The 56,599-nt window shown below is 64.6% G+C and carries 48 protein-coding genes (2 of these 48 only partly in view); 27 read left to right on the top strand and 21 right to left on the bottom strand.

Going from position 1 to position 56,599, the window contains the following annotated elements; all coding sequences use genetic code 11:
• From rsxG to rsxA, 5 genes are all read right to left on the bottom strand, one after another.
• Window positions 1-456, bottom strand: the 5' portion of a protein-coding gene (gene rsxG / locus HXS65_RS16490; RefSeq protein WP_176494415.1) for an electron transport complex subunit RsxG. Its footprint begins 324 nt before the window's first position; the window shows 456 of its 780 coding nt (coding positions 1-456); its start codon is at window positions 454-456; the stop codon falls past the left edge of the window.
• On the bottom strand, window positions 453-1,493 hold the full coding sequence (gene rsxD, locus HXS65_RS16485; protein ID WP_077374202.1) for an electron transport complex subunit RsxD: 1,041 nt from the start codon (window positions 1,491-1,493) through the stop codon (window positions 453-455). Before rsxD ends, rsxG begins: the two co-directional genes overlap by 4 nt.
• A 91-nt stretch (window positions 1,494-1,584) precedes the next feature.
• Window positions 1,585-4,563 (bottom strand): electron transport complex subunit RsxC, encoded by a 2,979-nt coding sequence (gene rsxC / locus HXS65_RS16480; RefSeq protein WP_176494414.1) that lies wholly within the window; start codon window positions 4,561-4,563, stop codon window positions 1,585-1,587.
• Entirely contained in the window at window positions 4,563-5,210 is a 648-nt protein-coding gene (gene rsxB, locus HXS65_RS16475) for an electron transport complex subunit RsxB (protein WP_176494413.1), read from the bottom strand. Before rsxB ends, rsxC begins: the two co-directional genes overlap by 1 nt.
• Before the next feature lies 1 nt (window position 5,211).
• The gene (gene rsxA / locus HXS65_RS16470; RefSeq protein ID WP_077374196.1) at window positions 5,212-5,793 is read right to left on the bottom strand and encodes an electron transport complex subunit RsxA; all 582 of its coding nucleotides are present in this window, start codon (window positions 5,791-5,793) and stop codon (window positions 5,212-5,214) included.
• Between the two features lie 341 nt (window positions 5,794-6,134).
• On the opposite strand from rsxA, the gene HXS65_RS16465 reads away from it, so the two are divergent.
• A complete protein-coding gene (locus tag HXS65_RS16465; RefSeq protein WP_077374193.1) occupies window positions 6,135-6,635 on the top strand; it encodes a DUF3465 domain-containing protein in 501 nt (166 codons plus the stop codon).
• A gap of 136 nt (window positions 6,636-6,771) precedes the next feature.
• On the opposite strand, the gene metG is transcribed toward HXS65_RS16465, so the two are convergent.
• Complete coding sequence (gene metG / locus HXS65_RS16460) at window positions 6,772-8,823, bottom strand: methionine--tRNA ligase (protein WP_176494412.1); 2,052 nt, start codon at window positions 8,821-8,823, stop codon at window positions 6,772-6,774.
• A gap of 247 nt (window positions 8,824-9,070) precedes the next feature.
• Between metG and HXS65_RS16455 the strand changes: the two genes are divergently transcribed.
• Entirely contained in the window at window positions 9,071-9,544 is a 474-nt protein-coding gene (locus HXS65_RS16455) for a TerB family tellurite resistance protein (protein ID WP_077374187.1), read from the top strand.
• A 139-nt stretch (window positions 9,545-9,683) separates the two neighbouring features.
• On the opposite strand, the gene HXS65_RS16450 is transcribed toward HXS65_RS16455, so the two are convergent.
• Window positions 9,684-10,388, bottom strand: a complete 705-nt coding sequence (locus tag HXS65_RS16450) for a cell wall hydrolase (protein ID WP_176494411.1) — start codon at window positions 10,386-10,388, stop codon at window positions 9,684-9,686.
• Between the two features lie 404 nt (window positions 10,389-10,792).
• Here HXS65_RS16450 and HXS65_RS16445 point away from each other — a divergent pair, with 404 nt between their 5' ends.
• The 4 genes from HXS65_RS16445 to HXS65_RS16430 all read left to right on the top strand — a co-directional run bounded on the left by HXS65_RS16445 (window position 10,793) and on the right by HXS65_RS16430 (window position 15,428).
• Window positions 10,793-11,506: an RNA pseudouridine synthase gene (locus tag HXS65_RS16445; RefSeq protein WP_077374181.1), complete on the top strand. Its 714-nt coding sequence runs from the start codon at window positions 10,793-10,795 to the stop codon at window positions 11,504-11,506.
• A gap of 172 nt (window positions 11,507-11,678) precedes the next feature.
• Window positions 11,679-12,479 (top strand): iron-sulfur cluster carrier protein ApbC, encoded by an 801-nt coding sequence (gene apbC / locus HXS65_RS16440; protein WP_084208220.1) that lies wholly within the window; start codon window positions 11,679-11,681, stop codon window positions 12,477-12,479.
• 127 nt (window positions 12,480-12,606) lie between these two features.
• Window positions 12,607-13,173, top strand: a complete 567-nt coding sequence (dcd, locus tag HXS65_RS16435) for a dCTP deaminase (RefSeq protein ID WP_043334107.1) — start codon at window positions 12,607-12,609, stop codon at window positions 13,171-13,173.
• A gap of 263 nt (window positions 13,174-13,436) precedes the next feature.
• Entirely contained in the window at window positions 13,437-15,428 is a 1,992-nt protein-coding gene (locus tag HXS65_RS16430) for an autotransporter outer membrane beta-barrel domain-containing protein (protein WP_176494410.1), read from the top strand.
• A gap of 132 nt (window positions 15,429-15,560) precedes the next feature.
• Here HXS65_RS16430 and purN read toward each other — a convergent pair whose 3' ends face one another.
• Together purN and purM are read right to left on the bottom strand one after the other, a co-directional pair.
• A complete protein-coding gene (gene purN, locus HXS65_RS16425; RefSeq protein ID WP_176494409.1) occupies window positions 15,561-16,337 on the bottom strand; it encodes a phosphoribosylglycinamide formyltransferase in 777 nt (258 codons plus the stop codon).
• Window positions 16,334-17,416: a phosphoribosylformylglycinamidine cyclo-ligase gene (gene purM, locus HXS65_RS16420; protein WP_077374169.1), complete on the bottom strand. Its 1,083-nt coding sequence runs from the start codon at window positions 17,414-17,416 to the stop codon at window positions 16,334-16,336. Before purM ends, purN begins: the two co-directional genes overlap by 4 nt.
• A gap of 308 nt (window positions 17,417-17,724) precedes the next feature.
• Between purM and HXS65_RS16415 the strand changes: the two genes are divergently transcribed.
• The 3 genes from HXS65_RS16415 to HXS65_RS16405 all read left to right on the top strand — a co-directional run bounded on the left by HXS65_RS16415 (window position 17,725) and on the right by HXS65_RS16405 (window position 20,150).
• Window positions 17,725-18,834, top strand: a complete 1,110-nt coding sequence (locus HXS65_RS16415) for an AI-2E family transporter (protein WP_127734819.1) — start codon at window positions 17,725-17,727, stop codon at window positions 18,832-18,834.
• Window positions 18,835-18,871: 37 nt separating this feature from the next.
• Window positions 18,872-19,570: a DnaA regulatory inactivator Hda gene (hda, locus tag HXS65_RS16410; RefSeq protein WP_084208224.1), complete on the top strand. Its 699-nt coding sequence runs from the start codon at window positions 18,872-18,874 to the stop codon at window positions 19,568-19,570.
• A 106-nt stretch (window positions 19,571-19,676) separates the two neighbouring features.
• Window positions 19,677-20,150, top strand: a complete 474-nt coding sequence (locus tag HXS65_RS16405) for a phosphate-starvation-inducible protein PsiE (RefSeq protein ID WP_176494408.1) — start codon at window positions 19,677-19,679, stop codon at window positions 20,148-20,150.
• Window positions 20,151-20,208: 58 nt separating this feature from the next.
• Here HXS65_RS16405 and HXS65_RS16400 read toward each other — a convergent pair whose 3' ends face one another.
• Window positions 20,209-20,640: a secondary thiamine-phosphate synthase enzyme YjbQ gene (locus HXS65_RS16400; protein ID WP_176494407.1), complete on the bottom strand. Its 432-nt coding sequence runs from the start codon at window positions 20,638-20,640 to the stop codon at window positions 20,209-20,211.
• Window positions 20,641-20,788: 148 nt separating this feature from the next.
• Entirely contained in the window at window positions 20,789-21,697 is a 909-nt protein-coding gene (locus HXS65_RS16395; protein ID WP_077374153.1) for a LysR family transcriptional regulator, read from the bottom strand.
• Window positions 21,698-22,533: 836 nt separating this feature from the next.
• Between HXS65_RS16395 and HXS65_RS16390 the strand changes: the two genes are divergently transcribed.
• From HXS65_RS16390 to HXS65_RS16380, 3 genes are all read left to right on the top strand, one after another.
• A complete protein-coding gene (locus tag HXS65_RS16390; RefSeq protein ID WP_176494406.1) occupies window positions 22,534-24,555 on the top strand; it encodes a TonB-dependent receptor domain-containing protein in 2,022 nt (673 codons plus the stop codon).
• A 414-nt stretch (window positions 24,556-24,969) separates the two neighbouring features.
• Window positions 24,970-25,431 (top strand): flavodoxin domain-containing protein, encoded by a 462-nt coding sequence (locus HXS65_RS16385; RefSeq protein ID WP_077374146.1) that lies wholly within the window; start codon window positions 24,970-24,972, stop codon window positions 25,429-25,431.
• Between the two features lie 87 nt (window positions 25,432-25,518).
• Window positions 25,519-25,932 (top strand): hypothetical protein, encoded by a 414-nt coding sequence (locus tag HXS65_RS16380; RefSeq protein WP_077374143.1) that lies wholly within the window; start codon window positions 25,519-25,521, stop codon window positions 25,930-25,932.
• Window positions 25,933-26,033: 101 nt separating this feature from the next.
• Here the strand turns inward: HXS65_RS16380 and ppnN are convergent, their stop codons facing one another.
• Together ppnN and HXS65_RS16370 are read right to left on the bottom strand one after the other, a co-directional pair.
• Entirely contained in the window at window positions 26,034-27,446 is a 1,413-nt protein-coding gene (ppnN, locus tag HXS65_RS16375; RefSeq protein WP_077374140.1) for a nucleotide 5'-monophosphate nucleosidase PpnN, read from the bottom strand.
• A gap of 16 nt (window positions 27,447-27,462) precedes the next feature.
• On the bottom strand, window positions 27,463-27,762 hold the full coding sequence (locus HXS65_RS16370) for a hypothetical protein (protein WP_077374137.1): 300 nt from the start codon (window positions 27,760-27,762) through the stop codon (window positions 27,463-27,465).
• A gap of 293 nt (window positions 27,763-28,055) precedes the next feature.
• On the opposite strand from HXS65_RS16370, the gene HXS65_RS16365 reads away from it, so the two are divergent.
• Both HXS65_RS16365 and HXS65_RS16360 read left to right on the top strand, forming a co-directional pair.
• Window positions 28,056-28,997, top strand: a complete 942-nt coding sequence (locus tag HXS65_RS16365; RefSeq protein WP_077374134.1) for a LysR family transcriptional regulator — start codon at window positions 28,056-28,058, stop codon at window positions 28,995-28,997.
• Window positions 28,998-29,279: 282 nt separating this feature from the next.
• Entirely contained in the window at window positions 29,280-30,971 is a 1,692-nt protein-coding gene (locus tag HXS65_RS16360) for an acetyl-CoA hydrolase/transferase family protein (protein ID WP_255304534.1), read from the top strand.
• A gap of 138 nt (window positions 30,972-31,109) precedes the next feature.
• Here the strand turns inward: HXS65_RS16360 and HXS65_RS16355 are convergent, their stop codons facing one another.
• From HXS65_RS16355 to HXS65_RS16330, 6 genes are all read right to left on the bottom strand, one after another.
• A complete protein-coding gene (locus HXS65_RS16355) occupies window positions 31,110-31,439 on the bottom strand; it encodes a YkgJ family cysteine cluster protein (protein ID WP_077374131.1) in 330 nt (109 codons plus the stop codon).
• Window positions 31,440-31,518: 79 nt separating this feature from the next.
• Entirely contained in the window at window positions 31,519-33,924 is a 2,406-nt protein-coding gene (locus HXS65_RS16350; protein ID WP_176494405.1) for a YjbH domain-containing protein, read from the bottom strand.
• A 99-nt stretch (window positions 33,925-34,023) separates the two neighbouring features.
• Window positions 34,024-34,992 carry a hypothetical protein gene (locus HXS65_RS16345; RefSeq protein ID WP_176494404.1) on the bottom strand — a complete coding sequence of 323 codons (969 nt, stop codon included), beginning with the start codon at window positions 34,990-34,992 and terminating at the stop codon, window positions 34,024-34,026.
• Complete coding sequence (locus HXS65_RS16340) at window positions 34,992-35,765, bottom strand: YjbF family lipoprotein (RefSeq protein WP_077374126.1); 774 nt, start codon at window positions 35,763-35,765, stop codon at window positions 34,992-34,994. Before HXS65_RS16340 ends, HXS65_RS16345 begins: the two co-directional genes overlap by 1 nt.
• Entirely contained in the window at window positions 35,765-36,190 is a 426-nt protein-coding gene (locus HXS65_RS16335; protein WP_176494403.1) for a hypothetical protein, read from the bottom strand. Before HXS65_RS16335 ends, HXS65_RS16340 begins: the two co-directional genes overlap by 1 nt.
• 170 nt (window positions 36,191-36,360) lie before the next feature.
• Entirely contained in the window at window positions 36,361-36,690 is a 330-nt protein-coding gene (locus HXS65_RS16330; protein ID WP_176494402.1) for a hypothetical protein, read from the bottom strand.
• A 783-nt stretch (window positions 36,691-37,473) separates the two neighbouring features.
• On the opposite strand from HXS65_RS16330, the gene HXS65_RS16325 reads away from it, so the two are divergent.
• The 11 genes from HXS65_RS16325 (at window position 37,474) to glmS (ending at window position 53,362) form a co-directional block, all read left to right on the top strand.
• On the top strand, window positions 37,474-38,670 hold the full coding sequence (locus tag HXS65_RS16325; RefSeq protein ID WP_084208231.1) for a polysaccharide export protein: 1,197 nt from the start codon (window positions 37,474-37,476) through the stop codon (window positions 38,668-38,670).
• Between the two features lie 70 nt (window positions 38,671-38,740).
• The gene (locus HXS65_RS16320) at window positions 38,741-41,089 is read left to right on the top strand and encodes a polysaccharide biosynthesis tyrosine autokinase (protein WP_176494401.1); all 2,349 of its coding nucleotides are present in this window, start codon (window positions 38,741-38,743) and stop codon (window positions 41,087-41,089) included.
• A gap of 274 nt (window positions 41,090-41,363) precedes the next feature.
• The gene (locus HXS65_RS17625; RefSeq protein WP_240499683.1) at window positions 41,364-42,659 is read left to right on the top strand and encodes a sugar transferase; all 1,296 of its coding nucleotides are present in this window, start codon (window positions 41,364-41,366) and stop codon (window positions 42,657-42,659) included.
• A gap of 2 nt (window positions 42,660-42,661) precedes the next feature.
• On the top strand, window positions 42,662-43,729 hold the full coding sequence (locus HXS65_RS16310; protein ID WP_077374117.1) for an EpsG family protein: 1,068 nt from the start codon (window positions 42,662-42,664) through the stop codon (window positions 43,727-43,729).
• Window positions 43,726-45,078: a hypothetical protein gene (locus tag HXS65_RS16305; RefSeq protein ID WP_176494400.1), complete on the top strand. Its 1,353-nt coding sequence runs from the start codon at window positions 43,726-43,728 to the stop codon at window positions 45,076-45,078. Before HXS65_RS16310 ends, HXS65_RS16305 begins: the two co-directional genes overlap by 4 nt.
• Before the next feature lie 100 nt (window positions 45,079-45,178).
• Entirely contained in the window at window positions 45,179-46,675 is a 1,497-nt protein-coding gene (locus tag HXS65_RS16300) for a polysaccharide pyruvyl transferase family protein (RefSeq protein ID WP_176494399.1), read from the top strand.
• A gap of 1 nt (window position 46,676) precedes the next feature.
• A complete protein-coding gene (locus tag HXS65_RS16295) occupies window positions 46,677-47,915 on the top strand; it encodes a glycosyltransferase (RefSeq protein WP_167592981.1) in 1,239 nt (412 codons plus the stop codon).
• Window positions 47,908-48,663 (top strand): glycosyltransferase family 2 protein, encoded by a 756-nt coding sequence (locus HXS65_RS16290; protein ID WP_176494398.1) that lies wholly within the window; start codon window positions 47,908-47,910, stop codon window positions 48,661-48,663. Before HXS65_RS16295 ends, HXS65_RS16290 begins: the two co-directional genes overlap by 8 nt.
• Window positions 48,664-48,706: 43 nt before the next feature.
• The gene (locus tag HXS65_RS16285) at window positions 48,707-49,573 is read left to right on the top strand and encodes a glycosyltransferase family A protein (protein WP_167592982.1); all 867 of its coding nucleotides are present in this window, start codon (window positions 48,707-48,709) and stop codon (window positions 49,571-49,573) included.
• A 266-nt stretch (window positions 49,574-49,839) separates the two neighbouring features.
• Window positions 49,840-51,186, top strand: coding sequence for a UDP-glucose/GDP-mannose dehydrogenase family protein (locus tag HXS65_RS16280; RefSeq protein ID WP_141392678.1), 1,347 nt, complete (start codon window positions 49,840-49,842; stop codon window positions 51,184-51,186).
• A gap of 223 nt (window positions 51,187-51,409) precedes the next feature.
• On the top strand, window positions 51,410-53,362 hold the full coding sequence (gene glmS / locus HXS65_RS16275; protein WP_176494397.1) for a glutamine--fructose-6-phosphate transaminase (isomerizing): 1,953 nt from the start codon (window positions 51,410-51,412) through the stop codon (window positions 53,360-53,362).
• A gap of 124 nt (window positions 53,363-53,486) precedes the next feature.
• On the opposite strand, the gene HXS65_RS16270 is transcribed toward glmS, so the two are convergent.
• Window positions 53,487-53,798, bottom strand: a complete 312-nt coding sequence (locus tag HXS65_RS16270) for a hypothetical protein (RefSeq protein WP_176494396.1) — start codon at window positions 53,796-53,798, stop codon at window positions 53,487-53,489.
• Window positions 53,798-54,559, bottom strand: a complete 762-nt coding sequence (locus tag HXS65_RS16265) for a sulfite exporter TauE/SafE family protein (protein ID WP_167592983.1) — start codon at window positions 54,557-54,559, stop codon at window positions 53,798-53,800. Before HXS65_RS16265 ends, HXS65_RS16270 begins: the two co-directional genes overlap by 1 nt.
• A gap of 500 nt (window positions 54,560-55,059) precedes the next feature.
• On the opposite strand from HXS65_RS16265, the gene HXS65_RS16260 reads away from it, so the two are divergent.
• The gene (locus tag HXS65_RS16260) at window positions 55,060-56,064 is read left to right on the top strand and encodes a glycosyltransferase family 2 protein (protein ID WP_077374088.1); all 1,005 of its coding nucleotides are present in this window, start codon (window positions 55,060-55,062) and stop codon (window positions 56,062-56,064) included.
• Window positions 56,061-56,599, top strand: partial view of a glycosyltransferase family 4 protein gene (locus HXS65_RS16255; protein ID WP_176494395.1) — the beginning only. The gene runs 643 nt beyond the window's last position; only the first 539 of its 1,182 coding nucleotides appear in the window; the start codon lies at window positions 56,061-56,063; its stop codon lies beyond the right edge, outside the window. Before HXS65_RS16260 ends, HXS65_RS16255 begins: the two co-directional genes overlap by 4 nt.

Genomic DNA, 56,599 nt, shown 5'->3' with positions numbered 1-56,599 from the left:
CTTGTCGCCCAGTCCCGGGGTCTCGGCGTGCTTGACGGCGCGCACGCCGGCTACGCTGCCATCTGCCCGGATACCGACCAGCAGGCGGATATCGCCGCTGTAACCTTTGCCTGTGACCACCGGCAGCAGCACCGCGACGGTCTTGCCATCCCGAGTGGCGCGCCAGCCGGTGTCGGCGCTCACTAGTCCCAGCACCTGGGAGGGCGGCAGGACGAAGGCATCGTCGAGCAGGTCATTGTCGTGCAGTGACGGCGGGATGATCTCGGCAAGCGCGGCGCTCTGGGCGGCACGCTCGTTGTCCGCGATGGTGTCGGCGGTGGTCATCTGGGTGACGGCCACCACGCCGGCGGTGACGATGGCGAACACCGCCAGGCCCGAGGCGGCCCGCGCGATGTTGTGCTTCAGGCCTCGCGCGGCCTGGGCTTGCTGTTCGGGCTGATCCGGCGTCAGGCTCATGCCTTGTCCTCCAGCTTGATGCCGCGACGGGCCTTCTTGTGGCCATAGCTGCGGGGCTGCGTGTAGTAATCGATGAACGGTACGCTGAAGTTCATCAGCAGCACCGCAAAGGCGATGGCATCCGGATAGGCACCGAAGGTGCGAATCAGATAGATCAGCACGCCGATACCCGCGCCGTAGTAGAGCTTGCCCTTGTTGGAGGTCGCCGCCGTGACGGGGTCGGTGGCGATGAAGAAGGCACCGAAGATCGCCGCGCCGCATAGCAGGTGGAACAGCGGGCTGGCATGCTGATCGCCCTCCATCAAGAAGAAGATGCCCGAGATCACGCTCAGGCTGCCCAGCATCGCCACCGGGATATGCCAGGTGATCAGGCGACGTGCCAGCAGCACCAGGCCGCCGAGGCCCCAGGCGATGGCGGTCTGCTGCCAGGCCAGCAGGTTGGCGGCGGGCAGCAGGCTCGGGTCGGCCCAGAACTCGCTGCTGGAAAGCTCGCCCTTGTTGCGGAAGGCGTCCAGCGGTGTGGCGCCGGTCAGGGCATCCGGCGTGGCGATCATGCCGAAGAACTGCCTGAGGCTGTCGGCGAAGCCGAGCGTGAAGCCATCGGGGGCCGACCAGCGCGACATCTCGACCGGGAAGGAGATCAGCAGCAGCGCATAGGCGACCATCGCCGGATTGAACGGATTCTGGCCCAGGCCGCCGTAGAGCTGCTTGGCGACCACGATGGCCGCGACCACGCCGGTCAGTACCAGCCACCAGGGGGCCAGCGGCGGCAGCGAGACGGCCAGCAGCACGCAGGTGACGAGCGCCGAGTTGTCCTTGAGGAAGAAGCTGACCGGCCGTCCGCGCAGCTTGAGCAACAGCGCCTCGAGCGCGATGCCGGTCAGGCAGGCGAAGACGAGATTGAACAGCACGCCCCAGCCATAGTGCCAGCAGAGTACGGCGATGCCCGGCAGCGTGGCAGCCAGCACCCAGGCCATCACGCGCGAGGTGGCGGTGGGCCCATGGGCATGGGGGGAGCTTGCATGCATCAGGCTCATGAGGCGTTCAGATCCTTGCGATAAATGGACAATGACGTGTGGCGTGCGGTGCAGTGGCCTGACAAGGGGGCGGTGAAGGAACGCGCGTCACTCATTGCGCGTCCACCAGTGCCTGTACCTCGGCCAGCGACTCGCGGGCGTGTTCCAGATTGCGGCGCGTACGGTCGACCTTGGTGGCCAGTCGCTGGCGGCTTTCGTCATCCGCCTCGCTCAGTGCTGCCTCTGCCTTGCGATGGGCCGCCTCGGCCGCCTTGACCGCGATGGTGACCTGCTTGTGACGCTTGGCGAGGTTCTCGGCGCGCGATGCCTCGATCTCGGCCTGGGAGAGCGTCACGTTGCTGGCCATGCTGCCACGTCCCACCGATCCCGCGGCAGCCTTGGGGGCCTCGGGAATCAATTCACCCGCGCCCTTGGCGGCAGGCGGCGCGTCAGTGCCCTCAGCTTGTGCACTGGTCAGGCGAACCTCGGCGGCGCGCAGGTTTTCCTGTGCGGTGGCCAGCAGGGTCTGCAGGTCCTCGATATCGCCCTCACCGCTTTCGCTGGCGCGGGCCAGCGCCTTCTCGGCCTTCTTGACCGCGATATTGGCGGCCGCACGCGCCGTCTTGAGTGCCTTGAGATCGGCAGCCGAAGCTGCGGCAGCCGGCGCTGCGGCTGCCGGGGCAGCGGCGCCTGTCGAGGAAGTGCTGGCCGGCGCAGGGGCAGCTGTCTCAGCAGCATCAGTCGCCGCCTTGAGGTCGGCTTCGGCCTTGGCAAGTCGCGCCTTGGCATCCGTGACGCTGGCCTCCAGCGCCGCGATGTCACCCTCACCGCTATCCTGTGCCGTCTTGAGGGCCTTCTCGGCCTTCTTGACGGCGATGTTGGCGGCGGCACGCGCCGTCTTGAGCGCCTTGAGATCGGCTGCCGGGGCAGCGGCGCCTGTCGTGGAAGTGCTGGCCGGCGCAGGGGCAGCTGACTCGCTGGTCTCGCTGGCGGCCTTGAGGTCGGCTTCGGCCTTGGCCAGTCGGGCCCTGGCGTCCGTGACGCTGGCCTCCAGCGCCGCGATGTCACCCTCACCGCTGTCCTGTGCCGTCTTGAGGGCCTTCTCGGCCTTCTTGACGGCGATGTTGGCGGCGGCGCGCGCCGTCTTGAACGCCTTGAGGTCGCCAGCCGAAGCTGCGGCAGCCGGGGCTGCGGCGGCGGGGGCGGACGCGCCAGTGACAGCAGAGGCGGGGGCCGCAGCGGCGGACTCGCTCGCCTCGCTGGCGGCCTTGAGGGCGCTTTCCGCACTGGCAAGTCGGGTCTTGGCCGCGGTCACGTTGGCGTCAAGCGCCGCAAAATCACTGGCGCTGCTCTCGCCACTGTCCTGAGCCGCCTTGAGCGCCTTCTCGGCCTTCTTGAGGGCGATGTTGGCCGCGGCGCGTGCCGTCTTGAAGGCCTTGAGGTCCGTCGCCGCTGCCGGCGCCGACGGAGCGGCGGCACTCGCTGTGGACGTCGTATCGGCGGCAGTCGCGGTCTCGGCGCGCGCTGCGGCGGCCTTCTGGGCGGCCTGGGCACGCTGCTGGCGCTTGGCTTCCTTCTCGGCTTCCTCGCGTGCCATGCGCGCCTGCTTGAACTCGAAGCGGTGACGGGCGCGCTCTGACTTGCGCGCCTCGTGCTGGGCGGTGCGAATCTCGCCCTTGGCGAAGCGGTAATACTGCACCAGCGGAATCTGGCTGGGGCAGACATAGGAGCAGGCACCGCACTCGATGCAGTCCGCGAGGTTGTAGAGCTCGGCCTTGTCGAACTCGCGAGACTTGGAGAACCAGTAGAGCTGCTGCGGGAGCAGCTCCGCCGGACATGCCTGCTCGCACATGCCACAGCGGATGCAGGGTTGCTCGACAGCGGGGGCCGGCACCGCCTCAGGTGAGGAGGCCAGCAGACAATTGGTGGTCTTGATGATCGGCAGGGCGTCACTCTCGAGGGTGAAGCCCATCATCGGCCCACCCATCACCAGACGGGCGATGCCGCTCGCAGAAGGAGCGGCCAGGCGCAGCAGGTCAACGATGGCGGTGCCCAGGCGGGCCTCGACGTTGTGCGGGTGCTGCAGGGCCTCGCCAGTCAGGGTGACGACCCGCGAGATCATCGGCTCGCCGAAGCACACCGCACGCTGCACCGCGCGCACGGTGCCCGGATTGTGCACCACCACGCCGACATCGGCGGGCAGGCCGCGACTGGGCACTTCGCGATCCGTCAGCAGCTTGATCAGCTGCTTCTCGCCGCCGGAGGGGTACTTGGTCGGCACCACCACGACTTCCAGACGTGAATCCAGCGGCGGCAGGCGCTTGTCGGCACGCCGGGCGCGAATCGCCTGCTCCAGCGCGATGACGGCCTCGGGCTTGTTGTCCTCGATACCGATCAGGATGCACTCGGGGCCGATCAGGCTGGCGAGAATCTCGAGCCCTTCGATCAGCGCTTCCGGATGCGTGCGCATGGTCAGGTCATCGGCGGTGATGTAAGGCTCACACTCCGCCGCGTTCAGAATCAGGGTGTCGATGGCGTGGCGCTCACGCACGCGCGCCTTCACCGCCGAGGGGAAGCCCGCACCGCCCTGGCCGACCACGCCGGCATCCTGCAGGCGCTGGATCAGGTCCTGGGCTTCCTGCTGGCGCCAGTCGCGCCAGGCCTCAAGGCGCGCCCATTCATCGATCTCGCCGTCACGCTCGATCACGATGCACAGATCTTCCAGGCCCGAGACGTGAGGGATCTGACGCGGCTCGATGGCGGTGACCACGCCGGTGATGCTGGCATGCACCGGCGCGGAGATCATGCCCTGGGCGCGAGCGATCAGCTCACCGGTCTTCACGCGCTGGCCGATCTCCACCAGCGGCTGGGCGGGCGCGCCGATATGCTGACTGAGCGGCAGCACCACCTCATGGGGCAGCGGGGCGGCCACCAGCGGGGCGCGATTGGAGAGTGCCTTGTGTTCCGGCGGGTGAATGCCGCCGTGGAAGTCGAATACGCGGGGAGCGCTGTCACTGCCTGTCGCGCGCGGGGCAGCAGTGCTCGTGGCAGAACGGGACGTCACCATGGACTTGAGCAACGACAGAACCATCAGGCGACATTCCTTGCAGAGGTGGCGGTAGCGCGCTCTTGCGGGGCAGCGTCAGTGACGATCAGGCTGCCGCTGAAGCGGGTATTGTCTCGGGCCGGGCCGGCCGGCTGTGGCCAGTGCCAGCTGCGCACGTCGGTGGCGACCGGCACCATGTCGATGCAGTCCACCGGGCAGGGCTCGACGCACAGGTCACAGCCGGTGCATTCGTCGGCGATCACGGTATGCATGTGCTTGGCGGCGCCCAGGATGGCGTCCACCGGGCAGGCCTGGATGCACTTGGTGCAGCCGATGCATTCGTCTTCGCGAATCACCGCCACCTTGGGGGTGTTGTCGGCATCGCCATCCAGCGGCGTGGCCTCGCGCCCCAGCAGGTCGGCCAGCGAGGCGATGGTGCTCTCGCCACCCGGTGGGCACTTGTTGATCTCGTCCCCCTCGGCGATGGCCTGGGCATAGGGCTTGCAGCCCGGATAGCCGCACTGGCCGCACTGGGTCTGCGGCAGCAGCTGGTCGATCTGCTCGACGATGGGGTCGCCCTCGACCTTGAAGGCCACCGAGGCGAAGCCGAGCAGGCCACCGAAGACGATCGCCATGGCCACCAGCGCGATGATGGCGGAGATCAGCGTATGGTCGTTGAGGAAATCGAGCATGTCAGATCTGCACCAGTCCGGAGAAGCCGAGGAAGGCCAGCGACATCAGGCTGGCGGTGATCATCGCGATGGCCGGGCCCTGGAAGGGGCGTGGCACATCGGCGAAGGCCAGGCGCTCACGCATGGCGGCGAACAGCACCAGCACCAGCGAGAAGCCCACGGCCGCACCGAAACCGTAGAGCGTGGCTTCCATGAAGCTTGAATTGCGGTTCAGGGTCAGCAGCGCCACACCGAGCACCGCACAGTTGGTGGTGATCAGCGGCAGGAAGATGCCCAGCACCTGATAGAGCAGCGGACTGGTCTTCTTGACCACCATCTCGGTGAACTGCACCACCACGGCAATCACCATGATGAACGCGATGGTGCGCAGGTACTCAAGCCCCAGCGGCGCGAGGATGAAGTGGTAGGTCAGGTAGGCGCACATCGAGGACAGAGTGAGCACGAAGGTGGTGGCCAGCGACATGCCCATCGCCGACTCCAGCTTGTTGGAGACCCCCATGAACGGGCACAGGCCGAGGAACTGAACCAGCACGAAATTGTTGACCAGGATGGTGCTGATCAGGATAAGAAGGTATTCACTCATCAGGGGCGTCGCTCGGTCAGGGTGTTTCGAAGGCGCTCTGGTGTACGGTCGACAGGCATGACGCTGCGCTAGCAGAAGATCATGGCGCGTCGCTGTCGTGCGCAGTCAGGATGCGGCACGTCAGGAAGGAGCGTCGAGCGCGGCAGCATTATACGCAAGATACTGCCTGCCGACAGCCTGTAGCGTGGCAATCAAGGCGCAGTGTTGCCAGTGTGAGACGGCCATTGTTTCGTGTTTTGCTTGGTTCTTGAAGTAATAAAGAAGAATTCCTTTATTACTTTTTATGATTCTGGCGTTGCCAGTGTCTCTTCATCCTCAAGGGATTGCACAAGGAGTGGGATATGCGTCGATCGGGTTCGCGCGGCAGGCGGCCGTTGTGGGTCATTGTCATCGTGGTCATCCTGGCGGGAATTTCCCAGCTGACGGGCAATGGCAACCTTTCGCTCACACAGTTGTGGAGCGACTTCCGCTCTCCGCAGGCCGCGCAGGAGCAGGGCACCGGCTCCGCGGATGAGCAGCGCCTGCGCGATGCCATCCGCGCGCAGCAGAGTGATGTGCAGGTGCGCGGCACGGGGGAGGTGATACGCCTGCTCCGAGATGATCTCAAGGGCAGTCGTCATCAGAAATTCCTGATTCGAGTGGCAGGCGGGACCACCATTCTGGTGGCGCATAACATCGATCTCGCGCCGCGTATCGACAGTCTTCAGGTCGGGGATCGCATCGGCTTCTACGGGGAATACGAGTGGACCGACAAGGGCGGCGTGATCCACTGGACGCATCATGATCCCGGTGGCCGCCATGTGGGCGGTTGGCTGGAGCATGCCGGCCGTCGTTACGAGTGATCGTGATACTGCCGAGTCCTTAGCCAGATGCCTGAACGACAACGCCCCGCCAGAGACTCTCTGGCGGGGCGTTGTGCTGAAGAGCCCTCAGCATGTTGCAAAGAGCCCTCAGCGTGTTGAAAGAGCCTTCAGTGCATCAAGTGACGCGCTGACCCGGCTTGGCACCGGTGTGCGGCTCCAGCAGGTAGATGCCTTCGTCGTCACCGGCGGCCAGCACCATGCCTTCGGAGACACCGAAGCGCATCTTGCGCGGTGCCAGGTTGGCGACCATCACGGTCAGGCGGCCTTCCAGGGCTTCCGGCGCGTAGGCGGACTTGATGCCGGAGAATACGGTGCGCGTCTCGCCGCCGATATCCAGTGTCAGCTTGAGCAGCTTGGCCGCCTTCTCGACGTGCTCCGCCTTGACGATCTTCGCCACGCGCAGGTCGGTCTTCATGAAGGTGTCGAAGTCGATCTCCTCGGCGATCGGATCGGCGTCGAGCGGGCGCGGCGCGGCGGCAGCTTCCGCCTTGGCGGTGCCGTCCTTGATCTTCTGCTCCTCGACCAGCACTTCGCGCGAGGCTTCGAGCATCTTGTCGATGCGCTCCGGCTCGACACGGGTCAGCAGCGGCTTGAACTTGTTGATGGCATGATCGGTCAGCACGCTTTCGCGGCTGGCCCAGTCCAGGCTCTCGAGGTTCAGGAAGTCGCGCGCCTTGTCGGCCAGCTCCGGAATCACCGGCGCCAGATAGACCATCAGCTGGCGGAACAGGTTGATGCCCACGGAGCAGACCTCGAGCACTTCCTGCTCGCGACCGTCTTCCTTGGCCATCGCCCACGGCGCCTTGTCGGCGATGTAGGTGTTGGCTTCATCGGCCAGCTCCATCACCTTGCGCATGGCGCGGGCGAATTCACGGGCTTCGAAGTCCGCCGCGATGCCTTCGCCAGCGGCGATGAAGCGCTCGACCAGCTCCGGCTCGGCGCAGGTGGCGGACAGCTTGCCGTCGCCCAGCTTCTTGACGAAGCCGGCACAGCGGCTGGCGATGTTGACCACCTTGCCGACCAGGTCGGAATTCACGCGGGCGGTGAAGTCCTCGAGGTTGAGGTCGAGATCATCGACGCCGGAGGTCAGCTTGGCGGCGAAGTAGTAGCGCAGGTATTCCGGGTTGAGGAACTGCGCGTAGGTGTCGGCCTTGATGAAGGTGCCGCGCGACTTGGACATCTTGGCGCCGTTCACGGTCACGAAACCGTGGCAGTTGACGCCGGTCGGGGTGCGCATGCCGGCACCTTCCAGCATCGCCGGCCAGAACAGGGCGTGGAAGTAGACGATGTCCTTGCCGATGAAGTGATAGACCTCGGCGTCGGAATCGGCCTTCCAGTAGCTGTCGAAGTCGATGCCCTGCTTCTCGCACAGGTTCTGGAAGCTGGCCAGATAGCCGATCGGCGCGTCCAGCCACACGTAGAAGTACTTGCCCGGCGCGTCCGGAATCTCGAAGCCGAAGTACGGTGCATCGCGGGAGATGTCCCACTCGGCCAGACCCGCCTCGAACCATTCCTGCAGCTTGTTGGAGATCTGGCTCTGCACGCGGCCGCTCTTGGTCCACTGCTGCAGGAACTCGGCGAAGTTCGGCAGCTTGAAGAAGTAGTGCGTGGAGGTGCGCATTTCCGGGGTAGCACCGGAGATGGCCGAGACCGGATCGATCAGCTCGGCCGGCGTGTAGGCCGCGCCGCAGGCTTCACAGTTGTCGCCGTACTGGTCTTCGGTCTTGCACTTCGGGCAGGTGCCCTTGATGAAGCGGTCGGCGAGGAACAGGCCCTTGACCGGGTCGAACATCTGCTCGATGTCACGGGTGGCGATATGGCCGGCATCACGCAGCGCCAGATAGATGCGCTCGCTGTGGGCGCGGTTCTCCGGCGAGTGGGTGGAGTGGTAGTTGTCAAAGTCGACACCGAACTTGGCGAAGTCGGCCTGGTGCTCGTCACTCACACGCTGGATCAGCTGCTCGGCGGTGACACCTTCCTGCTCGGCACGCAGCATGATGGCGGTACCGTGGGCGTCATCGGCGCACACGTAATGGCATTCGTGGCCACGACTTTTCTGGAAGCGTACCCAGATGTCGGTCTGGATGTACTCAAGCAGGTGACCCAGGTGGATCGACCCATTGGCATAGGGCAGGGCACTGGTGACCAGAATCTTGCGCGCTGACATGAGGCCTCGTCTTGACGGTAAAGGGCGCCTGCTGCGTGAAGGGCAGCGGCTCGCCGGAATGACACGTGATAGGGGCGAACGCATCGCCCCGTCGGGATGAGCGCTACTATATCGCGAAGGTGCGGGCGGCGCGAAGGGCGCGTCGCGTCACCAGCAACGCCGCCATGCGCAACTGTGCGGTTGCATCCCTTCCCGGCGCCCTCATGAAGGATGCTATACGCCACTTTTCCCGTTTCTGGAGGTCAGCATGGCAGCTCAACTATCCGTCGCCGGTCAGATCAATCGTCTCATCCGTCAGGTGATGATGCCCGGCAGCAACGCGCGCCCCAACGATGAACCCGGCCCCGAGCTTGCGATGGCCGTGCTGATGTTCGAGGTGGTGCGCGCCGATGACCACCTCGACGTGCGCGAGCGAGAAGCGCTTGCACGCCAGCTGGCCGAGCGTTTCTCGCTGGAGAAGGATGAGCTTGCCAGCCTGTTGTCCCAGGCCGAACAGGATGCCGAACAGGCCACGGATCACTACCGCTTCGTCAAGCAGCTCAACGAGCACATGAGCCTTGAGGAGCGCACCGAGCTGATCGGCATGCTCTGGGAGCTGGCGTACGCCGATGGCGAGCTGGATGCTCATGAGGAGCATCGCATCCGCCGGCTTGCCGGACTGCTGCACGTCAGTCACAGCGAATTCATCCGTACCAAGCTGGCGGCCCAGCCGGACAAGTAAGTGACAACCCGCTCTCATGCAGACGCCCCCGCTGCCAATGGCAGTGGGGGCGTCGTGTTTGTGGCTTCTGGTCGCAGGGTTTATGGAGCAAGTATCGGCTGGCTCTCAACAGCGGTCATCCAGCAGCAGCGGCTCGCGCTCAGTTGCGATAGAACAGGTGCTGACCGATGCGCGCGGTGCGCACGAAGCGCTTGGCCCAGTAGGGCGTGGCGTAGCGGGCGTGGAAGTAGAGCGCGCCGTCGGTGACGTCTTCCAGCTGATGGTTGAGTGCCTGACGGGCCACGTCGCGTGCCTCGGCATAGGCCTTCGGCTCGCGAATCCTGTCGGAACGCCCGTCACACCACCAGGAGAACTGGCAGCTGCCGCTCTCGCCGCCCTGCTTGACCACGCCACAAAGGCTGTCGGGGAAGCGCGGGTCGGCGGCGCGATTGATCACCACGTTGACGATGCCCTGCATGCCGCTTCGGCCTTCGCCCTTGGCTTCCCAGTAGGCGGCGCGCGCCAGACAGGTCAGCGGGTCGTCCACCGGTCGCTGGCCATTGGGGTCGATGGCGCGGGCGCCGGCCTTGGTCAGCAACAGCTCATCGGGGATGTCGTCCTGGCCTCGCACCAGCAGGCTCTCGAGGCGCTCGGCCTTGGCGGCGGCGCTGACGGCATTGGCAGCGGCAGGGGTGTCCGAGGCCTGTGGCGCCGAGCAGCCAGCCGCCAGCGTCAGCCCCGCGACAAGCAGCAGATGACGCAGTCCACGCAGCGTGGCGTGGCGGTCGATGCCGGCAATGCCGCGGCGCGGTGCCGGGGGTGTAGCGTGGGCACGCACGGGGTGCGCGGATGTCGATGGACGCATGCAGTTTACCTGTAGACATGTCCTGTAGGCTTGGGGTGGTGTGCCAATCTAGGCAGTGACACAGGCATCCCCCGGCGTGATGACCCTTCGGGCGCGATCGAGCAGTAATGGTCGCATGAGGGCGAGTCGCGCAGACGCGCCATCTTGCCCGATGTCATTCGTTCGATGCCCCTTGTCGGCTTCAACGCAACTCTGACGCAGCTCAGACGACGACAGTCGGGAAGAGTTCCCTGCCGCCATTGAATCACGCCGGGCGGCGGCGGGCATTCTCCCGTGTCATCGCGCCGGCATGTCGTTATCATGGCCGGTCTTCGTGATTGTCCATCGTGCATCACACTTCGTCATCCTGCGCTGGTGCGTGCCATTGCCTCCTGTCGCTAGCGTCGCTGTCCTTGAGAGTTTCCATGACTGAACCCGTCCGTCTATCCAAGTTCCTGGCCCATCAGCAGGGCATTTCACGTCGTGAAGCCGAGCATCTCATCGCCCAGGGCGTGGTGCGAGTCGCGGGCGAAGTCGTCGAGGCGCCGTTCTTCAAGGTCACGGATGAGGAAGTCACGGTCGATGAGGGCGCCAGCATGGAGCCCATCGCGCCGATGACTCTGGTGTGGTATCGCCCGCCGGGCGCTCCGCTGCCGGACCCGCTCACCCTGCGTGACGGCGCGCCGCGCAGTGCGCTGGACAACAGCGGTGCCGACTGGCTCAAGGTGCATTTCCTGTCCCAGCAGCCGCTGGCGGAGCTGGCCGAGCAGGAGTCCGGCCTGGTGGTGTGGTCACAGAATCGCGGCGTGATCCGCAAGCTCGGTGATGACCTGGACCAGCTGGAGCAGGAATACGTCGTCGAAGTGGAAGGCACGCTGGATGACGACGGCCTCAAGCGTATCGGCTTCGCGCTGTGCGCCGACATCCGTGGCCGCAAGCCCAAGGTCAGCATCAGCTGGCAGAGCGATACCCGTCTGCGCATCGCCATGAAGCGCGTGCCGGTGGGCGGTATCCGTGGCGCGGTTGAGGAGCAGGGCCTCAAGGTCATCGAGGTGCGCCGCCTGCGCCTGGGCGCGATCCTGCTGGGCCGCATGGCACCGGGCGAGTGGCGTTTCCTGCCGGTCGACGTGCGTTTCTGATCATGGTTCATCGGGTCATGACTCCTCGAGGCATGTCCCATCGGCTTGGCCCGTATCGCGGTGGCAGGCATACTGTGCCCATCGTGTTCCACGGCTTTTTTCGCTGACAGTTCAGACGTCTGCGCCTGCTGCGTTGACCGCGCGGTGCAGGCCGTCACAGGAGTTTCAAGATATGGAAGGTATCAAGCACATCGTGGCCGTCGCCTCCGGCAAGGGTGGCGTCGGCAAGTCCACCGTGACGGCCAATCTGGCACTGGCGCTGGCTCAGGAAGGTCTCAAGGTCGGCCTGCTGGACGCCGACATCTACGGGCCGAGTCAGGCGCAGATGTTCGGCGTGCCGACCGGTCAGCGTCCGGAGATGGCCGGTGAGCAGGTCTTCAGCCCCATCGAGGCCCACGGGATCAAGACCATGTCGATGGCTTACCTGGTCGACGTGAAGGACCCGATGGTCTGGCGTGGCCCGATGGTCGCGGGTGCCTTCCAGCAGCTGCTCAACCAGACTGCCTGGGGAGAGCTGGACGTGCTGTTGATCGACATGCCGCCGGGCACCGGTGACATCCAGCTGACCCTGTCACAGAAGGTGCCGGTCTCCGGGGCTGTCATCGTCACCACGCCGCAGGACATCGCGCTGCTGGATGCCCAGAAGGGCATCGAGATGTTCCGCAAGGTCAAGGTGCCGGTGCTGGGCGTGGTCGAGAACATGAGCACGCATACCTGCAGCCAGTGTGGCCACAGTGAAGCGGTCTTCGGTGCCGGTGGCGGTGAGCGCATCGCCGAGGAATACCAGACTCGCCTGCTGGGCCAGCTGCCGCTGACCCTGAGCATCCGCGAGAATGCCGATGGTGGTCGTCCCAGCGTGATCGCGGAGCCGCAAGGTGAGGTGGCCAAGTGCTTCCTCTCCATCGCGCGTCAGGTCATCGAGACCCTGGACACTGCCGAGGCGGACGAAGGCCCGAGCATCAGCTTCAGCTGAGCCTGAGCCGACACGCCGCCGTCGCCTCGTCGCGAGGTTTCCAGCGGCGCAGCGGGCCGGTATCATGCTGGCCCGCGTTTCATGGCGCTCACGCGTCTCTCCCCCATCAGTCAGTCAGGTACGCTCGATGAGCATCAAATCCGACAAGTGGATCCGTCGCATGGCCGAAAGCCACGACATGATCGAACCCTTTGAGCCCGATCAGGTGCGCTTTCACGATGAGCGCCGTGTGATTTCCTACGGCACCTCCAGCTACGGCTACGACGTGCGCTGCTCGGATGAGTTCAAGGTCTTCACCAACATCCATTCGGCGACGGTGGACCCCAAGCACTTCGACGAGAAGAGCTTCGTGGACGTGAAAGGCGATTCCTGCGTGATTCCGCCCAACTCCTTCGCGCTGGCCCGTACCATCGAGTACTTCCGCATTCCGCGTAACGTGCTGACCATCTGCCTGGGCAAGTCCACCTATGCGCGCTGCGGCATCATCGTCAACGTGACGCCGCTGGAGCCGGAGTGGGAAGGGCACGTCACCCTCGAGTTCTCCAATACCACCAACCTGCCGGCGCGCATCTACGCCAACGAAGGCGTGGCGCAGATGCTGTTCCTCGAGTCCGACGAAGTCTGCGAGACCAGCTACAAGGATCGCGGTGGCAAGTATCAGGGCCAGCGTGGCGTGACACTGCCGCGTACCTGAGGCACCGGTAGCGGTACTGCTTCCGCTGCCAGCCGCGCCTGTGATTGCCGAAAGCGCCTCCCCCGGGAGGCGCTTTTTCTTTGCGCGAACGCAGGCGAGATCCGTCGTGGATGTGCTCGCTGCTTGCTGCTTGCGAGCCGAAGCATTAGTCGGAAGTTGAACGAAACAATCGATTCAATCACTTGTTTTATTGCCTATGCTTGTCTGCAGGCCACCCCAGAGTGGCTGCAGGACGGATACCTCCCACAAGCAAGGGGCACGCCATGCCATCGCGTTCACATCGCGCTGTATTCCCTTCGACCAGCGCCAGCGGTCTGGTCCGACGTTTCACTCTGAGCAGTCTCGCGCTCGCCATCAGCACCACGCTGCTGGCGACTCCCGCGCAGGCCTATTCCGACATCTATCTCTTCGGCGACAGCCTGAGCGATTCCGGGCAGTTCCCCGATACCACCCTGGGCGGCCTCAACAGCCTGCGATTCACCAACCGCAGCGGGCCGGATTACGAGAACTCGCCCTATGGCAGTGTCTCGACCCAGTTGCTGGCCACGGAGCTTGGGCTTGCCGCTGAGCCTTCCACCTCGGTGATCTATCAATTGGCCGGCTTCAGTGACGGCACCAACTACGCCGTGGGCGGCTATACCACGGCGCAGATTCTGGCCTCGGTGACAGATGAAGATGGCTCCGAGGTGGTCATCCCCGCGGGCAGCCCGGGCGGTGGTACGGTGCTCAGGGTCGAGGATGGCTATCTGGTCAGCACCGGCGGCAGTGCCGACCCGGACGCGCTCTATTACGTCAATGGCGGTGGCAATGACTTCCTGCAGGGCGTGATCACCTCACCGGCCACGGCGGTCGCCTCCGCCGGCAATCTGGCCGCGGCGGTGGAGGCACTGGCGGCGGCGGGGGCGACCACCATCATGGTCTCCAACCTGCCGGATGTCGGCAGCACGCCGGCCGGTCAGTCGGCGGGTGCCGCGCAGGCGGCGGGGACCTCCGCACTGGTGGGCGTCTTCAATGACGCGCTGGGCGAGCGCTTGGCGGCGCTGGATGGTCAGGTCAACATCATCCGGCTCGACACCGTCGGCATTCTCGAGGAGGTACTGGCATCGCCGGCCGAGTTCGGCTTTGCCAGCGACGTGCCGCTGACCCAGGTGTGCTTCTCGGACAGCTGCAACGTCACGCCTTATGGGCTGGGCGGAGCTGCAGAAGACCCGGACTCCCTGCTGTTCAATGACGGGGTGCACCCGACCACCGCCGGCCAGGAGATTCTCGCCGACTACGCCTATGCGATGCTCGCCGCGCCCTCGGTACTGGGGTTGGCGCCGCAGCTGGGCACGGGGGCGCTCAATGCCAGTCAGCGTAGTCTCGCCGATGAATTGCGCCCCGGGGCGCAGCATCCGCACGCGGGAGGGGAGACGGGCGTGCGTGTGTTCGCCATCGGCTCGGCCACTGGCGGCACCGGCGATGGCGAGACCTCCACCGGCCAGCAAGGCGTTGACAGCGAACAGCGCGGCGCGGGTGTCGGCGTGATGCTGCCGCTGGACAACGCGCTCGGCCGCGCCTGGGGCGGGGTGGCGGTCAGTCAGCGCCATGCGGACTTCGATGTCGACGACGGCAGTGAGCTTGAATTGGAAGGTCAGGTATTCAGTCTGTTCGCCCGTCAGCAGCTGGGCAGAGTTGGCATGCAGGCAGTGGCCAGCTACGGTGACTTCGAGTACTACCTCGACCGCCATGTCGCGCTGGGCCAGTCATCGCGCACCCTGTCCGGTGAGACGGATGGCGATGGCTTCAGCGCCGAGGCGCGTCTCGATTATCGCCTCACCGCCGCCGATTCGCTGTGGTACAACGCGCCCTTCGTGGCCTATCGCCACACCGAGTCCGACCTCGATGGCTACACCGAATCCGGCTCCGCCGCCAATGCTCTGAGCGTCTCGGATCAGACGCTGCGCGATCGGCGTGTCGAGCTGGGCTTCATGGTCGATCGCGCCGTCGCGGATGGCTTCGGCCTCTACGGGGAGCTGGCCTACGGCAAGCGTCTCGATGATGACGCCGAGAGCGCCGAGGTGCGTCTGGCGAGCCTGCCGACCAACGCCTACAGCGCCGAGGATCTCGATCGCGGCAGTGACAACTACCTGCGTGTCGATGGCGGCTGGCGCATGCAACTGGGCCGCAATGCCATGCTGCATCTGGGGGCAGGGTTCGAGACATGGGATGAGGTGACGGCGCGCGGCGAGGTGGGCGTGAGTTATACCTTCTAGAAGCGCAAGCGCCGAGAGAGAAGGGAAGCGTGAGAGACAAGAAGACCCCGTGACATTGGCATGTCGCGGGGTCTTCTGTTTTCAGCTCGCTGTCAGCTCAGCCTGCCTTGTCAGCAAGGCAGGCAGTGCGGATCAGTCTTCTTCGCCTTCCGGCAGCTCATCGCTGAGCTCTTCTTCCACATCGGCGTGGGAGAGGCGCAGACCGCCCACCGGCAGGTCATGGCCATCCAGCTTGGCCACTTCGCCGTCGAGCTTCAGGCGGCCTTCGAGGAACCAGCGCACCGCGATCGGGTAGATCAGATGCTCACGCGTGTGCACGCGTTCCTTGAGGCTGGCTTCATCATCACCTTCCAGCACGTTGGCGACGGCCTGGATCGCCACCGGACCACCGTCGAGCTCCTCGGTGACGAAGTGCACGCTGGCGCCGTGTTCCTTCTCGCCAGCTTCCAGAACCTTGCGATGGGTATCAAGGCCCGGCCAGGCCGGCAGCAGTGACGGATGGATGTTGATCAGTCGACCGAAGAAGCGCTGCACGAAGATCGGCGACAGGATGCGCATGAAGCCGGCCAGCACGATGAGATCCGGCTCGTGGCGTTCGATCACCTTGATCAGGGCGCCATCATAGTGCTCGCGATTCTCGTACTCGTCATGCGGCAGCACCACGGCATCCACGCCCGCTTCGCGTGCGCGCACCAAGCCGTAGGCATCGGCCTTGTTGGAAATCACCGCGACCACGTCGCCGCCCAGCTCATCGTGCTCCTGAGCCTCCAGCAGCGCCTGCAGGTTGCTGCCGCTGCCGGAGATCAGTACCACGACGCGTGGGCGTACCGGCGTGTCATCCGCCTCGAAACCGTTGCCGAAGCCGCCGAGAGTGTCACCGTTGGAGGCGTTGGTAGTCGGCTCGATCATGCGGACAGATTCTCCAGCTGGACCTGTTCTTCTTCGCCCTTGCGTGCACGGATGGCACCGAGGGTGAAGACCGTCTCGCCCTGGGCTTCCAGGTGAGCGCGCGCGGCATCGGCATCCGCCGCGGCCACGACGACGACCATGCCGACGCCACAGTTGAGCACGCGGTGCATCTCGTGCTCCTCGACATTGCCCTGCTGCTGCAGCCAGTCGAACACGGCCGGACGCTTCCAGCTGGCGACGTCGATCTCGGCGGTGCAATCATGCGGCAGCACGCGCGGGATGTTCTCGAGCAGGCCACCACCGGTGATGTGGGACATGGCGTGCACGCTGACATCGCTTTCCTTGAGCAGGGACAGCAGCGGCTTGACGTAGATGCGCGTCGGCGCCATCAGGGCGTCAGCCAGCGGCTGGCCGTCGATCTGCTGCTCCAGCAGCGAGGCATCGGCGACTTCGAGAATCTTGCGGATCAGCGAGTAGCCGTTGGAGTGCGGGCCGGAGGAGGCCAGACCCAGAATCACGTCGCCTTCGCCGACCTTCTTGCCGTCGAGGATCTCGGACTTCTCGACCACACCGACGCAGAAGCCGGCCAGGTCGTAGTCACTGCCTTCGTACATGCCCGGCATCTCGGCCGTCTCGCCGCCGACCAGTGCACAGCCGGACTGCAGGCAGCCTTCGCCGATCCCGGTGACGACGTCAGCGGCGATGTCGACGTCCAGCTTGCCGGTGGCATAGTAGTCGAGGAACTGCAGCGGCTCGGCGCCGGCGACCACCAGATCATTGACGCACATGGCGACCAGATCGATGCCGATGGTGTCGTGACGGTTGAGGTCCATGGCCAGGCGCAGCTTGGTGCCCACGCCATCGGTACCGGTGACCAGCACGGGCTGGCGATAGCCTTGCGGCAGTTCGCACAGGGCGCCGAAGCCACCCAGACCACCCATCACTTCCGGGCGGTGAGTGCGCTTGGCGACACCCTTGATGCGTTCCACGAGGGCGTTGCCTGCATCGATATCGACACCTGCATCCTTGTAGCTCAAGGAAGTCTTGCTGGGCGAGGAGTCCTGGGGGCGTTGCGTCATGTGAGGTTCCTGTCGGTGCGGCCTGAGCGGTGAGACACGATCGATCGGGGGAAAGAAAGGCGGCTATTGTAGCATTGCGCTTCACGGCTGACACCGTGGCGTTTCACAAAAAATGGCCATGATGTGAAAGACACGCCCCGAGCGCTTTCCTGAGGGCGCGCCAGTCCCTTTGGCCATCTCCCGTCAGGCGGGTCGTCCCGTTCGCCGGGCGCTTGTGGGTGAGTCAGTGACAGGCAACAATGGGGGCATGCGTGGACCGTCGGCGACATGCCGCCTGTGAGCCACACAGCTTGTCTCAAGGAGTGATGATGCAGCGTAAATGGTGGTTGCTGGCCGCAGGCGTGGCCCTGCTCGGGTTGCTGGTTCTGCTGGAGCCGATTCTGATGCCGTTCTTCATCGGCATGATTCTCGCCTATCTGGGCGACCCGCTGGCCGACTGGCTGGAAGAGAAGGGCCTGTCGCGCCGACTGGCCGTCAGCCTGGTGTTCAGCGTGCTCTCGGTGGTGCTGCTGATCGCGCTGCTCATTCTGGTGCCGCTGCTCGGGCGTCAGCTGGCGCAGTTGATCAGCTTCATGCCGATGGTCTTCAACTGGATACGCGAGACGATCCTGCCGGAAGTGCAGGCCTTCACCGGCATGGATTTCAGCGCCGATTTTGATCAGGTGCGCTCGCTGTTGCTGGGCAACTGGAAGGAAACCGGTACCTTCGCCGCCGCTTTCCTGGGCACCGTCTCCAAATCCGGGCTCGCCATGGCCATCTGGCTGGGTAACCTGGCGCTGATTCCCGTCGTCACCTTCTATCTGCTGCTCGACTGGGACCGCATGAAGGAGAAGCTGCAGGGGCTCCTGCCGCGCCACATGGAGCCGACCGCCACGCGGCTGGCCCATGACTGCGACGAGGTGCTGGGTGCCTTCCTGCGCGGGCAGCTGCTGGTGATGCTGAGTCTGGGCATCGTCTATGCCATCGGCCTGGCCATCATCGGCCTCAAGTTCGCGCTGCTCATCGGGCTGGTGGCGGGGCTTGCGAGTATCGTGCCGTATCTGGGCGTCATCGTCGGGGTGTTGATCGCGGCGACGGTGGCCTTCTTCCAGTTCGGCGAGTGGTGGGCGCTGCTGGCGGTGGGCGGTGTCTTCGCGCTGGGGCAGCTGCTGGAAGGCGTGGTGTTGCAACCCCTGCTGCTGGGCGACAAGATTGGCCTGCACCCCGTGGCGGTCATCTTTGCCGTCATGGCCGGCGGGCAGCTGTTCGGGTTCACGGGCATTCTGCTGGCGCTGCCGGTAGCCGCAGTGATCATGGTGCTCTTGCGTTATCTGCATGATCGCTATAAAAACAGTACTTTATATGATCAACAGCGTGATTCTCGCCCCGTGGCCGCCAGTGAGCCACCCGCGTCTTCGGCGGCAGAGGATACCCAGTGATCGAGAGAGATCACGGCAACAACAACCAGCATGACGGATGGCAATGACACAGGGACAGATGGCACTCGGCGTCGGGGTACGCGACGCCGCGACCTTCGACAACTACCACTTCACCTCCACCTCGCTGGCAGAGGCCCTCAAGGGGCAGCTTGCTGACGGCGGGGAGCCCTTCGTCTATCTATGGGGCGGTGAGCAGAGTGGGCGTAGCCATCTGTTGCAGGCGGCATGCCATCTGGCGGGAGAGCAGGGCAAGCGTGCCTTCTACCTGCCGCTCAAGGAGATTGGCCACTTCCCGCCGCACATGCTGGAAGGGTTGGACGAGATGGATCTGGTCGCCATCGACGACCTCGAGAGCGTGATCGGCCGCAAGCGCTGGGAAGAGGCGCTGTTCCACCTCTACAACCGCCTGCGTGACAGTGGCCGCCACCTGCTGGTCAGCGCCAGCTGTGCGCCGCGCCTGCTCCCCGTCACCCTGCCGGACCTGGCCTCACGCCTCTCCTGGGGCGTCACCTTCCACCTCTCCGGGCTGGATGATGCCCAGCGTCTCGAGGCGCTCAAGCTGCGCGCCAAGGACCACGGCCTCGCGCTCCCAGATGAAGTCGCCCGCTACATCCTGCATCGCGGGCCGCGCAGCCTGCCGGGCCTGTTCGCCGCGATGATCGAGCTTGACAACGCCTCGCTCTCCGCCCAGCGCAAGCTCACCATTCCCTTCGTCAAGCAGACCCTCGGCTGGTAGACGCCGCGCCTGCGCACTGCCTCAGCGTCAGAATCCGTGATGCTGCGACCGGGTGGCACCGTTCTTGCTGCCTCTTTCTCATCATCCCTCTTCGAGGACACAAGGCATGAAGCGGCTAGACAAGCACCGGGAACGCATGCACGAACAAGCCAACTCGATCGGCAATTTCCTGGTCGAAGGCTTTCATTATCTGGGCCTGTTCGCCATCGGCGGGGCCATCGCCATCGCCTCGGTGTCGGCCTTCTTCGAGATGTTCGCCAAGGGCTCGGCCAGCGTCGATGATATCCTGCTGCTGTTCATCTATCTCGAACTCGGCGCGATGGTCGGCATCTACTTCAAGACCAACCACCTGCCGATCCGCTTTCTGCTCTACATCGCCATCACCGCGCTGACGCGCTACCTCATCGGTGATGTCTCCCACCACAAGGCCCCCGATATCGGCCTGCTCTACCTCTGCGGCGGCATCTTCTTCCTCGCCCTCTCGGTACTCGCCGTGCGCTTCGCCTCCTACAAATACCCCTCCAGCAAATCTATCGACCCGATGGGCGGTACGGTAGGGGACGAGGATTCGACGCGATAAACCCGGGTTTCAGTAGCTTCTGAAGACCCCAAAGGCCGCGATCACTCGCGGCCTTTTTTCATTCTCCACTCAGAGTCAGACACAACCTGCGACTGCCGCCGTGGTCGCGGTGTTCACCGAGCCAGATGCCTTGCCAGGTGCCGAGGGCGAGGCGGTTGAGGCCGCGGCGGGCTTCGACGGGCAGGGTGAGTTGGGTGCCGAGCAGGCTGGCGAGTACATGGGCGGGCATGTCGTCATCGCCTTCCAGCGTGTGGCGGAAGTAGGGCAGGTTGCCGGGCACCAGGCGGCGCAGGAAGGCGTCCATGTCGTGACGCACGTCGGGGTCGGCGTTCTCGTTGAGCGTCAGCGAGGCGGATGTGTGCAGCAGCTGCACATGCAACAGGCCGACACTGACCGGTGGCATTTCGGCCAATGCCTGCTCCACCTCGTCACTGATGAGGTGAAAACCGCGCTTGCGGGCGGAGAGGGTGAGAGTGTCGCGTTGCCACATGAGAAGCCCTGCCTGTCATTGATTCAGTCCATGCTAAACATGACAAGCCAGAACGCAAAAGGCCAGCCCCGGAGGGCTGGCCTTTTTGCTGCGTGCTGCGCCGGTTCATCTCAAGCGAGAGGAGGGCGACAGCATGGCACCGCTGCCATCAACCGGCAGTGGTGGCGGCTTCGCTGACGGTGCGACGGGCGGCCTTGGCGGTGACGCGCTCCGGTTCTGTCTTGCCGATCTCGCGGGCGAGCCAGTCGGCCAGCATGCGCACGCGGGTCGGGATCGGGCCGCGCGGCAACAGCATGCCGATCTCGACCGGGGGGATCTCGTCGCATTCCAGACGCTTGAAGGACTGGCCATTGCGCTCGCTGAGCGAGTTGACCCAGTCGATGGGCAGCACGGCGCGAATCAGGCCATCGGCGACGTAGTCGGTGAGGACTTCGAGGTCATCGGACTGGATGTGATTCGGGCGCGGGTCTTCCGGGTGACGCGAGAGCGAGGTGCCGGAGACGAGCGGTTCCAGCTCGCCCCACGGCAGCTCTTCGGGATGCTCGACATGCGAGGCCGCGTAGGCGGCTTGCTGCCACTGGGTCAGCGGGCGGAAGACGTGAGTGCTGCCGGCCAGGTGCGGAAAGCCGATGACCAGATGCGGCTGGTTCTCGAGAATCTCGCGTCCGTTGTGCCACAGCTTCAGCTTGATATCGACTCCGTCATGCTCTGACAGGAAGCTGGTGAGAGCGTGGCCAAGGAAGTGACGACCCAGCGCTGGGGTGGCGTGGATCCGAATGGTGCCGGTGAGGTCCGACTGACGATCCTCGATGGCGCGGTGCGCTTCATCATCGAGGTTGGCCATCGATCGTGCGTAGCGGTAGAGAGTCTCACCCGCTTCCGACAGGCGGATACCGCGATGGCCGCGTTCCACCAGGCGAGTGCCGAAGCGGCCCTCGAGGGCGTCGAGGCGACGGCTGACGGTGGATTTGGGCAGGCGCAGGCGTTCGGCAGCGCGGGACAGGCTGCCGAGATCCGCGACCATCAGAAAGGTGTTATAGGCGTCGATATCGCTCATCGAATAGGTCCGGTTGTTCAGGGGGTCGGGGTGTGTCGTCAGGGAAACACCCACCTTGTACGGGCCATGTCGGGCCCGTCGCAGCGCAGGGGCTGCACAACGGATTGCCTGTCGATGACCGTGCCCCTCGTACCGCGGGGGATGCCCCGGGCAAAGACGCGCTCATCGATCAACAACCGCTCCTGTCAGTCGTGCACCGCAGCGCACGTCGACAGGTCTTGCACTTGATTCTTGCCTTCAACTCTTGCGGCCGGCTGGTGAAGCCGGTCTTGGGGCTCAGTCTTGAAGCCCAGTCTTGAAAACCGATCTCGAAACCCGGCTTCGCGCACAGTGCCGCGCCAGAAACGCGAGAACGGTTTTCAGGCGCTGGATGACAGTGACTCTGAGCAGGCTAACAATATCACCATCCCGTCATTGTTGCATCCAAAGTCGCACGCATTGCGCAATTCCGATCTCCGTGAAACGTGACACCTCGGCAGAATGCGCAACGGCGGGGGACTGGCGTCATTGGCGGCATGACGGCTCAGACGTCAGTGACCGGAGATGGTTCCGTATCTGATGACAGACAGGTGAGAAAAAGTGTCTTTTTCGTGAGGCAAGGCGCAGGGCAGGTCCTTGCGCGGCTGGGGAGGGCCTTCTGGCGCGAGAAATCGGGAATCGGCGAGGGGGTAGGTGGGCGCGAGGCGAGTGGGCGTGCCCGTGAGGAGAGCACCCGATTGCAGGTTTCGAGAAGAGGCGTTGCAGAAACGGTAGATGACGGAAATGTGCAAGAAAGTGCATTATCTCGCCTGCAAAGAAGAATCATTATTATTATTAATCTTGGGAACGCTCCGCACATGACAGTCTGCCTCTCTTCGCGCCACACCGTCAGCGCTTCACGCGCGACGGTCTTCACTCCTCGTCCGCTGGTCGCGGCCATCGCCTTGCTGTGTGCCGGGACGGTCAATGCCGAGCCGCTGCAGATGCAGACACTGCAGGTCGAGGAGGATCGCCTCGAGGCCACGGCGGTGGTGGACAGCGAAGAGCTTGCCCTGCATCAGGCGCGTGACCTCAAGGACATCTTCCGCGATACGCCTTCCGTCACCGTTGGCGGCACCACGGCCTCCTCCGAGAAGCTCTACGTGCGCGGGCTGGAAGATACCAACCTCAACATCAGCATCGATGGTGCCAGCCAGAACGGCTACCTGTTCCACCACAGCTCCAACTTCAACATCGAGCCGGAGCTGCTCAAGCGCGCCGAGGTCCAGGCCGGGCCGGGGGCGGCGGACAACGGGCCGAACGCGCTGGGTGGCAGCATCAAGTTCGTGACCAAGGATGCCCAGGACCTGCTCAAGCCGGGTCAGAGTGTCGGTGGCATGGTGAAGGGCAGCACGGAATCCGCGGCAGATGCCGTCAAGGGCACGCTGTCGGTGTATGGGGAGGTGGCGCCCAACGCGGGGCTGCTGTTCACCACCAGCGCACGCAACAGCGATGACTACCGCACCGGCGGCGGTGATGAGGAAGAGGGCACCGGCGGTCATCAGCGCAGCTATTTCGGCAAGTTCAGCCTGCTGGATCAGGGCGCGCACAGCCTGCGACTCAGCGCGGAGCACAATGAGGACACCGGCATCTACTGCGTACGTCCCAACATGGAGTGTCAGCCGTTCAACAACGCCAAGGTCGATACCGAGCTGAGCCGTGACACCTATACCGCCAACTACGATTTCGAACCGGGCTCGCGGCTGGTGGATGTGCACGCCAATGTCTTCCACTCCAGTACGGAAGTGGACCGCACGTCCCTCACTACCGGGGCCAGCTCGAATGCCAAGGTCGAGAGTGTCGGGGGGGATCTCAACAACACCTTCCGCTTCGGCCCCGAGGCGATGAACAACCGTCTGACCCTGGGCAGTGATTACGTCGAGGATGAATCCAGCACCGCTGGTTTCGACGAGACGGCGCGCAACATCGCGCTCTACGCCCAGCACCGCATGACGCTCGGCGCGGTGGATCTGTCCTTCGGTGCCCGGGTCGATGACTACCGGACCGAATACGCCAATGGCGAGACGCTGGATGACACCGATGTCAGCCCCAACGCGAGCCTCAACTGGCGTGTCGGCGGGGGTGTCGAGCTGTTCACCGGGTACGCCACGGCCGTGCGTGGCAACAAGGGCCGCGAAGCCCTGTTGATCGACGGGGGCGTCGGCCCGGGCGAGACGCTGGTGGTCGAGCCGGGTCTCGAGGCCGAGACCTCGCGCAGCACCGAGGTCGGTGCCCGCTGGAAAGGCGAGGGCATCCTCACCCAGCGTGACCGTGCTGGACTGGAAGTCACCTACTTCGATACCCACTTCGACAACTACATCACCGAAGGGTCGGCGGGTGACGTGACCACCATCACCAACATGGAAGGTATCGTCACCAGCAAGGGTGTCGAGGCGCGAGCCACCTACGGACTGGGCGGCTGGGACATGACGCTGGGCTACCTGACCATGGACCTGGAAGACAACCAGGGCGAGACCGTGGTGGATGACATGGGGCTGGGCAACCAGACCGGAGACCGCTGGAGCCTGGACAACCGTTACACCTTCGCCGACCCGCAGCTGACTCTCGGCTGGACCGTGACCGCCTACGAGCGCCTTACCGACCTGCCGGATGACCAGAGCGAGCGTGCCGGTTACGCCACGCATGACCTCTACGCCAGCTGGGTGCCGGGTGACATGCCGGACCTGACTCTGACGGCCGGTATCTACAACCTGTTCGACAAGGAATACTCCGACCAGAACACCTTCTATCTGGAAACCAACAGCCCACGTGGCATCACGCCGGGCGCCATCACCAGCCCGGGGCGTGACGTGCGTCTGTCGGCGGCGTATCGCTTCTGATCAAAAGGTGCTGTCAGCCAGCGTGTCTCTGACGGAAGGGCATCGCCAGCGGTCGTGATCCAGGCTCGCACCCCGGGAGGCTTCACTGACGCGTAGCCCCGCTCCAGAGAACGAGGTAGCGACACGGCGGCAACGGCAGCACCGATGCAAGGGCATCAGCGCAGGAACGTCTGTGCAGGAACGTAAGCGCAAGAACGTCAGCGCAAGAAAAAAGCGGCGCCATCGTGTTTTCACGGTGGCGCTGTCCTGTCTTTGGAGTACGAGTGCTCCATGGCGCGGGCCCCGGCCGGCCTGCGTCCCGCGGGCAGGCTGTGCTACCATCGCGACCAAATGTCGGAGAGCCGCTGCACGACTCTTCGCACCGCACTCACGTTCCCGCCCGTGGCGGGTGATCGTACGAATAAGGAAGGATGCATGGCGCTTCTGAAGATTTTTGTCGGCACGATGTATGGCGGCTCACTGGATGTGGCCGAGCAGGTGCAACCGCTGTTCGAGCAGGCAGGCTATACGGTGGAAGTGCTTGACCAGCCGACACTGGAAGACTTGACGGAGACACGCCCGGATCTGGCGCTGTTCGTCACCTCCACCACCGGCAGTGGCGATGTGCCGGGCAACCTGAGCGGCTTCCTCAATGCGCTCTCGGCCCAGTCACCGGCGCTGGACTGGCTGCGTTATGGTCTGATCGCTCTCGGCGACAGCTCCTACGGCGAGACCTACTGCGGTGCCGGGCGTCAGCTGGACGAGCGCCTGGCGGATCTGGGCGCCACGCGCCACGGCGAGCGCCTCGAGATCGATGCCATGGAGACCTTCATGGCGGATGACGCAGCCCTGCCGTGGGTCGAGAGCTGGATTCCGACGCTGCCGGCGACCGCCTGATCCCGTCACGCCGGGCGTGCCCGGCGTCCGACTTCCTCGTCGTGTTCGATTTCCACGTTGCCCGACCTTTCCTCGAGACTGCTGCACATGCCGAAACTCAATCCTGATCATCCGCGCGCCCGCAACCTGACACCGCAACGTGTCTCCGTGCTGGCGGGCCTCGCCATCGTGATGGTCGCCAACATTCCGCGTTTTCTGCTCAGCGGTGACACCACGCGCCTGATGCTGATCAGTGGCTTTGCCGTGGCCGTCGCGGCGCTGGGGGTCTACATCTATCGCCAGCTCTCCGATGTCGCCCAGGGCGAAGTGCCGAGGCTGATGCGTCGCGTGTTCGTGTGGCTGGTGGTGGGCCTGGCGGCGATGGCAGCCTTCAACTTCGCCGCGCCGATGCTTGACCGCCCCAGGGAAGGGGCGCTGGAAGTGCTGGTTGATGGCCTGACACTGGGGCTGGTGGCGCATGTCATCAGTCTGTGGATGCATCGGGGCCGCAAGAGCGACTGAGCCCTGTCTGCCGCCTGCCGCAAACGACGACGCCCCCGGCCAGTGATGGTCGGGGGCGTCGTCGTATCAGGCCCGGGGCTGATGTCCCGGGCGTCACGGCCTCACTTGCACAGCGTGTAGCAGGGCTCGTAGTCGCTGCCCGGCAGCTTCATGCGGCCCTGGGCCACGAAGGAGGTGAGCAGGGCGTCGAGACGCTCCATCAGCTCGGCTTCGGCGGTCAGGCGGAAGGGCCCATCGCGCTCGATCTCCTCGATGCCTTCCTTCTTGACGTTGCCGGCGACGATGCCCGAGAAGGCACGGCGCAGGTTGGCTGCCAGCTCATGCACCGGCTGGTTGCGATGCAGCGCCAGGCTCGACATGTTGGCGTGGGTCGGCGCGAAGGGCTGCTGGAAGTGCGGGGCGATATGCAGACGCCAGTTGTAGTAGAAGGCGTCGTGATGCTGACGACGGAACTCTGCGACGTCATCGATGCCGCCTCGCATGGTGCGCGCCACCTCGACCGGATTGTCGATGATGATGGTATAGCGCGAGCGCGCTTCCTCACCCAGCGTATAGGTGATGAACTCGTCGATCTGCTGGAAGTAGTCGGCGCTGGAGGCCGGGCCGGTGAAGATGACCGGGAACGGCAGGCCTTCGTTTTCCGGATGCAGCAGGATACCCAGCAGGTAGAGAATCTCTTCCGCGGTGCCCACGCCGCCCGGGAAGACGATGATGCCATGCGCGGTCCGCACGAAGGCCTCAAGGCGCTTCTCGATGTCCGGCATGATGATCAGTTCATTGACGATCGGGTTGGGTGACTCGGCGGCGATGATGCCCGGCTCCGAGATGCCCAGATAACGGCCCTGCTTGCGACGCTGCTTGGCATGCGCGACGTTGGCCCCCTTCATCGGGCCCTTCATCGCGCCGGGACCACAGCCGGTGCAGATGTCGAGTTCGCGCAGGCCGAGGTGATAGCCCACGTCCTTGGTGTACTCGTATTCCTCGCGATTGATCGAGTGGCCACCCCAGCAGGTGACGAGGCTTGGTTCACGCGAGGACTTCAGGGCACCGGCGTTGCGCAGGATATGGAACACCGCGTTGGTGGTGCCTTCGGTGGTGGAGAGATCGAAGCGGGGCGTGTTCTGGATCTCGTTGGCTACGTAGACGATGTCGCGCAGCACGCTCGAGAGGTGCTCACGAATGCCGCGGATCATCTTGCCATCCACGAAGGCATCACCCGGCGCATTGTCGAGCTTCAGACGGATGCCACGATCCTGCTGCAGCACCTCGATCTCGAAGTCCTTGTAGGCATTGAGCACCGAGACGCTGTCATCGGTCTGGCTGCCGCAGTTGAGCACCGCCAGCGCGCAGCGGCGCAGGATGTCATGCAGGCCATTGGAGGAGGTGTCGCGCAGGCGATTGACCTCATCCTGGGAGAGAACTTCCAGGCTGCCTTCCGGTGAGATGATGGTGGAGACCAGCGTCGAGCTGGCATCGCGGGAGTAGGTGGTAGCTTCACTGGTGACAGAGTTCATGACCGTCTTCCTTGTGTCAGGCGCCCACGGCTGACTGGGCGCGGTTCCGGGCTTCTGCCCAGAGTTCGGCGATGCGCTCGCGGTCGTCCACGCTCATGCCGTCCTGGGCAAAGGCGTGCTGCATCCACTCTTCGAAGGTGGCGTCAAAATCTTCCGCGACCACATCGGCGGCATCGTAATCGGCGTTCTCGAGAACCAGTTCCACCTGGGGAATCATGTATCCCAGCGGGAAGAGGTCGACTTCGGCGCATTCGCTTTCCATGGCGAGCAGTGCCTTGTGGATGGCTTCGCCGCGCGCGGCCAGTGGATCAAGCATCTGGAGCATCTCGTGATTCGGGCCAGTCGCGAAGACTGGTCGGGGCAGAGGAAAGGCGCCGAGCCCTGCCGCGTCATTCGGGCATCGCCCACGAAAGACGCAGCCAGAGCGGCACCTGGCAATGAGGATGATGCTAACACGCGAGGGCGCCACGGCGCAGCGCTGCGCATGGCGGCTGGCTCTGGTAGAATCATGGGCTTTGCGGGTCGGTGGCCCTGTGCAGACATTCAGGCAGCTATCGGCAACACGACGCGCCGAGTCGCGTCCCCCGTTCGTGAGTGGTCAGTGCCTCCATGTTCAACGCCCAGTATTTTCGTACCTTCATCACCCTGGTGGAGACCGGCAGCTTTACCCATACCGCGCGCAAGCTGGAAATGACCCAGCCCGGCGTCAGCCAGCATATCCGCAAGCTGGAGCAGTACCTGGGGCGCTCGCTGCTCAACCGTCAGGGACGCAAGTTCTCGCTCACCGCAGCGGGGCGTCGCTGTTACGACTACTCCGTCAAGCTGTTTGCCGAGCACACCCAGTTCATGCACTCGCTGGATGATGACTCGCCTGACAGCGGGGAATGCCGTGTGGCCAGCCCCTCAAGCGTCGGGCTGATGTTCTATCCGTTCACGCTCGGCTATCAGCAGCAGCATCCGGGGCTGACGGTCAGCTACAGCTTCGCCTTCAATTCCGAGATCGTGCAGGACGTGCTGGCGGGGCGCTTCGATCTTGGCATCGTCACCGAGCCGGTCAAGCATCCGGATCTCAACTTCGAGCTGTGGCATCAGGAGCCGCTGTGCCTGGTGGTGCCCGCCGACTTCGCCGGCAACAGTCTCAATGAGCTGATGGCGCTGGGCTTCATGAATTACGCCGACGGCGTCAACAACGCCAGCGCCTTGCTGCGCGAGAACTTCGCCGGTGAATTCCGCTCGATGAGCCACTTCCCGCAGCAGGGTTTCACCAACGACATCGGCATGGTGCTGGATGCCGTGGCACGTGGCCTGGGCTTCACCGTCGTCTCGCGCACGGTGCTGGAGACGTCACCGTGGCAGCGCCAGGTGCGCGAGATGCCGCTCACCGAGGCCGTCTACGAGAACCTGTACATCGTCACGCGTGACAATGCCGAGGTGCCGCGTCGCTATGAGCAGCTGCTGGGCGAATTCCGCCTGCAGCGCCGCAACACGCTCTACGGCTACGCCGATGCCCCGGAAAGCTTCGACAACATGGACCTCGACGGCATGGTGTAACGCCTGCCATGACGTGACAGGGCTCCCCTCAGGCCTGCCTGGCATCGCAAGACCCGCTCCTCGAAGCGGGTCTTCGTGTTTCCGGGGCAGGGACAGGCCCGCGTCAGGGCGTCGCTTGGAGCGCACCGTCCTGTTTCAGTGCGCGACCCCGGCTTGCGACCAAGGCCTGATGCGACGCCGCCACGGCGCGTGGGATGCTGGATGACAGCCTGACCAGTGTCGTGAGGTGTTTGCGCGACTTGCTGCCTACCCCTTGTTCGTTGTCATCGAGGAACCCGTACCGTGTCTTCTTCCAAGTCCCGATTCGTTGATGCACCGCCTGCCGCGAGCGACGTGGCCGATGCCCAGTCCTTTCGCCAGTCGTTCTCGCTGCTGTCGCGCATGGAGGTGACGGAGCTTGACGAGGCGCTGCGTGGCGAGCTCGCCCGGCGCTGTCGCTGGCAGGGATGGGAGTCACGCCACATGAGCGCGAGCCAGGCCGCCGAGCTGATTCGCGATGGCATGACGGTGGGCATGAGCGGCTTCACGCGGGCGGGGGAGGCCAAGGCCCTGCCGTTGGCGCTGGTGGAGAAGGCGCGCCGCGAGCCGTTCTCCATCACGCTGATGACCGGCGCCTCGCTGGGCAATGACCTGGACGGTCAGATGGCGGACGCCCACATGCTGGCGCGGCGCATGCCGTTCCAGGTCGATCCGGTGCTGCGCCGTGCCATCAACGCCGGCGAAGTGATGTTCATGGATCAGCATCTCTCGGAGACGGTGGAGCTGCTGCGCAACCATCAGCTGAGTGACATGGACGTCGCGGTGGTCGAGGCCAGTGCCATCACCGCCGACGGCGGCATCGTGCCGACCACCTCGGTGGGCAATTCGGCCAGCTACGCGATTCTGGCCGACAAGGTGATCATCGAGCTCAATCTCGAGTCCCCGGCGGCGCTCGAGGGACTGCACGATATCTACATTCCGCAGATGCGCCCCAGCCGTCAGCCGATCCCGGTGGTGGCGCCGGATTCGCGTATCGGCACGCCGTACATCCCCATCGATCCTGCCAGGATCGCCGCCATCGTGTTGACGCGTGGCAAGGACAGCCCCTCGACCTGTACCCCGCCGGATGAGGATACCCGGCGGATGGCGGACCATCTGGTCGAACTGCTCAAGCAGGAGGTCACGCTGGGGCGTCTGACGCCTGCGTTGCTGCCGCTGCAGGCCGGGATCGGCAGCATGGCCAACGCGGTGATGAGCGGACTGAAGGAGGGGCCCTTCGAGCACCTCACCATGTACTCGGAGGTATTGCAGGACTCCACCTTCGACCTGCTGGATGCCGGCAAGCTCGACTTCGCCTCCGGCTCCTCCATCACCGTCACCGAGGAGCGCGGGCGCACCCTGTGGAAGGACCTCGAGCGTTACCGTGACCGTCTGATCCTGCGTCCGCAGGAGCTGTCCAATCATCCGGGCATCGTGCGGCGTCTCGGCGTGATCGCCGTGAATACCGCGCTGGAATTCGACATCTATGGCAACGTCAACTCCACCCACGTGTGCGGCACGCGGATGATGAACGGTATCGGCGGGTCCGGGGACTTCGCGCGCAATGCCCAGCTCTCGGTGTTCATCACCAAATCACTGGCCAAGGGCGGGGATATCTCGAGCGTGGTGCCCTTCGTCAGTCACGTGGATCACACCGAGCATGACGTGGACATTCTGGTGACCGAACACGGCCTGGCGGATCTGCGGGGGCTGGCACCGCGAGAACGCGCGGTGCTGGTGATCGAGAACTGCGCCGACCCGCGCTATCGTCCCGCGCTGCGGGCCTACTTCGAGGAGGCCTGCCGGCGGGGCGGCCATACCCCGCATTGCCTGGAGCAGGCGCTCAGCTGGCATCGCGAGGTGGAAGTGCACGGCAACATGCGCGCCCTGTGCACGCCTGAGCAACGCGGCGATGTGCCGGCGGAGCAGGCAGGTGAGAAGGTCAGCGCCGGCTAGCGCGGCGTTCAGGCCGCTCTCGCCATCGGGGCGGCCAGACGCCAGAAACCAGGGCGGCTCAGGCGACTGACTCAAGTGATTGACTCAAGCGACTGACTCAAGCGGCAAGCGACAGGCGACGAGCGACAGGAGGACGGATCACTGATCCAGACCGTTTTCCTTGCGCTCGTCTTCGCATTCCGGGCTGCCCATCTCATAGTCACGGCATAGCTGGGGGCGGCGATCATAGATGGTGCACATCAGCGTCTCGCGATCGACGGCGGCACACCAGCCATCATCGAGGCGGCGCATGACTTCGCCCCCCCACTCATCCTCGTCGATCAGATAGTCCGGCACGCCGGTATCGGTGAGCAGGATGACCTCAAGCCTGCAGCAGCAGGCCTGGCAGTTGCTGCAGGTGATCTCGGGATTCACAGGTGTCGTATCGCCGGTAGCGAACGGCGATACGTCGGTAATCGGAATATTCATCGGGTCAGGGTCAGCCACAGTGAGTCAGGTGCCATCATCGGCACGCTTCAGCCGGCAGTGAAACATACTCACGCACGGATTACTTGTAGACCTTGTCGATCCCTTCCCAGTAGCCCTCGGGGTCCCGGTCATCGGTCATGTAATAGAGCTGGTAGCGACGATTGAGGCGCGCACCACCATCACGGGTCAGCGGTGCCCAGGCAAAGCCGGTACTGCCCTTGCTGGAGGTGGTGAAGAAGGCGTCCAGCGGAATGCTGACGTAGAGCCCCTTGTCGAAGCTGCCCTCGCCATAGTCATCGCCGGCATCGGTCATGGTCGCCCAGGCCCCGACGCTGACCCCGTTGGAGAAGCGGCGGGACAGATCCAGCGTCGCGCCGATATCGCCGGCCAGATAGCGCCCCACCGAGCCCTTGACCAGCACATCGTGCCAGCCGGACTGCCAGTAGGCGGTGGCATGGCCGGTGGTGACGGAATAGTCGCGCAGGCCGAACTGCTGATCGAATTCCCGCTGGCGGACGCGGTTGATATCCAGTCCCAGTGCCAGCGAGCTGTTCATCGGGCGATAGAGCACCTCGGCACCGGCACCGGCATACATCATCTCGAGAATGCCGCCGTAGGCCTGGGCATACCAGTCACGTCCGAACTGATGAGTGCGGGTGTACTGCAGATTGGTGATGCCCAGATCGGTCTCCTTGACGTAATCCCCGACGTAGGTGCGCACGCGTGGCAGGTCGGAGTCAGCGATGTACTCGTAGTTCTCGTAGTTGTCGGCCAGCTGATAGGTGGCCACGCCGGAGAACCAGCCATTGCGATCGGTGCGCCACAGGGCATCCAGCTGCAGGTTGAGCTGGTAGAGATAGCCGTCCGGTCCGCCGAAGTTCTGTTTCAGGTTGGGCGAGAATCCCCAGTTGAAGCCGGCGGGTTCCCTGTCCAGCACCGTGGCGGCATCCGCGCTGGCGTCGTCGTCAGGCGCGGGAGAGGCGGCGCGAGCGGTGATGGAATGCTCGTACTCGGCACCGAAACGTCTGTCGTTGGCGGCCGCGACGAAGGCCTCTCGCGGATGCTCATCCTCGCGCAGCGCCAGGCCGTTGCTGCTCAGGCGGTAGCGGAAGTGGGTGATCTCGGCGGGCAGGCGGTTGTGCAGCACGCGATTGGCGCGGCCTTCGGCCTGCAGGTCCTTGCGAAAGCGCGTGGCCTCCGCCTCGATGATCAAGGTCTCGCCCTCTATCCGCAGGCGGGAGACTTCAAGCCCCGTCTGTGCACGCAGTGTCGCGGCCAGTGCCTGCCAGTCGACGTCCTCCAGCCGTATCGGCGCTGGCGGGCTTGCGGCGGGCTCGCCCGTGGTGGCACTCGGGGAGGTCGGCAGCGTCAGCAGGCGGCCTTGAGGCGCAGCCTCGTCGCCGTCCAGCGAGGGCGCTGAGGCCGGCGTGGCACCGGCGGGACGTGGAGGGCGATCCGACGGGACTGTCTCGCTGTTCCCACGATTGACGGCATCCAGCGAGCGCACCCGGAAGGCTTCCGGGGTCTGGTCATGGCGGTAGCGCGAATGGTGACTGGGGGCGACATCTTCCGGGGTGCCGTCATCCTTGGCCTGAGCCAGCCCCGCCAGATTGGTGGACAGCGACAGGCCCAGCATGGCGGTGTTGCCGCGCTCCCAGCCGCCATGCAGCGACAGGTTGTCATTGACCTTGAACGTCGCGCCCAGATTGAACGGTGAATCCTGGTCTATCTCCACCGTCAGGGGCTCGTCGGAGTAGTCGTTGCCCTCGTATTCCAGCATCAGGGTCAGCGGGTCCCAGGGCGTCTGATATTCGATACCGCCGAAGACGGCTGGGCTGCCACTGAACATGCTGCCCAGCTGGAAGTCGCCCCCGTTGTCGCTGGTGGTATCGCTGCGCGTCTCGAGGCTGCTTCTCACCAGCGCCAGAGGGTTGCTGAAGTCGCCCCGCGTGCCCAGATAGCCCCAGCCGACGCCCAGACTGAAATCGAAGTCGCCGTAGCGCTTGCTGGCGACCAGATACTCGGAGCTGAACAGGCCCGTACCGCCGAGATCTCGCAGGCCCACCGCGACTTCGGGTTGATAGCGGCCTTCCTGCATCAGGCGGAACTTGGTGTCGAAGGATTTATCCAGGTAATCGCGGTCCGGGGCGGCCGCGCCATAGCTGACGGTCTCCACCGAGACATAGCGAAAGCCCAGCTCCATCCACTCGAAGGGGGCGGCGTTGACGCTGAAGCGCTTGTAGGGCTGGGTACGGCTGTAGGTGAAGCTCAGCTCGCCCTGTGGGGCGAAGCGTGCCGTGGGAGTCTGCATCAGCCCCACGCCGCCGAAATCACTCTGGGATTCCCCGGTGGCGGCGTGGGCGATCTGGGCGCCGAGCAGGCCTCCCGCCATGCCGAGCGCCAGCCAGCCGGTGCGTGCCGGAGCAGGGCGCTGCTCGTATCGGGGGCGCGTGGAGGGATGGGCTGGGCGAAAAGGACTCGACATGGGCGTCTCGCATGCTCCCGCGCGACAGGCGCGTGAGCGTGAATGAGGGTATGGAGGATAGAAACATCGAGGCGATGCCGGCAGTGCCGGGAACGACCGCTAGCGGGCCGGCGCTTGCGGGTCACTGCCTGACGTCCCGGGAGCTGTCGGCTCGTCGTCCGCTGACGGCAGCGAGGCGGCGTCCAGCTGCCAGCTGTGACAGTTCTCACCGGGCAGGCGGCTGGCCAGCCATTGCGGCAGCGCCTCGTTGACCCATTGCTGCGCGGTATCGATACCGGGGGTATGGATCACCAGGCTGGCTCCCGGCGCGACCGGCAGGTCGGCTGCGCCACGCGTGAGGCGATTCCAGCTGGCGATGGGCCGCGTGAGCACCTGCCCCTGGGGGGTGACGAGGCTGGCCCGTGCCGCCTGGCCCAGCGAGTCGGCGGCGCGGCGCTCATCGATCAAGGCGTCCAGTGTCAGGCCGGGGCTCCACTGGCGCTGGTGCACGCCGCTGGCGTCCAGGATCACCACGTCGCGGGGAGCCTGACAGGCACCGATCACCATGCCGGGAGCGATGCGTATCGCCCGCGGGCCATCGCGCATGTCAGTGAGCGGATTCAGCTGGCCGGGCAGGCGTGCCAGTACGCTGCGTGGCTCACCCTGTTGACGGCCCTGATCGAGATAGCGCTGCCAGGCGTGCAACCCCTCGACATAGGCGGCCCGAGAGCTGCCCTCAGGTGCTCCCACCGCGTAGCGAGCCGCGATCAGTTCAATCTCGGCGCTCAGGCGGTTGGCGGTCGCGGCCATCTGCCGGCGAATCAGCGGCGTGCTGACGAAGCTGTAGCGCCAGTCCAGCGCCATGCGTGTCTGGTGGGAGGACCATTGCTGTTCCAGTACCTGACTGGCCAGTGGCGTGCTGGCGGCGCTGAAGGGCAGCGGCGTCTCGTTCGCTCGGGCGAGGGTCGGGGTCAGCAGGGCGGCCAGGCACACCCCCGTGGGCAATGTGCGGGCGAGGGCGCGCAGCGGTCCCTCGACGCGGGCCGAGTCGTGTGCGGGGCGAGCAGAATCAGGTCGTGAAAAGCGCATTACCATGCCTTGGCGATCTCCCAGCCGAAGCGTGGCCCGTCCGGCCAGGCCGTCATGTCGGCGGCCCACACCCGAGTGGCATCGCGCCATATCTCGTTGGTGGTAGTGTGGCCATCGTCCCATGCCAGGGTCTCTGTGCAGTGTTGCAGCGACAGCTCGGCCAGTGGCAGCGCGTGTGGCGCGGCGGCCTCACAGCGCAGATGTGCATCGGCTTCATGCACCTGCATCACCGGCACGTCGTCTTGATGCTGACTGCCGGAGGAAGCGGCATCTGCCCGCTCCAGCCGGCGAGGATAGGGGCTCAGGGCGCTGACACTGACGCGATAGCGGCTGTCGTCAGCCATCAGCCAGGCCGGACGCGCCAAGGCGCGCCCGGTAGTGCTTTGCTCATGCCTGTCCGCGATGTCTCGCGTGAAGCCGGATGTCGCGGACAGTACGCCGTCGCGCAGTTCGATGATGCCGCGGTCCTGGCTCTCGAAACGCGCGATGCGTCCCTCATCCTCGAGCGTGGCCAACACGACCAGTGCCGTGTTGTTGCCATGCAGGAACTTGAGGGAGGCGTAGGGCAGTTCACTGGCGCGCGCCGCCTCGAAGTCATCCTTGCCGAAGGCATCGCCCACCGAACTGGCCACTATCTGGGCACAGCCGCTCACTGACACGGCACAGGCAGTGATGCCCAGCAGCGTCAGCGAGCGCCGGATGCCTGGAAGGTGCCTGGCTGGCGATTGGCGATGATTCGCGCCTGAACGACGCGATGCGGAGCGCGACGTCATCAACGTGTCCCGGTAGAGCCGGTGGTACCTGTCGTGCCGGTGGTACCGGTGGTGCCGGTCGTCCCGCCACCGACGGTGCCCGTGGCCGCGCCGGCCGCGATGCTGCCGCCGTTGGTGCTCGGGGTCACGCTGCCGGACGCGCTCTGGCTGGCCGTGCCGCTGCCAGCGGCGCTGCCGGTGGGAACGCTACCGGTCGTGCCGGTGGTGCCAGTCGTGCCGGTCGTACCAGTCGTGCCGGTAGTACCAGTCGTGCCGGTCGTGCCGGTGGTGCCGGTGGTACCGGTCGTGCCAGTGGTACCGGTCGTGCCGGTCGTCCCCGTCGCAGCCTGCCCAGCGGGAGGTGCCTCCTCTTCCGCCATGGCGTTGCCTGCCAACAGCAGGGCACCGGACAGGCCGAGAATGGCGCCGATATGTGACTTGCGCATATGAAGTCTCCTTGATGAGCATTGCCGGTCATCTGCCAGTCAGGGCGCTGCGATGACTGGGCTCGGTGATGGGTGGCCAAGGCCAGCGTCGTGCATGCCGGATGCCGTGCTGTCTCTGACCATCGGCAACACTGCTGCTGAGAGTTGCGTCGTGGTGTGCGTGAGCAAGCTCACGCCTGTTCCATGATCTGCAGGGCGCCGTCCCTGATACCGTCCGTAGCATCTTCCCTGGCGCAGCCTCGTCCTGAGGTGTTCCTGCCATGGCCGCATTCCCTGGCCACCGTATTGCTCGCTTTCGAGGTGATGACATCGCCGTCGTCATGAGAAATGTGCATGCACATTTCAGACGGACGCCTCTCTCTATCCCCCGTGAAAGCGAGGCCCATGTTAACCAGAAAATGTCGGCTGTCTAGCGAGAGAGGTCGCGTCGATGTGGCGTTGATGGAAAGCGAAATATTTATGTAAAAAAGAGTAATTGTGGTGTGGATAAAAGCAGACATGCCTGTCGATCTTTCAGACACCGCGGGCGCTGGACTTGATCCGCATGGCTGCTGAAATTCTTGTGAAGGATGTGTCGATTTGCAGACGAACCCAGCGTTGCACTGTCTGTAATCAGCTACGTCGCCATGTGGCGGTTAGCGACACACGTCGTGCTGATGATGATACAAAGCAATGTTTTTATTGGATTTTTGTAACAGCGCTCGATTGGCGAGCGGCGTGGATCAGGTAAAATGCGCAACAGATGGAGTCTGGTCACTCCACTCTTGATGCCCATGAAGACGACGCAGAGGACAGTGCGATAAACGTTGCCATCACGTTGTGGAACCTGCGCCGTCAGGTGGGTGTGGTGGGCACTGTCGATGGCGTGAATATGTGCCTGTAAAAGGTGTCATCGATGTGCAGCAGAGACGTGATTTTATGAGGAAGACTTCGTGTAAATCGAAGGGGACTCAATCACATTCATCGTCTTCATGGGCCAGCATTCGCGTGATTGCCCAAGGGAGTGTTCGCGCCATTGCCAGACAGGCGCAAGCCGTCATGCAAGGGGCGGGACGCCAGCAGACGCAAGTACTCAAGCAAACCAAGACATGACACCAGCACGAGGGATCACCCTCGGCCCGAGGTCACCGTCGTTGCAACTGTCGTTGCACATGGGGCCATCGCGTTACGCAAGGCGAACCGAAGACGTTATCGAATTGGTCCCGGCGTCAGCGTGCGGCGGGAATGATCGGGGCAGCCTCGCATCAATCGCTGCTCGGGTCTGTCGACTCAACGGACTTCAGATGAAAAATGCACTGATCGCACGACTTCTGGGCGCCAGCTTGAGCCTCGGCGCCCTCACCGGACTGGCGGGCTGCGTCTTCGCGCCCGGCGGCGACATCGACTATGACACCTCGGCCGCGCCGGTGGATGACATCGTCGATGTGGAGCCCATCACCTTCGGCTTGATCAAGGCCCAGGCGCGGGCGGATGCCCAGGCACGCCAGGCGGCTCGGGGTGACGGCACCCAGCGCGAGCTGGAGCAGGCGCTGACCCAGGAGCTCAACAGCAGTACCCGTGCGCAACTGGCGCCGGATTATCAGTACCACGTGGGGCCGGGCGACATTCTCAATATCGTCGTCTATGACCACCCGGAGCTGTCGTTGCCCACGGGCTCCGAGCGCAGCGCCCAGGAAGCCGGCAACGTGGTGCATGCCGACGGCACGCTCTTCTATCCCTATATCGGCCGTGTCCAGGTCAGCGGCAAGACCCTGGACGAGATCCGTCGGGTGCTGGGCGAGCGCCTCCAGCCCTATCTCAACGAGCCGCAGATCGACGTCAAGGTGGCGGCCTTCCGCAGTCAGAAGGTGCGGATCAGCGGTGAGGTGGAGCAGCCTGGCGTGCAGCCCATCAATGATGTGCCGTTGAGTCTGCTCGATGCCATCGCCGCCGCCGGCGGCATGACCGGAGACGCGGACTGGCACAACGTGGTGCTCAAGCGCAATGGCGAGGAGACCGTCATCTCGCTCTATGAGCTGCTGGCACAGCGCAATGCGGCGACCGGCGAGGCACGTGATCGGCTGCTCAAGGACGGTGATGTCCTGTATGTGCCGGATGTCGGGACCCGCAAGGTGTTCGTGATGGGTGAGGTCGACAAGTCGGTCAGCCTGCCGCTGGGCAGAAGCCCCATCTCGCTGACCGATGCCATCGCCCAGGCGGGCGGCATCAAGGAAGACTCCGCGGATGCCTCCGGCATCTTCGTGGTACGGCGGGACCGGGAAGACCCCGAGAAGCTGGCCACCGTCTATCAGCTGGATGCTCGCAACACCACGGCCCTGATTCTGGGCGCCGACTTCGCGCTCAAGCCGCAGGATGTCGTCTATGTCACGGCCGCGCCGGTGTCGCGCTGGAACCGCGTGATCAGTCAGTTGCTGCCCACCGTGAGCTCCATCTACTACAGCACCGAAATCCAGGACAACCTCGATACCCTCGGCCAGTAAGGCGAGGGGTCGTCAAGGCGTCCCTGCCCGTCGCGATGCACGGGCAGGACACCAGGAGAGTGACTCAACGATGTCGATTCGCAATGCCCATTCCTCCCGTCAGACGGGGGCCACCGAACCCGCAGCGGTACCGGCGCGCACCAGTCTCGATCTGGGCCGCATGCTGGGTCAGCTGTATGACAGCCGCCTGACGCTGGCGCTGATCACCGGCTCCTTCACCGTGCTGGCGGTGCTCTATGCGCTGCTGGCGACGCCGATCTACAAGGCCGATGCGCTGGTGCAGGTCGAGGATGGTGGCAGCAACATGAATCCGCTGCGGGATGTCTCCAGCATGCTGCGGGGGGAGGCGCCGCCGTCGGAATCCGAGATCCAGATCATCACCTCGCGCCTGGTGCTGGGCGAGACCGTCAAGAAGGAGCAGCTGGATCTGGTGGTCAAGCCTTACCAGTACCCGGTGATCGGGACCTTCCTGCGCAGCCACGAGGTGGAGCGCCCGAGCTGGCTGTCCGGTTCCAGCATGGTGTGGGCCGGCGAGTCACTGGAAGTGGCCAGCCTGGCCGTGCCCAAGGCCTGGGACAACGTCCCGCTGACGCTGGTGACGCTCGGCTCGGGTGAGCAGGGCCGCTATGAACTGCGCTACGACGGCAAGGTGCTCGGCACAGGCTCGGTGGGCAAGCGTGAGCGTTTCGAGGGACCGCTGGGCGAGGTGAGTCTCGAGGTGACCTCGCTCACCGCGGGCGAGGGAGCCGAGTTCACCCTGATGCACCAGTCCACTCTGGAAGCCACCAATGCGTTGCGCGCGCGCTTCGCGGTGGCCGAGATGGGCAAGGAGACCGGCGTGCTGGGGCTGGCACTGGTGGGGGAAGACCCGCTGCGCACCCAGCAGGTGCTTGAGCGCATCACCGAGACCTATCAGCAGCAGAACATCGACCGTCAATCGGCGGAAGCGGAGAAGTCGCTCGAATTCCTCAAGGAACAGGTGCCGACCGTCCGCAAGAAGCTGACCGAGGCCGAAGAGCGTCTCAATGCCTATCGCGGCAAGAGTGACAGCGTGAATCTGGATCTCGAGACCAAGTCGGTGCTCGAGCAGCTGGTGAACATCGACAACCAGCTCAACCAGACCCAGCTCGAGGAAGCGGAGCTCTCCGGCAAGTTCAACCCGAGTCACCCAAGCTACGTGGCACTGCGCAAGAAGCGCGCGGATCTTGAACGCACGCGCAGTGAGCTCGAGAAGCAGGTGGGGGATCTTCCGGACACCCAGCAGGAGATCCTGCGTCTGGAGCGTGAAGTCGAGGTCAATCAGCAGATCTACGTGCAGCTGCTCAACAAGACCCAGGAAATGAACATCGCCCAGGCCAGCACCATCGGCAACATCCGCATCCTGGATGAGGCCGTGGCGCAGCCGCACCCGGTCAGCCCGCGCAAGGCGATGATCGTGGTGATCGCGACCCTGCTGGGCGCCATGCTGGGTGTGGTCTTCGTGCTGCTGCGCTCGCTGCTGCATCGTGGCATCGAGACACCGTCGGAGCTTTCCGATCTCGGCCTCAACGTGCATGCGACCCTGCCGCTCTCCGAGGAGCAGGCGCGCCTCAATCGTCGCCTGGCGCGAGGCATCAAGCGCTTCTCCTCCTTCAAGCTCGGCAAGGGCGCCACGGCGGCGGCCGGCAATGCCGCGCCCGGCCTGCTGGCCGTACGCAATCCGGCAGATCTCTCCATCGAGGGTCTGCGGGGTCTGCGTACCAGCCTGCACTTCGCGATGATGGAAGCTCCCGACAACCGCCTGATGATCTGCGGCCCCAGCCCGGGCATCGGCAAGAGCTTCGTGTCCGCCAACCTGGCCGCCGTCTGTGCCCAGGCAGGCAACCGCGTGCTGGTGATCGATGCCGACATGCGCCGTGGTCACGTGCATCAGAGCATGGCGGGCCAACAGGTGGGCGCCGTGGCACCGGGGCTGAGCGACTACCTGCTCGGCAAGGTGGAGCGCAGCGCCATCATCCGCAGCATCGCCGACGAGAGCCTGGCGGTGGTCGGCGAAGGCGGTGAGACGCCGGACACCCTCTGCTACGTGGCTCGCGGCACCTCACCGAGCAATCCCTCCGAGTTGCTGCTGCAGGCGCGCTTCTCCGAGCTGCTCGAGTGGGCCAGCGAGAACTTCGACATGGTCATCGTGGATACGCCGCCGATCCTGGCGGTCACCGATGCGGCCATCGTCGGCAAGCTGTGCGGCGTCAGCGTGATGGTGACGCGCTTCATGCACAACTCGCCCAAGGAAATCGAAGCCGCATTGGAGCGCTTCGCTTCCAGTGGCGTGAGCGTGGATGGCGCCATCCTCAACGCCGTCGAGCGCAAGGCGACCACGGCCTACAGCTACGGCTACAGCTATCACGACTACCAGTATCAGGGCGGCGCAAATACGTGAGTGCTGACTTGCCATCCACGGCGACGCCCCTATGTCTGATGACAGCTCGTCAACAGACACCCAGGCGGAAGACGACGTATCGCAAGGCCCGGTGTCACTCGACACCACGTCACCGACACGGCGCGGCATGCTGGCCCGAAGGGCGCATGCGGCGTGATGAGAAGACAGCACGATTTGCGATAGACCGGTGCAGGCCGCAAGGGCGGCGAGAGACGGCACCGGGTGTGATGAACGGAAACACCACTCGAACGCAAACCAAGGGGGAGACAGGCACATGAACACGACGACAAATCCAGCGACGACCGGACTCGAGGGGCGTCAGCGACATTCGCGCATGTACGAACGTCTGATGTTCAACTCGCTGTGTCAGGCGCTGGTGGGTCTGATTCTGGCGGTGGGTGTCCCGCTGTTGCTGATCAATGGCCTGCGCCCCTGGGTCAGCGAGATGCGCATGCACAGCGTCATCGCGGCCAGCGGTGGCTTCCTGCTCGCGCTGCAGGCGATTCGTCACATGTCGCGCTACCCCGGTGCCAAGGCATTCGCCTACGTGCTGCCGGCCATCACCATCAGCTATCTGCTGGCGATGAGCGTGCTGATCGCGCTGGATCTGCGCTTCAGCCGTATCGTGCTGGGCAGCTCCTGGCTCGCGGCGATGCTGATCTGCTCCATCGGCTTCTGGGCCGAGCAGCGCACCCGCATCCGCAAGCTGGCCGTGGTGCCGTTCGGTGACTATCGCAACCTGTTCACCACTCGTGGGGCGCGCTGGAACCTGATGCGCGCACCGGACCTGGGCCAGGAGCGCTACAACGGCGTGGTCGCGGACCTGGAAGCCGAGATGCCGGCCGAGTGGCAGCGTTTCCTGGCCAACTGCGTGCTCAACCGCATTCCGGTCTACGACGCCAGTGAAGTGCGCGAGTCGCTCACCGGTCGCGTGGAGCTGAACCAGGTGCGCGAGAACAGCTTCGGTCAGCTGGCACCCAACAGTGAATATGAGCTGTTCAAGCGTCTGTTCGACGTGCTGGCCGTGCTGGCGGTGGCCCCGTTCGTGCTGCCGATCTGCCTGGTGACTGCCGTGCTGATCCGTCTGGATTCGCCGGGTGGCGTGTTCTTCGTGCAGGAGCGTGTCGGTCAGGGCGGTCGTCCGTATCGCATGTTCAAGTTCCGCAGCATGTGCCATGACAGCGAGAAGTCCGGTGCCCAGTTCGCCCAGGCCAACGACATGCGCGTGACCCGTATCGGCCGCGTGATCCGCAAGACCCGCATCGATGAGCTGCCTCAGTTCATCAACGTGCTCAAGGGCGAGATGAGCCTCATCGGTCCGCGTCCGGAACAGGTCAAGTTCGTGAATGAATTCGCCGAACAGATCCCGTTCTACAACTACCGTCACGTGGTACGTCCTGGCATCACCGGCTGGGCGCAGGTGACCCAGGGTTACGCCTCCGATGCTGACGAGACGCGCGAGAAGCTCGAGCACGACTTCTACTACATCAAGCGCTTCTCCGTGTGGCTGGATCTGTTGATCGTCGGTCGTACCATCAAGACCATGCTGACCGGTTTCGGGGCACGCTGAGCATGCTGACCGTCAGTGGCTATTACGTCGGCTTCATGGCCCTGCTGGTGGCAGTTCTGCCACTGGCGGCCAGCGAGCGCACCCGCATGGTGGGTGCCTGGCTGGGTGGCGGGCTGTGTCTGGCGTTCATGGCATTGCGTTACGACGCAGGATACGACTACTTCTCGTATCGCCAGATGGCCACCTGGCAGGTCGACCTGAGCTTCCTCGAACCCGCGCCGGCGGCACTGGCGCGCATGGCTCGGGCCTGGGGGGAACCGCAGCTGTTCTTCTTCATCACTGCCTTCCTCTATGTATCGTGCTTCGTCACCGCACTGGTGATGAGCCGCCGCAACCTGGCCTGGTGCCTGCTGTTCTTCGTCTGCCTGCCGCTGATCTATCTCTCGGCCTTCGGCTTCGTCAAGCAGCACGTGGCGATCGCCCTGTTCATGGTGGCGATGGCCTGTCTGGAACGCGGCATGCGGCTGCCGGCGCTGGTGCTGATGCTCGTCGGCACCAGCTTCCACTACACCCTGGCGCTGTATCTGCCGTTGCTGGTGCTCTACCCGCTGCTGCGACGCGCCTATCCCTTCTGGGTCTATCTGGGGCTGCTGCCGCTGTGTTTCGTGGCAGGACCGCTGGCCAAGAGCGCACTCAGCGCGCTGGGGCTCTATGCCCACTACTTCGAGGATTTTTCCGGGGGCGGGCAGAAGCTCTATGTCATCTATCTGCTGATCTGCCTGGGGACGCTGGGACTCTGGAAGCATTTCCGCCTGTCACTGGACCCCTGGGCCTTCAATCTGATGTTCATCGGCGTGGCGCTCTACACCCTGTTCATCACCTATGGTGAGCACGTGGCCCGCGCCAGCTACTACTTCCTGCCGTTTGCCATCTTCGTCATCTGTGACGTCATCGAGCACTTCCGCGACAAGCTGCTGCCCAGTCTGATCAGCGGTGCGCTGATGATGGCGTTGTTCTTCATGTCGCTGAAGGTGGCGGCCGGCAATCAGGATCATGATTTCTTGAACAACTACCAATTCTATTTCTTGAGCGATGAAGCACTGGTGGTCGGCAATGGAGGTCAGTCATGAGCGAAGCGCTGATCTTCTCGCTGTTCAACCTGATGGCGCGTGGCCTGTCGTCCGCGGCGGGCCTGCTGCTGGCGCGAGCCGTGGCGCCCGAGGCCTTCGGGGAATATGCCCTGGCCCTCAACTATGCGGTGTTGCTGGGCGTGCTGGCGCGCATGGGCGGCAACGAGGTGCTGCTGGTCACCGAAGATGGTGCCAGTGGCGCGGCGCTGCGCCGCTGGATGGGCGTCGGCATCGGCCTCTACGCCTTGCTGGCCATCGCCTTCGCCGTGGGCATCGCGCCGCTGCTGGGGCTGTCTGCCTTCATCTTCGCCTTCTGTGCCCTGCGCGCCGGGGCGGAGCAGGTCGGCCTGCAGATGGTCAATTCGCGCCTGCAGCGTCAGGAGCGCCTGGGGCGCGTCAATCTGATGACGGTGCTGATCTCGCTGGCGGTGGCGATCGCGGTGGCCTGCGCGGCAGGTCCGGCGCTCTATCATCAGGGCGTCGCGCTGCTGACCGGCGCCGAATTCAGCGCCGAGCTGACCACGCCGTCCGGCATGTTCGGCCTGGCACCGGTGGCCACCTTCGTGATGGTCAGTGCCCTCGCGCTGGTCATCGTGATGCTGCTGGGCATGTGGCTGTCACATGACGCGGCGGCGGATGCGCGGGCGGCGGCTGCCAGCCGCGATGGCGCAAGCTCAAGTCGCCTGCCGAGCAAGGCGGACTTCGCGCGTGGACGCGGCTTTCTCTACAACAACCTGATGTCATTCGCCTACCTGCAGGCCTGGGTGATCCTGGCCGGGCTCGCCTTCGCGCCCGCCCAGGTGGCCAGTGTCTCGGTGGTGACCTCCATCGTGTTCGCGCTCTATGTCTTCCCCACCAGCCTGTATCGCTACTACCTGCCCAAGCTGACCCAGGGTGATGGCCGCCTCAAGGAATACCTGATCATCGCCAGCGGCTTCGCGCTGCCGGTGGCGGGCGGTCTGGCACTGGTGGCGCCGTGGCTGGCCGAGCACTTCCTGAGCGGCGCCTATCCGCGCCTGATCATGACGCTGCGCGCCTTCGCGCTGGTCTACCTGGTGCACGCCTTCGTCACCTGCGCCTTCACGCGTCTGGCGGCACTGCGCCTGAATGGCAAGCGCCTGCTGTGCCAGAGCACCGGGGCCATTCTGGTGGTCGGTGGGGGCCTTTCGATCGCGGCGCTCAATCACTCGCTCGGCAGCGCGTCCGGCGAGAGCGGCAGCCTTCTGGGCATCGACCTCTACCACCTCTTCCTGTGCGTGCCGGTCACCGCGGAGCTGGTGATGCTGGCGATGGCGATCCTCTTCCAGCCGGCTCGCCAGCAAGAGGCGGCCGCGACGGCCAGCCCTTGACGTTCGGCCTTGGGGCCGACGAGTACACGACATTTCACGTGGCGATGCCCGGGCATCGTGCACACCGAACAGCGACATTACGGATAGAAGGACGAACAGCATGGCCAAGATATGCATGACGCACGGATGGCATGACGACAACAAGGGCGACTCCGCCATCCTGATGGGCACCATCGACTTCCTCGACCAGCTGATCGATGCCGAACACGGCCGCAGCGATGTCTCCGGTGAAGGCGTGGCGAAGGCCGAAGGCCATCGCATCGATATCCTGCCCATCGATGATCAGGTGTTCGCCACCGAGCGCGGACCCTTCCGCCACATTCGTCGCCGCTACCGCGAGCGCGTCACCGTCGGTCAGCCCTTGATGCCGCCGATGCGTGACAAGCTGCGCTTCGTCACCTCGCTGCTGGGGCTGGGGGCCAAGATGGCGTTCGGCAAGCAGGGCAAGAGCGGCAACGATGTCATCGACGGTGCCGACCTGGTGGTGGTGAAGGGCGGTCATATCTTCCACAACGGCAGCTTCAAGAAGACCCTGTCTTCCTGGCTGGCGCTGATCGGCTATCTGGCGCCGGTGATGCTGGCGCGCAAGGCCGGCAAGCGCGTGCTGTTGCTGGGCCACTCCTTCGGCCCGTTCAAGACCCCGGCCCAGGAGCGCTTCTTCCTGCGCACCCTGAGCGACTGCCTGGTGGTCTCGCGTGAGGAGATCACCCACGCCATGACCCAGAAGGCCGACCCGAAGCTGCCGCATGCGCTGCTGGGCACCGACATGGCCTTCGCCATGGCCCCGCGGGCGAGCGATGAACATGCCGAGGTCAAGGCACCGGGCGGCGTGGCCTCTCCCTATGCCGTGATTACCCTGCGTGACTGGTGGGGGCTGGATCAGCAGGCCTTCGCCGAGCGTGTCGAGGTGCTGTCGCGTTCACTGCTGGAATCCCGGGAGCGTCTGGGCATCGAGCGCCTGATGATCGTGCCGCACGTGCTGGGTCCGACCGATATCGAGAATGACCAGCGCATCTCCCAGCTGGTGTTCGATCACCTGCAGAAGGCACTGGCCGCCGCTGACGGGGGCCAGGAGCTCGCCACGCGCATCGAGCTGGTGCAGGGCGACCCGAGCCCGGATGCGCTGGTGGATCTCTACCGCGACGCCGAATTCCTGGTGGGCACGCGTTTCCACTCGGTCATCTTCGCGCTGATGTCCGGCACGCCGGTCTACGCGCTGTCCTACTGTGGCCCCAAGGCGCCGGGCATCATGCGTGACTTCGGGCTCGGCGACAGCGTTCAGGACATCGAGAACTTCGACCCGGCACGCATCGTGGCCGACATCGAGGCGCTGGTCGCCGACAAGGCCTTCCCGGCACTTGCCGAGCGCGTCATCGCCGACAAGCTGGCGATCACCGCCGACATCACGCGGGACTTCCTGCGCCGCGCACCGGGACGCGCCGGTGTCTGGGGTCAGCGTGAGCTCAAGCTCAATGACGACGCCTATCCGGCGCCGACGGCTGCCAAGGCACCTGCCGCGACGGACCCCGTGGCCGCGGATGCCCCGGCCGCTGAGCACGCCACCCACGACAGCGAGCCTGTCGTGCGAGGAGTCTGACATGGCCCATGTCGCTCTGTTGATCCAGGACATCAGCGCCTGCGGTGGCGTCGAGAAGGTGATGCACGGCCTGGCGCGTGATCTGCGCGACAGCCATCAGGTCACGCTGGTGTCGGTGCGTGAAGGCGAGCCCTACTGGGGCCGTCTCGAGGGTGTCGAATACCGCACTCTGGGACTGCCCGCCACCGGTACGCGCAAGAACTTCCGCCACTGGGTGACGCATCTGCGTCGTCTGATGCTGGAGGCGCGCATCGAGGTGATGGTCAGCGGCTACTTCGCCTTCCATCTGGCCGCCCAGCTGGCGGCGCGTGGCACCGGAGGCCGTGACGAGGCGGGCAATTCGCGCCCGCTGACCCGCGTGATCGCCCAGGAGCACAGCGCCTACCATCACGATCGTCGCGCCAAGCGCGTCATCAAGCACCTGCTCTATCGTCATCTCGATGTCCTGCAGGTGCTCAACGAGGTGGATGCGGAATGCTGGCGGCGGCGTGGTCTGCAACCGACGGTGATCCCCAACTATCTGGATGATCTCGCGGAGCGCGAGACGCGCGCCGAGTGCGAGCGTCAGGCCGACGTGGTGATGGTGGGGCGTCTGGCGCCGATCAAGCGTGTCGATCTGGCGATCCGTGCCTTTGCCCATTCGGGTTACCGCCGCGGGCGTCTGGTGCTGGTCGGGGATGGTCCGGAACGTGAGTCCTTGCTGGCGCTGTGCCACGAGCTGGGGCTGAAGGTCTTCCAGGGCGCCAACGACGACAGCGTGCCGGATGATACCCGGGTGCTGTTCACCGGCGCGCTGCAGGACGTCTCGCGTGAGTTGCGCCGAGCCCGTCTGCTGTTGCTGACGTCCGAGCGTGAATGCCTGCCGATGAACGTGCTGGAAGCCAAGCGTGAGGGCCTGCCGTGCCTGTCACGCCCGGTGCGTTCAGGCCCGCTGGCATTGATTCGCCACGATGTCGATGGCGTGCTGAGTGCCGAAGCGGACAGTGCCGGTGAGGTAGAGATCGTGCAGGAGCTGGCGCATGAACTGGCGCGTCTCGAATTTGACGACCATCGCCTGCTGCATCTCTCGAAGGCCGCACGCGAGAGCTTTGCCCACTACAGCCGTGATGCGGTGCTGCCGGACTATCAACGCCTGATCACGCGCCTGGTGCCGGCCGATTCGCGCCAGCGCGCATTCGTGAACGGCGTCAGCGTCAGTGGATCCCACTCGCCTCATTCCAAGGAGAAGGCCCATGGCTGATGTGTCCGTCATCATGCCCAACTACGGCTATGACCGCCGCCTGCATGCCGCCGTCGATTCCGTGCTGGCCCAGAGCGAGCCGGTGCGCGAGATCCTGATCAGCGACGATGCCTCACCCGATGGTGCCGCCGCGCGACTGCGCGAGGATTTCGCGGCGCTGGAGACCGGCGACGTCGAGATCCGCATCCTCGAGACCGACACCAACGGCGGGCCGGGGCGTGCCCGCAACCGTGCCATCGCCGAGGCCCAGGGCCGCTACATCGCCTTCCTGGACGCCGATGATGCCTGGCTGCCGGAGAAGATCGAACGCCAGATCGCCTTCATGCAGGAGACCGGTGCCGGACTGTCCTACACCGGCTACGAGATGGTGGATGAGCAGGGCAACCATGTCTCCCACTTCGCACCGCCGGTGCGTCTGACGCGTGACGACATGCTGCGCTCCAACTCCATCGGCTGCCTGACCGCCATCTATGACGCGGGGCGCTTCGGGCGTTTCTACATGCCGACCATCCGCAAGCGTCAGGACCTGGCGCTGTGGCTGATCATCATCGGTCAGCTGGGCCCGGCGCAGGGCATGCCCGAGCCGCTGGCGCGTTACACGCGTCGCGAGAGCAGCGTGTCCTCCAACAAGTTCAAGGCCGCCGCCTACCAGTGGCGTCTGTATCGTGAGGTGCTGGGGATGGATGTGATCAGCGCCAGTCGCAACTTTGTCCATTACGCGGTGAACGGTTATGCAAAACATCGTTGATGAAACTATCTCCGTCGATCCCGCTCGTCATGCAGGCCGCCCCATGCAGGAATCCCGTGCTCGTGTGCTGAAGCATCAGCGTCAGGTGGAAGACAGCGCCCGTCGTCAGGTGCCGGAACTGACCTTCCTGATCTCGACCCTGGATGCCGGGATCTACAGCGTGCCGCGTTATGACGAGCTGCCCGGTGCCCGCTTCCTGATCGTGCATCAGCTGTCGGAAGCCCACCAGGACGAGGCGCAGCGCGATATCTTCCGCGAGTACGTGCTGGCCCATTTCGACAGCCGTTTCGAGTATCTGGCGGTCGCGGGGCGTGGTCTCTCCAAGAGCCGCAACATCGCGCTGGCGGCCTGTCCGACACGCTACGCCTACATCCTGGACGACGATGTCCAGCTGCATCCCCAGGCCGTGTCGCTGGTGATGGAAGCCTTCACCTGTACCGAGGCGGCGGCGATCAGCTTCCCGCACGTCAAGGCCTTCCCCTTGCACGAACGGGACCCGGATCGTCCGGCACCGCCGGTCGCCTTCAAGGCCCACACCCTGATGTCACTGGCTCGCGTGCGCTCGGTGGACATGGCACTGGATCTCTGCCAGTTCCATGCCCGCTTCGATGAGCAGTTCGGGCTGGGCACCGACCAACCCTCCGGCGAGGAATTCATCGTGATGAGCGATGCCCGCCGTCAGGGCGCGCGCCTGATGCGCGCCAATCTGGGCATCGTCGCCCATGCGGGGGTCACCTCCGGCAGCGACTTCTACAGCTCGCCCGCCAAGGCGCGCACCAAGGGGCGGATGTTCGCCCGGGTCACTGGCAGTCGCTTCTCGCCGCTGGCACTGGCCTTCCTGGTTCGCAAGGCCCCGATCGCCTTCAAGCGCGGCTATCTGGCGACCTTCGTCGGCAATTTCTTCCGCTAGTCGCCCGCGCGACACACACGTACGCCCGAATCGGCATGGGCAGACGCCGATGGATGGCAGTCTCTGCGCTTTTCTCTCTCCCCACTGACGTTGCCCGTCAGTGGGTTGGGTAACGTCACGCCGGATTCGGGCCGAGGGGCGATCTGTCAGTGGTTCACGGTCTCCCTGCAGTGGGAGATCCGCCCCGACCGGTATCGCTCATGCATCGCTTTGGCGCATTGCGTTCACACTCGAGATGGCCGTCAGGCCAACAAGGATGACATTCAATGAAGATCACGATTTTCGGAAGCGGTTATGTAGGCCTGGTCACCGGTACCTGCCTGGCCGATGTGGGACATGATGTGGTGTGCATGGACGTGGACGCCGCCAAGATCGAGCGCCTCAAGCAGGGCGAGATTCCCATCTACGAGCCGGGACTCGAGAGCATGCTGCTGCGCAACGTGGAAGCCGGCCGTCTGAGCTTCACCACCGACGCCCGCGAGGCCGTCGCGCACGGCGTGCTGCAGTTCATCGCCGTGGGCACGCCGCCGGATGAAGATGGCAGTGCTGACCTCAAGTACGTGCTGGCGGTGGCCGAGAGCATCGGTGAGTACATGGATGACTACAAGGTCATCATCGACAAGTCCACCGTGCCGGTGGGCACGGCAGACCGCGTGCACGCCCGCGTGGCTGAGGTGCTCAAGCACCGCGGCGTGAGCGTGGATTTCGATGTCTGCTCCAACCCGGAATTCCTCAAGGAGGGCGCGGCGCTGGAGGACTTCACGCGTGGGGCCCGCATCGTGGTCGGCACCGATTCCGAGAAGGTGCGCGAGCGCATGCGCGAATGCTACGCCCCCTACAACCGCAACCATGAAAAGCTGATGTTCATGGATGTGCGCGCCGCCGAGCTGACCAAGTACGCCGCCAACGCGATGCTGGCCACCAAGATCAGCTTCATGAACGAGATCTCCAACCTGGCCGAGCGCCTGGGCGCGGATATCGAGGAAGTGCGCCGCGGGATCGGCAGTGACCCGCGCATCGGTTACCACTTCATCTACCCGGGCTGTGGCTACGGTGGCTCCTGCTTCCCGAAGGATGTCCAGGCGCTGGCGCGTACCGCCAGCCAGATCGGCTATGAGGCCGAGCTGCTCACCGCGGTGGAATCCGTCAACAAGCGTCAGAAGGTCACGCTGTTCGAGAAGCTGTCACGCGCCTTCGATGGCGATCTCGCCGGCAAGACCATCGCCGTCTGGGGGCTGGCCTTCAAGCCGAACACCGATGACATGCGCGATGCGCCGAGCCGCACGCTGATGGAAGCGCTGTGGGCGGCGGGCGCCAAGGTGCAGGCCTATGACCCGGAATCCATGCGTGAGACACGCCGCATCTACGGCGAGCGCGATGATCTGGTGCTGGTGGCGGATCGCATCCAGGCGGTCAAGGGCGCGGATGCGCTGGTGATCTGCACCGAGTGGAAGGAATTCCGCACGCTGGATGCCGGCTGGCTCAAGACCCAGCTGGCCTTCCCGGTGGTGGTGGATGGCCGCAACCTCTTCGAGCCGTCCGCCATGAAGTCTGCCGGCCTGATGTATTACGCGGTCGGCCGTGGCGACACCCTGGCGCTGACGCGCGACTGACCCAGGCGGCGGCCTGCGACACGTGATGTGGCAAGCCGTCGTCGCGGCATCCCGACTCAGTCTTTGACTCAGCCCTCTGGCTCAGTTCTGTGGCTCAGTTCTCTGACTCAGCCTCTCGGCAAGGCGGCCGCGTCCGTGACCTCTGCAAGGACACCGCCTTGCCCCCCATTCATTCGAACCGCTCCGTGCCTGGCACGGGGCGGCAGCAGACAAGGAGCTTTCCATGTGTGGCATCGTTGCCGGCCTGGCTCAGCGTGACATCAGCAAGATTCTCATCGAGGGGCTGCATCGCCTCGAATACCGGGGTTACGACTCCGCTGGCGTGGCCGTGATCGACCCCGCCGGTGAACTGCGCCGTGCGCGTGCCGTCGGCAAGGTCCGCGCGCTGGAGGACGAGCTGCGTGAAGCGCCGCTGTCCGGTGCCATCGGCGTCGCCCATACCCGCTGGGCCACCCACGGGCGTCCGGCCCAGCACAACGCGCACCCGCACCTCTCGAGCGAGCGCGTGGCCGTGGTGCACAACGGCATCATCGAGAACCACGAGGCGCTGCGCCGTGAGCTGGAGCAGGAGGGCTACGCCTTCACCTCCGAGACGGACACCGAGGTGGTCGCGCATCTGGTCGACCGTGAACTGCGCGCTGGCCGTGCGCTGCCGGAGGCGGTCAATGTGGTCACCGCGCGTCTGGATGGCGCCTTCGCGCTGGCGGTGATGGAACAGCAGAATCCCGAGCTGCTGGTCGGCGCCCGCCAGGGCAGCCCGCTGGTCGTGGGGGTGGGAATCGAGGAGCACTTCATCGCTTCTGACCCGCTGGCACTGCTGCCGGTCACCGACCGCTTCATCTATCTGGATGAGGGCGACATGGTGGCCATCAGCCCGAGCGGCATCCAGGTGCTGGAACGCGGCGCCGAACAGGATGAGCTCACGCCGGTGACCCGCGAAGTGGTGCGCTATGAGCACAGCGTCGAAGCGGCGGGCAAGGGTGAGTATCGCCACTTCATGATGAAGGAGATCATGGAGCAGCCCACCGTGCTGTCGCGTACCCTGGCCGAGCGTCTCGACCCGCAGGGCGTACGCCTGGAGGCCTTCGAGGTCTCGCGCCATTCCTTCCTGGCCGCGGATGACGGCGCCGAGAAGGGCAGGGAAGTCGTCGATGTCGAGCGACTGACGCAGCTGCTGGCCGATGTGCGTCAGGTGCAGATCATCGCCTGCGGGACCAGCTATCACGCCGGCATGGTGGCGCGTTACTGGCTGGAAGAGGTCGCCGGCATTCCGGCGCAGGTCGAGGTGGCCTCGGAGTTTCGTTACCGCGAGCGTGTCGCGGCTCCGGGCACGCTGTTCATCACCCTGTCGCAGTCCGGCGAGACCGCCGACACGTTGGCGGCCCTGCGGGATATCCAGAAGCTCAACCGCGAGGGGCCGCAGGCAGGGCATTACCTGGCGAGTCTGGCCATCTGCAACGTGGCGGGAAGCTCGCTGGTTCGTGAGTCGGATCTGTCACTGCTGACCCATGCCGGGCCGGAGATCGGGGTGGCTTCCACCAAGGCCTTCACCACCCAGCTGGTGGCGCTGATGCTGACCACGCTGGCCCTGCGCCAGAGCCGTCGACAGCCGCAGGACGAGGAAGATGACCTGCTCTCGCGTCAGCTGCTGATGCGTCTCAAGGACCTGCCGCATGTCATCGAACAATCGCTGGGGCTGAACGGGGAAATCGCCCAGTTGGCCGAGAAGTTCATGCATCGCCATCACACCCTGTTCCTCGGGCGCGGCAGCCAGTACCCGATCGCGATGGAGGGTGCGCTCAAGCTCAAGGAAATCTCCTATATCCACGCCGAAGCCTATGCGGCGGGTGAGCTCAAGCACGGCCCGCTGGCCTTGATCGATGAGGACATGCCGGTGGTGGCGGTCGCGCCGATGGATGACCTGATGGAGAAGCTGAAGTCCAACCTTCAGGAAGTCCGCGCGCGTGGCGGCCAGCTGTTCGTGTTCGCCGACCCGGAAGTCAGCCTCAAGGCCGGTGAGGGCGTGCACGTCGTCACCGTGCCGGGGGTGTGTCGCTTCCTCGCGCCGATCGTCTATGCAGTCCCGCTGCAGCTGCTGTCCTATCACGTCGCCGTGCTCAAGGGCACCGATGTCGATCAGCCGCGCAATCTCGCCAAGAGTGTCACGGTAGAGTGATCCCGCGCGGGCACTGAGTCGTGTCTCGCATGAAGACGAAAGGGACTGCCCATGGGCAGTCCCTTTTTTCGTGTGCGCGCATCATGCCGCCGGCGGTTGCCTGACGCTGCCTGCTTGATGCAGCTCAGTCCGGCAGGCCCCATGACGACAGACGGCGCCACCAGCTGCGCCGCCCGGCTGTGGTGTCCCTCTCGCAGGTGTCCTTCTCGCAGATGTCCGGGGGCTCGGGGGTGGGGCCCTGATGACGAATGCAGAAACGATCTCCCCCCGGCCCCGTGATCCAGCGTGAACTGCCTGAGCTGACACGCCCTGCCTTGACGTCATCGTCGAGTTTCCTGCCCGCGGCCTTGATGGCCTCCAGTGTGCCTGGCGCCAGTTCGATGAAGCCTTCCTCTCCCGGCGCTTCCTCGACCTGTGACGGTGGAATATCGCGCATCAGATCAACCCCTTGAGGATCAGATTGCCACTGGAGACCAGCAGGATGGCGTAGGCCACCTGGCGCAGGTGATGGTCACTGAGCGGGGGTGGGAAGCGGCGTGCGAGCTCCGTGAAGGCGATGACCACGAACACGCCTGCGGCACCGATCATCAGCAGTTCACTCAGGTGCTCGCCGGCGCGTCCGGGAGAGATGATCGAGAGCCCCATGCGCATGGCGCCCCCGACCAGAAAGACAGCGAACAGGGTGCAGCGGATCGCCACCAGCGTCATCGGCTGGCGGTAGAGCATTACCACCAGCGGCGGCCCGTTGGCGGCGAACAGCCCGCCCATCAGGCCCGAGAGCCCGCCGGCGGCATGGAAGTGCCAACGGGGAGACAGCGTCTCACGCGGCTTGGGTTGCATCAGCAGCGCCAGGCAGGCGATCAGGATCACGCATCCCAGCAGCATGCCGAGCAGGGGCGCGCGCTCCTCTCCCAGCCAGGTGGCCAGGTAATAGCCGACCGGCAGCAGCGGCAGGCTGGTGACCAGCAGTCGCCGCGCGAGGCGCAGGTCGATTTCCCGCCAGTGACCCCGCAGTGCCATGCAGTTGTTGAACAGGCTCAAGAGGGCGCATAGCAGGGCGGCGCTCTCGATGGGCAGGACATCGAGAGTGGCCAGCAGGCCCATGACGATGAGCCCGAAGGCAAAGCCGGTGAGGGTCTGGATGTAGCTGGCCAGTGCCAGGCTCAACAGGATGGCAGCGAGTTGCCAGAGGGTCATGGTGACTCCGTTGGGTGGCCCCGTTCGGCGCGAGGGGAGGGTGGAGGCATTGCGCTGCCATGATAGCGCGGGCCAGCCGCAAAAGGGCGACAGTCTCGTGGCTGCCAGCCGGCGAGGGTGAGTCATGTGAGCTTTCGCGGATGAAGCGTGTCAGCAGCTCGGCCCATCCTGCTCAAACTTGCATAGGTAATTTAGTGGTCTTGAATTGCTTAGCTTACGCATGAGATGCAAGGAGTTTGCGACATGAACCCTCATGAATTCGGTTTTTGGCGACATGTCGCCTTGTTTGAATATCAGCAGCTTATTAGTCTGTGGTGAACAAGGGGGCATGAAGTGTCGCCATTTGCGGCCACATGATGTCGCTGGTGGCTTGGGCCGGGCTTTGGCAGGGCAAGCCAGCCGACAGATTCATGGGCCTCCTTGCTTGATGCCTGGCAGTGATGAACACGGCCTGAGCGTGAGCCCCTGATGGACAAGCACCGCCACATGGATATCCGGGCATGGAACGCAACGCAGCACAATCTCCTTTCTTCACCATCGTGACGCCGAATCACAATTCGGGTGACGGGCTCGAGCGCTGCATCGCCAGTCTCGCGGCCAACGACACCGCTTACGAACACATCATCATCGATGATGCCTCTTCGGATGATTCCTTTCTGCGGGTGGAGCGCAGTCACGCCGCCCGGCCACCGACCTCATTGGTACTGCGCCGCAATGCCGAGAATCTCGGGCCCGGGCCGACCCGCAACCATGGCCTGAGTCTGGCACGTGGCCGCTATGTGCTGTTCTGCGATGCGGATGACACCTTCGTGGCCGGCGCCCTGGATACGCTCAAGGCGCAGATCGTGGCCTTCGATTGCCCGCAGGTGGTGGTGTTCCGTTATTGCCTGCAGGGGCCACAGGGAGAGCGGGAGAGCACGCCACTGTGCAGCCAGCCTCTTGAGCGCACCCAGATGCAGGCCTTCACCGATTTCATGCACGACCGCATCGTCTCCGCTCCCTGGGGCAAGGCGATCCGCGCCGATCTCGCCTGCGCCCTGAGCTTTCCTGACCTTCCTGTTTCCCAGGATGGTCTCTACAACCTCGAGCTGTTCGGTCGGGCGGCACGCGTTCTCTATCTGCCCCAGGTGCTGTATCGCTTCGACAAGCGCAGCGACGGTTCTCTGACCCGCAAGCCCTTCGGCAATCGCGAGCTGGCCCGATTTCACCGCAGCTGGCAGGTGTTCGATTCCCGCTACCGCGAGCAGTTCGCGGCCGCCCACGGCCTGGCACTGCTGGAGATTCGCGCCCTGCGCTTCGTCGGTGTGAGCTTCATCATGCGCCAGGCCATCAACAAGACCCACGACGATGACCAGGTGAGGCAGGTGGTGATGTCTCAGCTGCGCCAGTCATCCTGGGCGGCATTGCGTCAGCTGTCGTTGAAGGAAAAGGCGTTGCTGATGAGCTATGCGTTCAGTCCTTCCCTGTCCCGGCAATTGATTCGGCGGAGCCAATACGCGTCATGAGCACTCGCAAGCATGTCCTGTTCTACACCGGCGCCCAGTCGCGCACCGGCGGCACCGAGCGTGCCTGCGCCGATACCGCCAACATGCTGGCGGCCAGCGGTGACTATCAGGTGGAGGTGGTCAGCGAGCATGGCCCTGCCGACAGCCCCTATCCCCTGCACGAGGATATCGTGCATGAATCGCTGTATCCAAAACGTCAGCATCTGGGGGCGCTGCGCGGCGTGCTGCTGTTCCTGCGGCTTTTCTGGATGGTGCTGCGCAAGCGACCGGACGTGGTGATCGTGGTCGAGAGCATCGGTTTCCTGCCATTCTTGCTGCCCAGCTATCTGCTGCGGCGCACGCGCTATCTCTGCTGGGAACACTTCAATGCCACCTCGGATCTCGGCGTGCCACGGCGCAATGTCGCGCGGCGTCTCGCGGCCAGGCGGGCCGATCGTATCGTGGTGCTTTCCCATGAGGACCGCGAATACTGGGAGCAGCTGCTCCCCCAGTCCACCGAGCGTCTGAGCGTCGTGCCCAACCTCAATCCGCTGGA

Source organism: Cobetia sp. 5-25-4-2, assembly GCF_013374075.1.
Taxonomy (GTDB): Bacteria; Pseudomonadota; Gammaproteobacteria; order Pseudomonadales; family Halomonadaceae; genus Cobetia; species Cobetia marina.
The sequence above is the reverse complement of the archived record's forward strand: the minus strand, read 5'-3'. Positions and strand labels throughout refer to the sequence as shown.

Excerpts from the sequence above, each read along its gene's own strand:
- rsxD (WP_077374202.1), bottom strand. The coding sequence starts at position 1,493 with ATGAGCCTGATGCATGCAAGCTCCCCCCATGCCCATGGGCCCACCGCC.
- rsxC (WP_176494414.1), bottom strand. The coding sequence starts at position 4,563 with ATGGTTCTGTCGTTGCTCAAGTCCATGGTGACGTCCCGTTCTGCCACG.
- rsxB (WP_176494413.1), bottom strand. The coding sequence starts at position 5,210 with ATGCTCGATTTCCTCAACGACCATACGCTGATCTCCGCCATCATCGCG.
- rsxA (WP_077374196.1), bottom strand. The coding sequence starts at position 5,793 with ATGAGTGAATACCTTCTTATCCTGATCAGCACCATCCTGGTCAACAAT.
- HXS65_RS16465 (WP_077374193.1), top strand. The coding sequence starts at position 6,135 with ATGCGTCGATCGGGTTCGCGCGGCAGGCGGCCGTTGTGGGTCATTGTC.
- metG (WP_176494412.1), bottom strand. The coding sequence starts at position 8,823 with ATGTCAGCGCGCAAGATTCTGGTCACCAGTGCCCTGCCCTATGCCAAT.
- HXS65_RS16455 (WP_077374187.1), top strand. The coding sequence starts at position 9,071 with ATGGCAGCTCAACTATCCGTCGCCGGTCAGATCAATCGTCTCATCCGT.
- HXS65_RS16450 (WP_176494411.1), bottom strand. The coding sequence starts at position 10,388 with ATGCGTCCATCGACATCCGCGCACCCCGTGCGTGCCCACGCTACACCC.
- HXS65_RS16445 (WP_077374181.1), top strand. The coding sequence starts at position 10,793 with ATGACTGAACCCGTCCGTCTATCCAAGTTCCTGGCCCATCAGCAGGGC.
- apbC (WP_084208220.1), top strand. The coding sequence starts at position 11,679 with ATGGAAGGTATCAAGCACATCGTGGCCGTCGCCTCCGGCAAGGGTGGC.
- dcd (WP_043334107.1), top strand. The coding sequence starts at position 12,607 with ATGAGCATCAAATCCGACAAGTGGATCCGTCGCATGGCCGAAAGCCAC.
- HXS65_RS16430 (WP_176494410.1), top strand. The coding sequence starts at position 13,437 with ATGCCATCGCGTTCACATCGCGCTGTATTCCCTTCGACCAGCGCCAGC.
- purN (WP_176494409.1), bottom strand. The coding sequence starts at position 16,337 with ATGATCGAGCCGACTACCAACGCCTCCAACGGTGACACTCTCGGCGGC.
- purM (WP_077374169.1), bottom strand. The coding sequence starts at position 17,416 with ATGACGCAACGCCCCCAGGACTCCTCGCCCAGCAAGACTTCCTTGAGC.
- HXS65_RS16415 (WP_127734819.1), top strand. The coding sequence starts at position 17,725 with ATGCAGCGTAAATGGTGGTTGCTGGCCGCAGGCGTGGCCCTGCTCGGG.
- hda (WP_084208224.1), top strand. The coding sequence starts at position 18,872 with ATGGCAATGACACAGGGACAGATGGCACTCGGCGTCGGGGTACGCGAC.
- HXS65_RS16405 (WP_176494408.1), top strand. The coding sequence starts at position 19,677 with ATGAAGCGGCTAGACAAGCACCGGGAACGCATGCACGAACAAGCCAAC.
- HXS65_RS16400 (WP_176494407.1), bottom strand. The coding sequence starts at position 20,640 with ATGTGGCAACGCGACACTCTCACCCTCTCCGCCCGCAAGCGCGGTTTT.
- HXS65_RS16395 (WP_077374153.1), bottom strand. The coding sequence starts at position 21,697 with ATGAGCGATATCGACGCCTATAACACCTTTCTGATGGTCGCGGATCTC.
- HXS65_RS16390 (WP_176494406.1), top strand. The coding sequence starts at position 22,534 with ATGACAGTCTGCCTCTCTTCGCGCCACACCGTCAGCGCTTCACGCGCG.
- HXS65_RS16385 (WP_077374146.1), top strand. The coding sequence starts at position 24,970 with ATGGCGCTTCTGAAGATTTTTGTCGGCACGATGTATGGCGGCTCACTG.
- HXS65_RS16380 (WP_077374143.1), top strand. The coding sequence starts at position 25,519 with ATGCCGAAACTCAATCCTGATCATCCGCGCGCCCGCAACCTGACACCG.
- ppnN (WP_077374140.1), bottom strand. The coding sequence starts at position 27,446 with ATGAACTCTGTCACCAGTGAAGCTACCACCTACTCCCGCGATGCCAGC.
- HXS65_RS16370 (WP_077374137.1), bottom strand. The coding sequence starts at position 27,762 with ATGCTTGATCCACTGGCCGCGCGCGGCGAAGCCATCCACAAGGCACTG.
- HXS65_RS16365 (WP_077374134.1), top strand. The coding sequence starts at position 28,056 with ATGTTCAACGCCCAGTATTTTCGTACCTTCATCACCCTGGTGGAGACC.
- HXS65_RS16355 (WP_077374131.1), bottom strand. The coding sequence starts at position 31,439 with ATGAATATTCCGATTACCGACGTATCGCCGTTCGCTACCGGCGATACG.
- HXS65_RS16350 (WP_176494405.1), bottom strand. The coding sequence starts at position 33,924 with ATGTCGAGTCCTTTTCGCCCAGCCCATCCCTCCACGCGCCCCCGATAC.
- HXS65_RS16345 (WP_176494404.1), bottom strand. The coding sequence starts at position 34,992 with ATGCGCTTTTCACGACCTGATTCTGCTCGCCCCGCACACGACTCGGCC.
- HXS65_RS16340 (WP_077374126.1), bottom strand. The coding sequence starts at position 35,765 with ATGACGTCGCGCTCCGCATCGCGTCGTTCAGGCGCGAATCATCGCCAA.
- HXS65_RS16335 (WP_176494403.1), bottom strand. The coding sequence starts at position 36,190 with ATGCGCAAGTCACATATCGGCGCCATTCTCGGCCTGTCCGGTGCCCTG.
- HXS65_RS16330 (WP_176494402.1), bottom strand. The coding sequence starts at position 36,690 with ATGTCTGCTTTTATCCACACCACAATTACTCTTTTTTACATAAATATT.
- HXS65_RS16325 (WP_084208231.1), top strand. The coding sequence starts at position 37,474 with ATGAAAAATGCACTGATCGCACGACTTCTGGGCGCCAGCTTGAGCCTC.
- HXS65_RS16320 (WP_176494401.1), top strand. The coding sequence starts at position 38,741 with ATGTCGATTCGCAATGCCCATTCCTCCCGTCAGACGGGGGCCACCGAA.
- HXS65_RS17625 (WP_240499683.1), top strand. The coding sequence starts at position 41,364 with ATGAACACGACGACAAATCCAGCGACGACCGGACTCGAGGGGCGTCAG.
- HXS65_RS16310 (WP_077374117.1), top strand. The coding sequence starts at position 42,662 with ATGCTGACCGTCAGTGGCTATTACGTCGGCTTCATGGCCCTGCTGGTG.
- HXS65_RS16305 (WP_176494400.1), top strand. The coding sequence starts at position 43,726 with ATGAGCGAAGCGCTGATCTTCTCGCTGTTCAACCTGATGGCGCGTGGC.
- HXS65_RS16300 (WP_176494399.1), top strand. The coding sequence starts at position 45,179 with ATGGCCAAGATATGCATGACGCACGGATGGCATGACGACAACAAGGGC.
- HXS65_RS16295 (WP_167592981.1), top strand. The coding sequence starts at position 46,677 with ATGGCCCATGTCGCTCTGTTGATCCAGGACATCAGCGCCTGCGGTGGC.
- HXS65_RS16290 (WP_176494398.1), top strand. The coding sequence starts at position 47,908 with ATGGCTGATGTGTCCGTCATCATGCCCAACTACGGCTATGACCGCCGC.
- HXS65_RS16285 (WP_167592982.1), top strand. The coding sequence starts at position 48,707 with ATGCAGGAATCCCGTGCTCGTGTGCTGAAGCATCAGCGTCAGGTGGAA.
- HXS65_RS16280 (WP_141392678.1), top strand. The coding sequence starts at position 49,840 with ATGAAGATCACGATTTTCGGAAGCGGTTATGTAGGCCTGGTCACCGGT.
- glmS (WP_176494397.1), top strand. The coding sequence starts at position 51,410 with ATGTGTGGCATCGTTGCCGGCCTGGCTCAGCGTGACATCAGCAAGATT.
- HXS65_RS16270 (WP_176494396.1), bottom strand. The coding sequence starts at position 53,798 with ATGCGCGATATTCCACCGTCACAGGTCGAGGAAGCGCCGGGAGAGGAA.
- HXS65_RS16265 (WP_167592983.1), bottom strand. The coding sequence starts at position 54,559 with ATGACCCTCTGGCAACTCGCTGCCATCCTGTTGAGCCTGGCACTGGCC.
- HXS65_RS16260 (WP_077374088.1), top strand. The coding sequence starts at position 55,060 with ATGGAACGCAACGCAGCACAATCTCCTTTCTTCACCATCGTGACGCCG.